The sequence below is a fragment of the Pseudomonas sp. LBUM1644 genome (assembly GCF_059716195.1).
Genome location: NZ_CP166812.1, coordinates 2,017,672 through 2,075,342, shown reverse-complemented (window position 1 = coordinate 2,075,342; position 57,671 = coordinate 2,017,672). Strand labels below are relative to the sequence as shown.

The following is a 57,671-nucleotide window of genomic DNA, read 5'->3' as shown; positions in this document are numbered from 1 at the left end:
CACCATTCTTTCGGCTGCGGATCGCCGGCCCTATGTGTGCCACCGATGTCACGTTCTGCTGGTGAAACTTGAAGTAGTCGCGGTCCGCCACCCCCGGACCGCGAGGCAGATCCTCAAATGAAGTCACGACCCACTGCCCGTGCTTGTCGAACAGAAATATCCCGTGCAACTGCTCCAGCGCCAGAACCCGCCGCGCAAAGGTCTTTTGTAATCGTGGCTGTTGGCCGACGCCGTAGCCATCGGCTTGAAGCCACTCGGCCAGGCCGGTCAGCACCAGATCGGCCTTCATGAACGTGTCTTCGGCCTGTTGTGCCATGGCCCGGGTCAGGTTCGACGAGGCGACTTGCGCCGTCTCCAGGTCCTGGCGGCGAGACTGTTCCAGTTGCAGGTAAAGCAAACCACAAAGACACAGGCACACCGCCGCAATAAACAGCACCGATGCCTTGAGCAGAGGTAGCCGTTTCAACGCGCCACCGGGGGCGTGATGAGGGTCGTGAAGAGGGATAGGCAAAAGTTCATCCTGAAAGGGTAAGGCATGGGCAACCGCCCAAAACCCTTATTTTTTGTGAGCTTAGTCTACGGGGTGATGAGGGGCAAATGCCTGGCCGGCGTTTTATCCGAACTCCGGTCGCGTTTTCTCCGGCAATTATCAAGAAAAATTAGAGCTTTAAGAAATCTAACAGAATATTATGCGACGTTTGGTTCGGCGTGTTGCAGGACAAAGAACGTCGCCCGGCAGTAGATGGAAATCTTAGGGGGGAGCCTATGATATTTGAACCGTACATTTTATTTACCAGAATACCGATAACTAAAACCGATAGCGGCCAGATATTTACTGATCCTCTGTGGGCAAAAGACTTAAAACTGCATTTAAAATATATAGAAAACTTTGGGATTTGTTGTCCCATTGAAAAAAACGAGAACACCGACAAGCTAGAGGACATTACTAGCCTGGAAATAAAGTGGTTTTTTGGATTGAAGGTGGATCATGGACTTAAATCCGTCTTAAAGAACCTGCTTCCAAATTTCTGCGTCGCAAGAAAAGCCGCCATGAAAGCAGGTATTGTTCATTCTGACGGATCAGGATGGGCCTTCCCCTTGTCTTTTTACTTGTTGGCGCTTAAGCCGTTCATGTCTTTCCACTGGGTGATTGTCATAGAGTCTTCTTTCTGGATGCTTGGCCAAGGCGAAAGAAAAACACCTAGAAAATTAATCGAGCATTATGTTCATAAAATCCTGTTGACCCGCTGCTTGAAGTTGGCCAATTCAAGAATATTCACCCAGACTTTTTACAGAAACTATTTCCTGGGAGATGAAAAAAGTCGAACATTCATAAATCCAGCAACCTGGGTAGATGAAAGTAACGCCGCAAGCCCGAAAACTGTCGAGCAGCGATTTAAAAACAGGGTCGACGATACGGTCAGGATATTATTTCCATCGCGCCTTATAAAGGATAAAGGCGTTTTAGTGTTGCTCGCCGCCATAAAAAAGTTGAAAACCACCGATATAAAAATAGACATCACCATCATGGGCACCGGCTATTTACAGCAAAAATGCGAGCGTTTTGCAAGCAATAGCCATGGAGGGGTTAATGTCAAATACGAACAACCTGTTGATTATGGGCACGATTTTTTTGAGACAGTGGCCCAATATGACTGGATATTAATCCCAACCTTGAAGCAGGAGCAGCCTAGAATTATTTTCGACGCGTTCAGCCAAGGCGTTCCTGTTATCGGCTCAGACACTTCCGGGATCAGGGACATCACCAATAAAGATAATGCTTTCACCTTTGAAATGGGCAGCGCATCTGGCTTGGCAGAGGTCATTAGTCATGTCGCATGCAATCCTGGCCTCGCACTCAAGATGGGATTGGCAGGCTTGGAGTATGCGTCAGGAAAAACCCACTTGCAGATGCATCTGGACAGAGAGACATTCCTTAAGGAAGGCCTGAAGTAGTGTAAGCACTCCACGATCTAAATAAATCAAACCTGAGCGACGCCGCTGGAGAACTTACGCACGGACGCCGAACGGTTGGCGGCCGTTCAGCTTTAAACAAAACTCTAACGCGACGGGGGAACCCTGATGTTCCCTGCCCTACATTGAGTTTTTACGCCTTTACCACACGCCGTAAACTCCAGGTCTTTATTCAGGCACACCCGAACTTCCGACAACGTCGGCCCATTGCACATTACCGCAATACCATCCTCGAGTATTCCGGGGTTGCTTTGGCGAAACATCTGCGCAATCTCCCGGGCTTCGAAGTAGTACGAATCGCTAAAAGGCTGCAATTGTCGCGGAATCCTGACCGCGCCAACGGCGGTGTCGGCCGCTTCCAGATAGCCCATGGCGCCGAGGCCGCTACAGGTACCGTGTTTGGCCCATTCGTGCTCGAGTAATTTTGGCGTCGGAAACAATGTCAGGCCCTTCGCTCGCTCCGTGGCGGACAACCTCTCCCTCGGCGAACACGACTGCGGCCAGCCCCCCTTGGCGTATTGCGGCCAGAGGCCGTGAAGTACAAAGCCATAGCCTTTGCCGGAGCATTGGACGTCGCCTTCATGAGTCAGGCAGTACGTGGGCGACCAGGACAGCGTCAACAGATAGTAATCAAACTCCCCAGCCACGGATTCCGGCCGGGCGTTTTTTGAATCCCGAGCGTCGCTCAAGCCAATGCTGCCGAACGCCAGCACGATGAGTACGACTACTGCATAAAATCTTTTCAACTTCCCACTCCTTGGGATGGATTATCGGATGAAACTCCTGAGTGGAACTGTGGCATGGCCCCCATCACTTTCCCACCGCGATAATGAATCGAAATAATTATGGAAGAGGCGTCCGGGAGGCATAGACATCCCCGCCTCTTCGTCGACTACGGCTGGTATTTTCCCGTCGCCAGGGAAGCCGTTTGCGCTCGCCGCACATCCAGGACGGGCCTTGGCGATGGCAGGTTCAACCCGCGCAGCACTTCGGAATCGTACCCGTAGACATCGGGTTTGAACGTCACGCGACCGTCGCTGCTAAGATCCACCGTCCAGTACGCCAGCAGCACCGGCACCTTGACCGGGAGCCTGATATTTTCTGTCTTGCCGTTGGCCAGCTGCTTCTGAATCCCGGCACTGTTCCAATGAATCGGGTCGTTAAACAACAGTTCAACCAACTGCAACGGATTCTCCACCCGTATGCAGCCGGAACTGGTCGCACGCACGGTCTTCGCAAACAACTCGCGATGCGGCGTGTCATGCAGGTAAATCGAATACTCGTTGGGAAACCGGATAACCACCTGACCTAACGAACTGTCAGTGCCGGCGTCCTGACGCAAGGTAATGCCACGCGGGTTAGTCCAGTCGATAGTCGCCGGATCAACCACAGCGCCTTCCCTGTCAATCGCGCGAATTCGGTTAGCGTCCAGGTAACCCGGATTCTTGAGGATCTTGGGCAGCACGTCCTCCTTGAGAATCGTCGGCGGCACGGTCCATGTCGGGTTAAACGTGATGTAGGTAATCTCGGCCTGGAACACCGGTGTATTACGAAACGGCTTGCCAACCTGTACCCGGGAACGCCAGATCGGTTTGCCATCGCGATACATCGCGACCTTGTACCCGGCAATATCGACAATAACGAACGTGCCCTGAAGTTTATAAAGCAGCCAGCGCGCCCTCTCCATGTTCACCCGCACCTGATCGATGCGCGCGTCGACGGGCACATTCAACGCCGTCAGCGTCGTGGCACCGGCCATGCCGTCCGCCCCGAGGTATTGCTCGGCTTGATATTTTTTCACGGCTGCAGTGACGGCGCCGTCGTACTGGGTCCCGCGAGCCAATCGCGGGTCAAGAAAACCACCTGCCACCAACCGTGCCCGCAACTGCGCGACCGCGGGCTCGTCCATGCCGGGCTTGAGTGAATGACCTTCAGCAATCTTCGGCCAGCCACCCGCGTCACGAACCTTGCGCAGTTGCGCCAGGCCTTGACGCAAACCGACATAGACTGCCTCCTGCGGCGGCGCCAGGGCAAAAGCCCCGGCGACATCATGGGCGTCGAGCGCGGCAAAAAAGTGATTGAAGTCGTCACGGGGGTCGACATCGGACGGGTCGAAATTCCAGTGGATATCCAGCCGTGAAGGATCAACCTTGCCCCGCCGCAGTTGCAGCAGCGCGGTAACAAAGGTATGAGTCGCGGCGATATCAAACGCTGCCTGTTGCTCGGGCGTTGGCGCCGAGGCCTGCATCGACGACCGCGACCTGGCCAGTTCATCGCCATGGAAATCCACAGGGTTCAGCCCGTCGGCTTGTGTCGCATCAAGGCTGCTCAACAACTGGGTGACATCGTTGTCATTCGTCCAGGCCGCGCGATAGCCACGATGACTGTAGAAATCCATGACCACCCGATTCACATCCACGCGCTTATAACGCCGTGATGTGAGCAGCGGTGGAAAGGCCGTACTGAGCGGCGCGAGGGTGGCCTGGATCACTTGAGCGACATTGTCGTTGGGTGCAGCCCACCTTAAGCTACTCGGCGAAATTACCGGCTCAATCGCCGAAGTTTCTGCATTCGCCACACCGCTGATCAGAAAGCCCATAAAAAAGACATGGCTTATGACGAATAACCTTGTTAACTGCCCCATGGTTAATCCTTAATCTCCCGCATTCAACGCCTGGCAAACGCACTGCTAGACTCGAAACTATCATGATGAGACATCTATATGGCGCCAGACCGCTTTGGCTTTCTACTCACGGCCCTGCTACTGACGATGACGTCAGTACCGGCAGCCTACGCCGATTCGCTGGCGGCCGCCCTTGTCAAAGCGGCCCCGGATGCCGACGCCAAGGTCATTGCCCTGGCCGTCCGCGCGACTCAATGCACGCTGGCCCAGGGTGCCGCCCCGGCCCAACGACTGGCGGTAATCGATTATTCCCTGCCTTCCACCGAACAGCGGTTGTGGGTGTTTGATCTGAAAAAACGCAAGTTGCTGTTCCACGAACTGGTGGCCCACGGTCGCAACAGCGGCGAGAACATGGCCGTCAACTTCTCCAATCAGAACGAAAGCTTCGCCACCAGCCTTGGCCTGTACCGCACCCAGTCTAGCTATGTCGGGCAGAACGGCTATTCGTTGCGCATGGAAGGCCTCGAGCCGGGTTTCAACGACAACGCGTTTGACCGGGCGATCGTCATTCATGGTGCACCCTATGTCAGCCCCGTCCTGGCGCGGGCGAATGGCCGGATTGGCAGAAGCCTCGGCTGCCCGGCCGTCAGGCCGGCGATTGCTCACCGCCTGATTGATTCGATGAAGGACGGGCAGTTGCTGTTTTCCTACTATCCGGATCAGCGCTGGTTGAAATCTTCCTCCTATATCAACTGCAGTGGCGCAACCATGGCGGCGGCATCCAAACCCGACACCCGCCGCTGAGCACCGAGCACTTATCAAAACTATAATCCCGGCCTCGGTCTTCGAAAAGGCTGCGACATGATGCGGGCTCAACAGAAACGGGCCTGCACCCTTTCAGTCAAGAAACTCCAGGTCAACACGCTACCTGTGTAGCAGCTGGCGAAGCCTGCGTTCGGCTGCGAAGCAGTCGTGAGATCAGACAACGCGGTTTGCCAGGAAAACCGCGTGTTCTGGGTTTACGATTGCTTCGCAGCCGAACGCAGGCTTCGCCAGCTGCTACAGATCGCAATACGGCTTAACTGCACGCGTTTATAATCCGCCCGATCGCCAGACTTCGAGACCGGTATGACCGCTATCCACATCAAGTTCCCCTCGCTGACCCTCAAAGCGGGCCCTCGTGCGTTCGCGCGCATCCGTGAAAGCGGGTTGAGCGCCATTGATGTGGGCACGCTTCCGGGGGCCGCCGGTGGGCCCAAGGCGCTGGGGATTCAAGGTCTGGACCTGGCGCTGTTCGGCGAGTGGCTGCCGGCGGCGCCTCGCGAGCGCTCGCTGATTGGCGCCTCGGTGGGCTCCTGGCGCTTCGCCAGTGCTTGCCTGCCGGATGCCGCTGAAGGCCTGCGCCGCCTCGGTCATTTGTACACCGAGCAGAACTTCGCCAAAGGCGTGACCATGGCGCAGATCACCCAGAGCTCCCGGCGCATGCTCGATGAGCTGCTCGACGGCCGCGACGCCTCGATCCTGGACAATGCCCATTATCGACTGAACATCATGGTGGTCAAAAGCCACGGCCTGCTGGCGCACGATCATCGCGGCCGACTGGGCCTCGGCTTGTCGTCGGTGATCGCTGACAACCTGCGGGGCCGGGCGCGACTGTCGCGGCATTTCGAACGGTTGATCATCCACGACCCGCGCCTGGCACCGCCAGTCAGCGTGTTGAACGACTTTCCGTCGCGCTTCATCTCGCTCAATGCCGGCAACCTGCGCCAGGCCTTGCTCGCGTCGGGCTCGATCCCAATGGTCATGGAAGGCGTGCGCGATCTGCCGGGCGCCGGCGCGGGGACGTTCCGCGATGGCGGCCTGCTGGATTATCACCTCGACCTGCCTTATAGCGGCAACGACATCGTGCTCTATCCGCACTTCACCGACCGGGTGATTCCCGGCTGGTTCGACAAGAGCCTGCCATGGCGCCGGGCCTGCCCGACACGCTTGCAGGATGTTTTATTGCTGGCGCCGTCGAAGGATTACCTGTCGCGCCTGCCCTTCGGCAAACTGCCTGACCGTAACGACTTCAAGCGTTTCATGGGCGATGCGCCGGGTCGGCAAAAGTACTGGCGCACGGCGATGGATGAAAGCCGTCGCCTGGGGGACGAGTTCCTCGAACTGGCCGCCAATGGTCGCCTGGGCGAGCGCTTGCTGACCCTTTAGTCAGTGTTTTGTCCAGAGCTCTGGTAAACTCGCCGCCTGCCCACATCGCCGCGGCGATCGCCACCTGACAGAGCTGAAAATCACTGTGGAAATCTTCAAAGAGTTTACCTTCGAATCCGCCCACCGCCTGCCCCACGTGCCGGATGGCCACAAGTGCGGCCGCCTGCACGGTCACTCGTTCAAAGTGGCGATCCACCTCAGCGGCGACCTCGATCCGCACACTGGCTGGATCCGCGACTTCTCGGAAATCAAGGCGATCTTCAAGCCGCTTTACGAGCGCCTGGATCACAACTACCTGAACGACATTCCCGGCCTGGAAAACCCGACCAGTGAAGTGTTGGCCGTATTCATCTGGAATGAATTGAAGCCCTTGCTGCCGGAACTCAGTGCGATCCGCATCCACGAAACCTGCACCAGCGGCTGCATCTACCGCGGGTAGGAGCGAGCTTGCTCGCGATGATCTCACGAGCGCCGCGTTTAACCAGTAAACACGCGTTATCGTTAACGACCATCGCGAGCAAGCTCGCTCCTACAACAAAGGGAACTGCGTTTCGTCCGTGATACAAAAAACAGCCTTCAGGGCTGTTTTTTTATGCCTATGCTTTTTGGCTCGAGCACGCCAAAAGGACACGTCCATGATTGACTGGCCACTGCCTCAGACCTATCGCTTCAACGGAAGCACCATTCGCTATGCCGTTCGTGGCGACGGCCCACCGCTGGTATTCGTGCATGGCACGCCCTTTTCTTCTTATGTCTGGCACCGGATTGCACCGCACTTCATCGCCACGCACCGCGTGCATTATTTCGACCTGCTGGGTTATGGCCAGTCCGAGAAAATCGAGGGCAATGTTTCGCTGGGTGTGCAGAACGAGCTGTTGGCTTGCTTGCTCGATCACTGGGGGCTGGCGCGGCCGGATGTCGTGGCCCACGACTTTGGTGGCGCCACCGCACTGCGTGCCCACCTGTTGAACGGCAAGGATTACCGCAGCCTGACGCTGATCGACCCGGTGGCGCTGACGCCATGGGGCTCTTCGTTTGTTCAGCATGTGCGCCAGCATGAGGCCGCGTTCAGCGGACTGCCCGATTATATTCAGCGAGCGATTGTGCCGGCTTACATTCGCGGGGCGATCAAGCGTGAAATCCCGGACGACGAGCTGGCACCGTACGTGCAACCGTGGTTGGGTGATCCGGGGCAAGCGGCGTTTTACCGACAGATTGCGCAGATGGATGAGCGTTATACCCGCGAGGCTGAAGGGTTGTACCCGACCGTTCGGTGCCCGGTGCAGATTCTGTGGGGAGAGGACGATGAATGGATTCCCATCGAACGCGGCCGGGCGTTGCATCGGATGATGCCCGGATCGCAGTTCCATCCGGTTCCCAATGCGGGGCATTTGATCCAGGAAGATGCGCCCGAAGCCATCATCGCGGCGCTGCTGCGGTTTCTACCGCAACACAAATCCCCTTGAAGTCACCACATTTGAACGGCAGTGGCTAATGCCGCTGGCAGGGATCGCCGCTGCCGCGCTAACGTAGGGGCATGACTACACCGACTCTCTAAAAGGATTCGCCTCATGCACATCATCAACGCCCGTCTGCGTAACCAAGAAGGCCTGCATGAGCTGCACCTGGAAAACGGCCTGATCAGCAACATCGCCCGCCAGACCGAAGCCCCGACCCTGGGGCCCGACGATCTGGACGCCGGAGGCAACCTGGTGGTGCCGCCCTTCGTCGAACCGCACATTCACCTCGACGCCACCCTCACCGCCGGCGAGCCGCGCTGGAACATGAGCGGCACGCTGTTCGAGGGCATCGAGTGCTGGGGCGAGCGCAAGGTGACGATTACCGAGGAAGACACCCGGACCCGCGCGAAGAAAACCATCCAGACCCTCGCCGCCCACGGCATCCAGCACGTGCGCACCCACGTCGACGTCACCGACCCTTCATTGACGGCGCTCAAGGCGATGCTCGACGTGCGCGAGGAAAGCCGGCATCTGGTCGATATGCAAATTGTCGCGTTCCCGCAGGAAGGCATCGAGTCGTATCGCAATGGTCGGGAGTTGATGGAAGAAGCGATTCGCATGGGCGCCGATGTGGTCGGCGGCATTCCGCATTTCGAGTACACCCGCGACCAGGGGGTCAGTTCGGTGAAGTTCCTGATGGACCTGGCCGAGCGCACCGGTTGCCTGGTGGACGTGCATTGCGATGAAACCGACGACCCGCACTCGCGCTTCCTTGAAGTGCTGGCCGAAGAGGCTCGCAGCCGCGACATGGGCTCGCGCGTCACGGCCAGCCACACCACCGCGATGGGCTCCTACGACAACGCTTACTGCGCCAAGCTGTTTCGGCTGCTCGGGCATTCGGGGATCAATTTTGTCTCCTGCCCCACCGAAAGCATTCACCTGCAGGGGCGCTACGACAACTTCCCGAAACGCCGGGGCGTGACCCGGGTCAATGAGTTGCTCGAAGCGGGCATCAATGTCTGTTTCGGCCAGGATTCGATTGTCGACCCGTGGTATCCGCTGGGTAACGGCAACATCCTGCGGGTGCTCGAAGCGGGGCTGCACATCTGCCACATGCTCGGTTACCGCAACCTGCAAAGCGCGCTGGACCTGGTCACTGACAACAGCGCCAGGACCCTGGCGTTGGGTGAGCGTTATGGACTGGAGCGCGGACGGCCGGCGAATTTGCTGATTCTGTCGGCAGACAGCGATTACGAGGTGATCCGCAGTCAGGGGTTGCCGCTGTATTCGGTTCGCGGCGGGAAGGTGTTGATGAAGCGGCAGATGCCGGTGGTGGAGTGGGCGGACCTGCCCTGAATTCTCGGTGGTTGTAACGGCCTCTTCGCGAGCAAGCCCGCTCCCACAGGAGATTTGTGAACAACACAGATCAACTGTGGGAGCGGGCTTGCTCGCGAAGGCAATCGAATAATCAACTCATCAATCGAGCCGTACCAAACAGGCTGACCCGACTCAATTCGCCGTCGATTGCCTCCAACAAAATCGGCGCCGTACCACCCGGCATCACCACCTTGACCTCGCCCGCCGCGACCCAACCCACGCGCCAGGCCGCACACGCCACCGCCGTCGCGCTGGTGCCCGAAGAAGCCGTTGGCCCTTCGCCGCGCTCGAACACCCGCGCGACCACTCGCCCCTCGGACGCCAGCATCGCCCATTGCAGGTTCACACCCGCCGGACAGGGTTGCCCCGCTCCCGTCGGCATGGCGTAGGCGATACGCGTAAGCCCTTCGGACAGTGGCGTTTCCCGCATCTGCTCATTACTCGGCAAGGCGTCTGCGTTTTCCACAAGGGTCACGCAATGCGGATTGCCGACCCGCGCGAACTGGCTTCGCGACCAGGCGGCATTGAGTGACGACAATGGCTGCACATGGCTGAGTTCGCGGCCGTTGAATAGCACGCTCTCAACCCCGTGAGCACTGACTGCCTCCGGCCCGAACGAAGGTTTGCCCAGGTCCAGCCAGAACCCGTGCACGTCTTCCACCTGCGCCGCTTTCACCGTAGCTTCCCCCGGTGAAGGCACATCGGTCTTGTCGTGATGGACCCTGAGCAGACACGCTTCATCCCTCGGCCAAAGCCCTTGGTCGCTGAGCGCCTGGGAAAAAATCGTCAGCCCGTTGCCGCTGCGTTCGGCCAGCGTACCGTCGGTGTTGACGATCAACAGATCAAAGGGCGGTGATGAATGAAACGGCCCGACCAGCAGCCCATCACAGCGATGAGCCTTGCCGCCGGGCGGTTGCGTGCCCGGTGCCCAACCGCAGAACGCCTCGATGGCCGCCAACGCCCAGGCCTCGCGGGAGTGCACCGCTTGACTGGCCTGTTCAGGTAAGTCGATCCCCTCGCGGCGCACCGCCTCAGGCGCCATCACCGCGTAGATATTGCCTCGAGCATCGTAGAACGGCGTCATGGCGCCTCCCGTATAAACCGTCGATGCGCTCAACATATCGCGAAACAACGACGGGCTGTGCAACGATGTCGTCCTGCCTGACCACGAAACCGTCGGGACACTGATCGAACCTCACCGGTGAGTCACTGTCCCTTGGGGACGCGCCGTTTTTTGCCAAGGATTGATATGACCAACCTCAACACCCAAGCCACATTCGTTCCCGGGCGTCTGGAGCAAATGTCCACGCGCATCGCCTTTTTCATCGCAGGTCTCGGCATCGCCGCCTGGGCGCCGCTGGTGCCGTATGCCAAGGCACGGGCCGGGCTGGATGAGGGGACCCTCGGCTTGTTGCTGTTGTGCCTGGGCGTCGGGTCGATCCTGGCCATGCCGATGGCCGGGATTCTGTCCTCGCGCTTCGGTTGTCGGCGCGTGACGACTGGCGGGACATTGTTGATCTGTGCAGCCCTGCCATTGCTGGCGACGGTGTCGTCAGTGCCCGCGTTGATCGCCACCCTGTTCATGTTCGGTGCCGGGCTCGGCACGGTGGATTCGACGGTGAACCTGCAAGCAGTGATCGTCGAACGCGCCAGCGGCAAGAACATGATGTCGGGTTTCCATGGGCTGTTCAGCCTCGGTGGGATCGTCGGCGCCGCGGGTGTCAGCGCCCTCCTCGGCTTCGGTTTTTCCCCACTGGGGGCGATGTTGGTGGTCATCGCGTGCCTGGTGGCGGCGCTACTCAAAGCTGCACCGCACCTGTTGCCCTACGGCAGTGAAAGCTCGGGTCCGGCGTTTGCCGTACCCCACGGGATTGTGCTGTTCATCGGCGGTATGTGTTTCATCGTGTTCCTGGCTGAAGGCGCAGCGCTCGATTGGAGCGCAGTGTTCCTGACGCAGGAGCGCGGAATCGACACGGCGTATGCGGGGCTGGGTTATGCGGCGTTTGCACTGACCATGACCGTCGGGCGGTTGACCGGTGACAAGATCGTTCGGCGCCTCGGTTCTACGCGGGTCATTGTGTTCGGTGGACTAACCGCCGCCGCGGGTCTGGCGCTGGCGACATTCGCGCCGACCTGGGAGGCGGCATTGCTTGGCTATGCCTTTCTGGGCGCGGGCTGTTCGAACATTGTGCCGGTGCTGTACACCGCGGTGGGTAAACAGACGGTCATGCCCGAGCACATTGCCGTGCCGGCGATTACGACGTTGGGGTATGCGGGGATTCTTGCCGGGCCCGCGGTGATCGGGTTTATCGCCCACGGCAGCAGTTTGAGTTTTGCCTTTGGGCTGATGGCGGTGTTGCTGGTCGCGGTCGGCATCGGCGGGAAGGTGTTGAAGGTTTAAAAGCAAAAAGATCGCAGCCTGCGGCAGCTCCTACATTCGGATGGCGTACATCCTGTAGGAGCTGCCGCAGGCTGCGATCTTTTGATCTTCAGCTTTTAAAACCCAACACTGGCCTGCACAAAGAACGTGCGCGGTGCGCCGACGTACATCCTGTAGGAGCTGCCGCAGGCTGCGATCTTTTGATCTTCAGCCCTTAAAACCCAACACTGGCCTGCACAAAGAACGTGCGCGGTGCGCCGACGTACATCCCCGAGTTGTTGTCGCTGGAACGGGTGAAGTACTGCTTGTCGAAGAGGTTCTTGATCCCCGCCCCGACTTTCAGGTTCGACACCTGCGGACCGAAGTCGTACCCGCCACGCACGTTCCAGGTCACGTAACCCGGGATGTCGCCGTACTGCCCGTCCGCGGTGCCTTCGGTGATGTAGTTGTTGGTGAAGCTACCGTCCGCATTCACCGCGACGCCCGGCGAACGCTGTTTGGATTGGGCGAAGGCATCCACGTTGTACGTCCAGCGATCGATGTCGTAACGCAGACCGGCGGTCGCCACCTGGCGCGAGTAGAACGGCAGGTCACGGCCCTTGAAGTCAGGGATCTCGCCTTCATACACCGCACGTGTGTAGGTGAACCCGGCATTGGCGGTCAGGCCGTCAAGCCGTGGGTCCAGCGCCGACATGTCGTAGTGCACCGAAGCCTCGATGCCGCGGTGTGTGGTCGCGCCGAGGTTAGTCCAGCCCGCATCGTTGCTGATGTACTGCAACTCTTTATCGAAGTCGATGTAGAACAGCGTCACTTCGCCGCCCCACACATCATCGTTGTAGCGTGTGCCAACCTCGTAGGTCTTGGCTTTTTCCGGTTCAAGGCCGTTGGCGGTGTCGTCCCCGGTCCCCCCTTGGCCAAGCTGGAAGTACTGCAGGCTGCCGAACGAGGTTTCGTAGTTGGCGAACAGTTTCCAGGCATCGGAAATGTGATACATCACGCTGAGGGCCGGCAGTGGCTCGTTGCTTTCGATGCTGCGATGTTTCTCCGGTACCGGTTTGCCGGCCGTGTCGAGCACCGGGCGGTCATGCCAGTCAGTACTGATGTGCTCGAACCGGATGCCCGGGGTCACGGTCCAGTTGCCGACGTCGATCTTGTTGTCGATGTAGACCGAGTTGGCCTCGGTCCCACCGGTGCGGTCCTGGTACACATGGCCGTCCGAGGTCTTGGTCGCGACGGGCTCATTGTTGACCAGCGCCAGACGGCTCGCCTCTTCGTGCATGGCTTCTTTGAGGTAGCGATAACCGACACTGACTTCCTGGGTGGTCGGGCCGACGTCAAACACATGGGACACCCGCGGTTCGATCCCCAACGTGTAGTAGCTGCGCGGGAAGGAGCCGAGGGTTTTCTGGTCACGGGCGGCGATGTTGCTGCCACGGAAACTGTCGGTGTAGTACGTCAGCACTTCAGCCTGGGTGCGGTCATCGATCTGCCGCGCCCATTTGAACGACACGTCCTTGCGCCGCCCGCTGAAGTTGTCGTTGTTACGGTCGGACTGGAACGGATCGGCGTCGTACTGCGCCTGGGTCAGGCCGCCGGGCATGTCGGCGTTGGCGTCGTAGTAGTGAAAGTTGAGACTGAAATCGTCGACATCGGTGGGTGCCCAGTGGGTCTTGAGGATCACATCGTCAATGTCGTTGCTGTTGTTGCGTTCACGATAACCGTTGCCGTTCACGCCGGAATACAACAGCGCCACGCCGATGCCGTTGTCCGCCGTGCCACCCATAAACGCGGTGTCGATGTGTTTCCATCCGCCGTGCCGGGAGGTTTCCAGGGTGGTGCCAATTTCGGCGGAGGCTTTTTCCGGGATTGCACGGGTCACGAAGTTGATCACGCCACCCACGTTCTGTGGCCCGTAACGCACGGAGCCGGCGCCGCGAACCACGTCGATGCTGTCGAGGTTGCCGGAAGAAATCGGCGCCATGGACAATTGCGGCTGGCCATACGGGGCGAACGCCGCCGGTACGCCGTCGATCAGCACCGTGGAGCGTGGCGACAGGCGCGAGGTCAAGCCGCGAACGCCGACGTTCAGGGAAATGTCACTGCCGCCGGTACCGTTGGCGTCCTGCACTTGCACACCCGGCACACGCTTGAGCACGTCGCCGACGTTCATCGCACCTTGCTCGATCATGGCTTCGCGGCGGATCACCGTGCGCGCACCGGGGTGATTCTGCACCACGGCGGCATCGGCATCACCGAGCCAGTCGCCGACCACCTTGATGTCGGTCACGCCCAGTTCCAACGGGCCGTTTGCAGCGGAAGTCGGTGCGGGCATCAGGGTGACCGAGCCTTCATCGATCTGATACTCGAGGCCGCTGCCCTGCAACAATTGACGCAAGGCCTGTTCCGGCGAGAAGTTACCGTCCACGGCCGGCGCCTGTTTGCCAGCGACCAGTTCAGGACTGAAAAAAACCTGCAGCGACGTTTGCTGGCCGAGCTCACTCAAGGCCTGACCCAACGGCTGCGCCGGGATATGAATCGCGTCGGCAGCGAATGCCTGAGGCAGGGCCGAGCTGATGGCCAGGGCCAGCGCGAGCCGCAGCCAAGGGGAATTGTTGTTTTTAGCGGTGGTTTTCTTCACGTCGAACATTGTCCTGTGGATCGCAAGAGTGTGCGCCTGTTAATGCAAACCAGTTGCAGTTGGACAAGAAGACGAAGAACTCAAAAAAAACCTGAATTTATTTTGAAATTATTTCCTGACTGCCATCATCGAGGGTCCGCACGGCCACCGGCAGAATGCTCGGCAAGGCTTTGAGCAGCGCGTCGGTGTTGTCGGACTTGAACACGCTGGTCAGGCGCAGGTTGCCCACTTTGTCATTGCCGACCGTGAGTGGTTTTTCCCGGTAGCGCGAGACTTCTGCGGCCACTTCGCCAAGGCTGGCGTTGTTGAACACCAGTTTGCCGGCGCGCCACGCGGTCAGCTCGGCGGGGTTGACCGCGTAGGCCGCCGCCACGTTGCCCTGGGCATCGACGCGCGTGCCAAGGCCAGCGGTGAGGCTGATGAAGTCGTTGTCGGCCGCGTCCCGGCCCTGGACCTTGACGGTACCCTGCTCCACCACCACCCGGGTGTCGCCGATGTCGCGGCGCACATCGAAACGGGTGCCGGTGACCGTGACCTTGCCACTGCCCGTCTCGACAACGAACGGCCGACTGGTGTCGTGTTCGACGCTGAACATGGCTTCGCCTTCCGTCAGCACAATGCCGCGACGGTTCTTTTCGAACCGCACCTGCACCCGGCTGCGGCTGTTCAGGTCAATTACCGATCCGTCCGGCAATGCCACGTGGCGCCGCTCGCCCAGCGCCGTCGAGTACTCGGCGGTGTAGGGCGCCGGATGATTCAAACCGCTGAACAGTCCCAGCCCGAGCGCGACGGCCAGCACGCTGGCGGCCACCGCATAACGCACCAGCGGGCGACGCTTGCTGCGCGCCGGGGGCGTTTCACACAGGGCTTGCAGACGCTTGGGCGGCAGCAGATCAGCCGCCGTCCACAAGCCCTGGAGCAGTTCAAATTCATGGCGATGCTGGGGGTGTTCGTTGAGCCAGGTTTCAAAGCGCCGATATTCTTCGACATCCACCGCCGGTTCCTGCAAACGCACAAACCATCGCGCCGCATCGTCGCGTACCGTTGTTTGCCCGCACGCACAATCACGAGTATCCATCATGGAAGTTCCTGTTTGGCCGGGGATAGGCTGCCGAAGGCTGCGATCTTTTGATCTTCGGCGATTTCAACACCGCCAAAAGATCGCTGGATTTTGTAGGAGCTGGCGTAGCCTGCGATCTTTTGGCGGCCTGTAAAGCGCCAAAGACCAAGATCAAAAGATCGCAGCCTGCGGCAGCTCCTACAGGTGTTTTCATGGCAACCGCGGCTCATGACTGCATTCCATCGAGGCGGTCGCGTAGATGCCGCAGCGTGCGGATCATATACTTCTCCACCATGTTCCTGGACAGTCCCAGGCGTTCGGCGATTTCGGCCTGGGTCAGGCCTTCGATCTTCTGCCAGACAAACACCTTGCGGCAGTTGAGCGGCAACTCGGTGAGCGCCCGTTCGATGGAATCAGCCAACTGGATCGCCTGCATGAAATGCTCCGGGTCGCCGGTCGACGACACACTGTGATCGACCGCCTCCGACTCCATGGCGCCCCGCCGATCCTCACGCCGATAACCATCGACCGCGATGTTGCGCGCGGTCTGGTGCAAGTACGCCCGAGGCTGTTGCACCGCCGCCGAATCGGACTCAAGCACCCGCACGAAGGTGTCGTGGGCCAGATCCTCGGCCTGATGACGATTTCTCAGGCGACGGGTCCAGGTGCCAACCAACTCTTCGTAATGCTCGAAAAAGCTGTGTCTGCGGGGCAACTTGAGGGTCATTGCGGTGTGCTGTGGGGAGGAGGCGTGAATAGTAATGCTTCCTATTAACCAGAAGCAATGATTCCATACCGCCGCCCCCGAGGATACTTGTCGATCCCCACGCACCGGGAAAAGTTGATTTAGGCACAGAGCCAAAGGATTCTGGCAGGAATCCCAAAGAAGCCATTCAAGGTTTCAACTGTTAATGAATTAATGTTTACGCAACCACTCGATAAACAGCGCAAACAACTCCGACTGTGAATTGATGTTCAGCTTCAGATATAGATTCTTGCGGTGCATGCGCACCGTTTCCGGCGAGATACTCATCTGGCTGGCTGTGGACTTCACGGAGTGGCCCCGGAGCACCATGTGCGCCGCTTCCCGCTCGCGTTCGGTCAACAAGTCGCAGCCGAAGTTTTCGAACGCGGACTGTACCCTTTGCCTGAGATCATCACGCCCACCCTGAATAACGGTGCTGTGCTGTAGACCCTGGCGTCCAAACTCGCTGATGAATTCGCGCACCAACGGCTCGACGGCCCGCAGCAAATTCAATTGTTCAGCCCGCAGGCTTTCACCGCCAAAGCCTTGAAACAGGCTCACCGAGACCTGAGTGTCATGGCCGGTATCGACAATGTAAAAACTGTCTTCCGAGCTGCCGGCCTTCAAGTAATAAGTCTTGTAGTACTCGCTGTCGAAGAAGTTGTCCGGCGCGATTTCCTCCAGGTGATAGAACCCTTCAGCCAACCCCTGCTCCACCGCCAGGCAAAACGGATCGAGCAGGTAACCTCCGGAAAAATAGCGGTCGATGATCGCCTCCCGGAACTTGTCCGGTATGCCGCGCTGATACAGCAACTGCGGTGCACGGTCCTTGTGCTCCAGGCTGATCATCACCGATTCAATACCGACCAAATGCCCGAATGCCGACGCCAGGTATTGAAGCGCGTCAGGCGCGTCGATATGGGCAAATGCCTTGCGCATTTCCCCATGCCATTTATGCAACGCCCCGAAGGGCATCGCGATCAGCGTATCGTCGTTTGGTTTGCTCATGCCCCGCAGTCTAGCGGGTGAGCCTGAACCGGGTAAGAACCTGCCTGGCAATGTCATTGCCCGAAATACTGGCCGCTCGCCTCAAGCTCGGCTGCCACTTCAAGAATGCACACCCGCAGGATCTCGACGATTTCATCGACCTGGGCGCAAGACAGAATCAGCGGCGGCGACATGACATTGAGGTGCATGATCGGCCGCACCAATAATCCCCGGGCCTGCGCCCGGGAATGAATCCGCTCGCCAATGTTGATCTCGTCGGCAAACAACGCCTTGGTGCGCTTGTCGGCAACGAACTCCACGCAAGCCATGAACTTCTGGCAGCGCACATCACCCACCAGCGGCAAATCGCTGAGTGTCGCCAGACGCTCTTCCAGATAAGCACCGACCACCTCGACATGTTCCAGCAGGTTCTCGCGCTCGATGATTTCGATGTTTTTCAGCGCCGCGGTGCAGCACACCGGATGGCCGCTGTAGGTGAAGCCATGGCTAAAGCAGCGACCCTTGCCCGGCTCGGCGATGACTTTCCAGATACGGTCGGAAAAGATGCAGGCGCCCAGCGGCAAATAAGCAGAAGTCAGACCTTTGGCGGTGGTGATGATATCCGGCTGCACGTCGAACACATCGTAGGACGCGAAGAACTTGCCCAAGCGGCCGAACGACGTCACCACTTCGTCTGCGACAAACAGAATGTCGTAGCGCTGGCAGACTTCCCACATGCGCTTCAGATAGCCCTTGGGTGGAATGATCACCCCGCCGGAGCCCATGATGGGCTCGGCAAAAAAGCCGGCGACCTTGTCCGCGCCGATGGACAGGATCTTCTCTTCGAACTCGTTAATCAGGAATTCGAGGAACTGCGCCTCGTCCATGCCGTCCGGTGCGCGGTAGGGATTAGGGTTGGAAACGTGGTGAATCCTGTCGTTGGCGTAATCGAATTCCGGTACACGGTCGGCAGCCTTGTTGCCGATTGACATCGTCAGGGTAGTGGAGCCGTGATAGGCGTTATAGCGAGCGATGACATGCTTCTTTTCCGGCTTGCCGCGGCAGTTCTGATAGTACTGAATCAGCCGGTAGGCGGTGTCGACGGCGGTGGAACCACCGGTGGTCAGGAACACATGGTCAAGATCGCCGGGAGCCAGGCTGGCGAGTTTTTCGCAGAGTTCGATAGCGACGTTGTTGGACATGTCGCAGAACGGATTCGAATAGGCCAGTTTGCGCACCTGATCAGCAATCGCCTGGGCCATTTCTTCACGACCCAAACCGATATTGGTGCACCACATGCCGCCCACGGCGTCGAGAAAACGATTGCCCTGCGTGTCGTAGATGTAAGCGCCATCGCCAGAAACGATATTGAGGGAACCGTGTTCGGCATGTTCGTCGAACATGTGATAACCGTGCATGTAGTGGGCTTTATCGGCCTTGACCAGACGGGACTCATCAGCGGCCGACAGTACGTTCTTAGTTGGAGTAGCCATACAAAAAACCTCAAACCAAATAGTTAAACGATCAAATTCCGCTTTTTACCGTGCTCCAGACGCGCGTCATGGCGCGCATGTCTTTCGCCTCCTGGGTTTTTTGCGGAAACAGCCGTTGTCGAATTTCTTCATCCGGATAAATCGCCGGGTTGTTCCGTACATTGGCATTCAGCAACGGCGTGGCCGCCGCATTACTGTTGGCGTAATTGATGTAATCACTCACGTCGGCCATCACCTGTGGCTGCATCAGGTACTCAAGAAATGTGTGCGCATTGGCGACGTGAGTCGCGTCCGCCGGGATGTACATGTTGTCAAACCAGATCAGCGAACCTTCCTTGGGAATGAAATAGGCAAGATTGATCTTCAGCTTGGCTTCCTCGGCCCGAGCCATGGCCGTCGCGTAGTCGCCGGACCAGGTCATGGCCATACACACGTCGCCATTGGGCAGGCTGGTCAGGTAATTGACCGAGTCGAACTTGCGGATGTAAGGCCTGACGGACAGCAGTAAATCCTGGGCGGCTTTCAAGTCCGCCGGCGCGGCACTTCTCGGGTCGAGCCCAAGGTACTTCAGGGCCATGGGAATGACTTCGGTGGGGGCATCGAGCAACGTGACGCCGCAGTCGGCGAAACGCGAAACGATTTTTGGATCGAAGATCATCGCCAGCGAACCGATCGGCGCGTCCGGCATGCGTTCCTTGATCTTGTCGACGTTATAAGTGACGCCGTTACTGCCCCAGGTATAAGGAGCGGAATACTTCGTGCCGGCATCGTAACCCTGCAAGTCCTGCAAGACTTTCGGGTCGAGATTGCTCCAGCCGGGCAGCAACTTTTTATCCAGCGGTTGAAAGACCTTGGCCTGAATCAGCGGTGGTGCGAGGGAGGCATTCAATACCACCAGGTCATAACCGGAGTGGCCGGTGAGCAATTTCGCCTGGACCGTTTCATAAGAGTCAAAGGTGTCATAAACCACTTTGATGCCGCTGGCCTTCTCAAAGTCCGAAATGGTTTTTTCACCAATGTAATCCGCCCAGTTGTACAACCGCAGCGTATTGGCTTCATTCACTTCGGCGCCATGGACGCTCACTGACAAAGGGACAAGGAACACACTGAAAATCAACTTGAATGCCTTGCGCATAGCAAATTCACCTTATCAAGCAGGTTCCGTTCTGGATGACCGGATGAAACCACTATCGATCGATTCGGCAAACGGCACCATACCCCGAATGGGTGTGTGACCGCGCAACATGGCAAAAAGAAGCAGGCGCGTTGACCCGTTTTGTCATAGCTCCCGCGGCGGCCAGGCGCTTAGAGTGGCCGACGCACAGATTATGCAGGGCACGCCATGAATGAGTTGATCACACAAGAACGACACGAAGGCGTACTGACGCTCACTATTGATCGCCCCGACAAGCTCAACGCGCTGAACAACGCCATGTACACGCAGTTGGCCGACCTGTTGTTGGCCGCTGACGAAGACAACGCTGTCCAGGTGATGATCGTCACCGGTGGCCCGACGTGCTTTACCAGCGGCAACGATCTGGCGGATTTCCTCCAGCAGCCACCGACCGAACTGGACGCCCCTGCGTTTCGCTTGATGCGTGTCGTCATCCACCTGCAAAAGCCATTGATCGCTGCCGTTTGCGGGGCTGCCATCGGGATTGGCACCACCCTGCTGCTGCATTGCGATCAGGTACTGGTCACGAAAAACGCCAAGTTGCGCGTGCCGTTCGTGAACCTGGGACTGTGCCCGGAGTTCGGCGCGAGCCTGCTGATGCCCCGCGTACTCGGCCATGCCCGGGCGGCGCGCCTGCTGTTGTGGGGTGACAGTCTGGACGGTGCCACCGCCGTCGCGTGGGGTTTGGCCAACGAGGTGTTCGACGACGGGCAACAGTGTCTGGATGCCGCGCAAAAAATGGCCCGGCGCCTGCTGGCGTTGCCTCAGGACTCCCTGCGCCAAACCCGACAATTACTCAAACAAACGTATATGCCGGAACTGCAAGCCACCATTCGCCAAGAGAATTTGCTGTTCATCAAGCGCCTTAAAAGCCCTGAAGCGCAGTCGGCGTTGAACGCCATACTTAATCGCAGTACCGAAAAGAACTCACCTACAGGAAAGCCGTCATGAGCACCCCAGAAGTTTTTGTTGTCAGCGCCGCACGCACCGCCATCGGCACCTTTGGTGGTTCGCTCAAGGACGTTCCCCTGGCCGATCTGGCGACCACGGCCGTCAAGGCTGCCTTGCAACGGTCCAACGTCGACCCGGCGCAGATCGGCCATCTGGTGATGGGCAGCGTGATCCCGACCGACACCCGTGACGCGTATATCTCCCGCGTTGCCGCGATGAACGCCGGCATCCCGAAAGAGACACCGGCCTACAACGTCAACCGTCTCTGCGGTTCGGGCCTGCAAGCCATTATCAGCGCCGCGCAGACCTTGTTGCTGGGCGATGCCGAGATTGCGATCGGCGCCGGTGCCGAGTCCATGAGCCGCGGGCCGTACCTGCTGCCTTCCGCTCGTTGGGGGGCGCGCATGGGTAACGTGCAGGCTGTCGATTACATGCTGGGCATCCTGCATGACCCGTTCCATGGCATCCACATGGGCATCACGGCCGAGAACGTTGCCGAGCGCAACGGTATCACCCGTGAAATGCAGGATGCCCTGGCGCTCGAAGATCAAAAACGTGCAGCGTTTGCGATTGCCAATGGTTACTTCAGCGAGCAAATCGTCGGCGTCGAAGTTCGTGATCGCAAGGAAACGAAGCTGTTCAGTGTCGATGAGCATCCGCGTGCCACTTCTTTGGAGCAGCTGGCTCAGATGAAGCCGGCGTTCAAGAAGGACGGTTCGGTCACGGCCGGTAATGCTTCGGGTCTGAACGATGGCGCCGCAGCGTTGGTGATGGCTACTGGCAACGCGGTTCAGGTTAATAACCTGCGGCCGCTCGCCCGTCTGGTGAGTTATGCGCATGCCGGTGTCGAGCCGGAGTTGATGGGGCTGGGTCCGGTTCCTGCTACGCGTCTGGCATTGAAACGTGCCGGGTTGACGGTGGCGGATATGGATGTGATCGAAGCTAATATCGCGTTTGCTGCTCAGGCTTGTGCGGTGAGTCAGGAACTGGATCTGGATCCGGCCAAGGTTAACCCGAATGGTTCGGGGATTTCCCTGGGGCATCCGGTGGGTGCGACGGGGGCGATTATTGCTACCAAGGCTATCCATGAATTGCACCGCATCAACGGCCGTTATGCGTTGGTGACCATGTGCATTGGTGGTGGTCAGGGGATTGCGGCGATTTTTGAGCGGGCTTGAAGATTTGCTGCTCTGTGTGCATATCCGTTGCTGCGGTGATGGCTGCTGACGGTTTCGCTTTTACAGCGAGTCACTTGGAAAAACGGAACGCCGCACGGCCCTAAGTAACCAAGGGCTCTTGCCCCTTTCGTTCGGTGCCTCGCCAAGGCTCGGCATGCCCTCGCTCCGGTCCTGCTCCGTGGGCCCGCCGCCATCGGCCATCCATGGCCGGGGGCGGCTAACCCGGCATCCATGCCGGGTTGCCCACTGCGCAGAACCTGCACTCGGCCTCTCGAGGGGGCGGTGCGTCAAGATCAAAAGCAGGCGAGCTAACGCTCGGCCTTGAGTGGTGAAGAGCAAAAGCGGTACACCATCTGCTGTTTGTGGGAGCGAGCCTGCTCGCGAAGGCGGCCTGACAGCCGACCCATTTCTTACGGATGCACATATCCCCCTGTAGGAGCTGCCGCAGGCTGCGATCTTTTGATCTAGCCGTTGCTTTGCTTCCGATCTGTTACCCCTCCCCCAGAGCACCAACGCAAACACTCTTGTTTCTGTGCCCCCGAGTTCCCACATCGAACCTCCATCCCTACGCTAAAACCTGCCTTTGCAATCGCCGCCCCACGACATCCAGCAAATCACAGCCATCGCGCAGTGAAGTCACCAGCACTCGCGCCAATTCACTGTGGACACCCTCGCCAAACGCAATACTTTCCAGCAACTGCGTTGCCGTCCGAATGCGGTAGGCCGCGGTTTCATGCAACACGTCCAGCGGCGCTTCAGTGTCGATCAGCAATGACGGGACGATGCTGTCGATGCCGGTGACAGGCATGTATCGATCCATGACGAAAAACCTCCATTGGGTAAAGGAACACAGCTGTTCAGCGTTTGCAGTTGGATGGCAGTTCAGACGAACCCCGAGGCGGCTCCAGATTGTCCAGCGCTCGATTGACCAGCAACTCGCCCAGCGCGGACAGTTGCTGAATGGCCAAGATGATGTGGCGACGCGGGCCTTCCAGTTCACGAGCGAGATCGGTGGCCATGACGCTGAGGGACGCGAGGGTTTCACTGGCGTGGCAGAGCATGGCTTCCGTGTCGATATCCGGAACGACTGCGAAGAAGTGGGTGGAGGGTTCGTGCCGAGCGTGAGTGCGCAGGGGCACGCTGACGAGTTGTTCGGTGGCTTTGGAGGGATTGGGTGAATCGATGGTGTCGCTAGCCGGAAGGCCGGACTGTACGGTTGCGATTGGGCTGGACTTTTTCATGCCGGAGCTCCTTGCAAGTTTTCGAAAGCGCCTGTCTCTTGCCTTCAACCAGAATGAGTTGACGGTTATACATGGCGGACCGGTTGATTTATTACCAGAAAATTCCATTTTATTAATCAAATAAATGAACATCTGTGTAATTAAATGATTCTTAGATTTCGTACTTCATAGTTACTGTAAGACGATTCTTCATGCAGGGTAGGCAGCGTCTTACATACAGCAACGACACCAACTCATGACATGAAAAATAATTTCATAGTTGTTCGATTGTTTTTGAAAATTATCATTTTTGTCCGCGGTCCGAATGTGTAGGATGCTGCGTTCAGCGAGAGCAACCTGCATACGCGCAATCTATTGCAACAACAGGCGAATGGTAAATATTGAATGCACAAGAAAGACAGAACAGAAAAATTGAAAAACAACATTAAGTACCTGATAAAGAGTCGTGGAGAGACCCGGCTTTCCTTGTGTAATTCCAGCGGCCTAACCCGGACAACCATCTATAACATTCTTGAAGGAAAGGTTGTCCACGTACAGCAGTCTACCATTCGGAAAATATCAGATTTTTTTGGGGTGTCTTATAAGGAAATAGAGACGGTTGATTTTGAAGAAAAAGAAATAATAGAAAGTAGTTCCTCCCCGGACGGAAATATGAATCCGGCAGCGGTTCCGATTATTAGAGAGAGTTTACTGATTCAGAATCTAGACAAAAGAATCGGTGAATTGGCCATTACGTATCCGTTGACATACTACTTCGGTACGGCTTGCAATTTGATTGGCGTACTTCTTGAGAATGAAATCAGTGGCATAAATGAAGCGGGGGATATTTTAATTATAAAAAAAGGTTTTTCGAGCGCCGCCGGAGAGAAATTGGTATACGAGAAATCAACGAGAAAACTTGCAATCGCAAGTGGTAATTTTGATTCTAATAATTTTTGCATTATTGGAGATATAATCGAGGAACGATTCCATGGTAAGTGATAATAAAATCGAAAACAGCAAATACAAATTACTGGGATTTGAAAAAAATAAAAACAGAGCCATTATCATGGTTATTTCTACTGGAAAAATTATAAAGGTAACACTGCACGATGTGTTAAGAAGTGAAATCATCGACAACCTGAGCAAGGTGGAAATTAAAGACGTATACCGCAAGTATTATTCTGGCGGGACTGCATTGACCACCTACGAAATGAATGACCGCAATGAACGATCATGGATGATTTATGTCGCGTTAAATATACTTTTGCTTTCGCTGTTCATCTTTTCAAACATCGCCGCAACCAAACTTGTTTACCTGCCATCGTTTGATTTAGTTATTCCTCCCGCAGTATTTCTCTACCCTCTGACATTTTTAGTTGTCGACTTATTGAATGAAACTTACGGACTTAAATTGGCAAGGAGAGCGCTTATATTTTCCTTTTTAAGTAACGCATCAATTGTTTTACTGATGAACGCCGCCAATTATCTCCCTGGATTACCCGGCTGGAAACTTGATGTACCGTATGCAGAAGTCGTCAGTCACGTGTCGTCGGTTCTACTAGCGTCATCAGTCTCCTTTCTTTTTTCTGAATACGTAAACTCTTACTTGCTCTGCAAGATCAAAAAGCTAACAAACTCCAGATTTCTTTTCTTGCGTATTTTCCTTAGCACTTTCTTCGCCGTAATCATAGACAGCATACTTTTTTGTTACATAGCATTTTACGGGGCAATGCAAAACAGCGACATACTCAACATGGTTTACGCGCAAATCGCTATAAAAATGTGTTTCGCTGTATTCAATGTTTTACCAGCCTACGGAGCACGATCATTATTCAAACGATATATCGCAGAAGTTAAAACAGCTTGAATCAAGGGAGAGCGCAACTAAACAACGCACCCTCCCAGTAGCACGTGTTATTTTACAATCGCATTTTTAGTTTTAGATCATTCATGATTTCCACTTTTCTTTCAAGAAACTCTCTCAATCCTTTTGCCCGGAGACTACATGCATCACAGTCGCCGCAACCACTCCCCAATAAGCCGTTATAGCAAGTTAATGTTTTATAGCGAATCAAATCAAACTGACCATGATGATCAGCCAACGCCCAAGTCTCAGCTTTGTTCAGCCGCATAAGCGGCGTCTCAATACGTATTTTATAGTCCATACCCAAGTGAATAGCGCGATTCAAAACCTTAACAAACTCCTCACCACAATCAGGGTAACCAGAACTCTCTGTTTCACAAACTCCTGTAATGACAGCCTCAGCCCCCACCTGATAGGCATAAATAGAAGCCAACGTTAAAAACAGAATATTCCTGCCAGGTACGAAGGTATCAGGCACGCCGATGCCCATACTCTTTGCAATCGTAATGTTGTCACGCGTCAAGCTGCTAACGGCCAGCTCGTTCAGCAATGAAGCGTCTAATACTTTGTGCACCTTCACGCCCAGCTGTTTGGCAAGCTGTTGCGCTGCTTCAATTTCCGCACGATGGCGTTGGCCATAATCAAACGTAATGCAGTGAATTTCGTCGTACTGCGGCAAGGCATGGATCAAGCAGGTGGTTGAGTCTTGTCCGCCGCTGAACACGATAACGGCCTTTCTGGTCATGGTTCGTTCTTCCTTGGGTGTGGCCCGGCAGTGTGCCGGGGGCTGTTGACCCTACCGGGAAGCTCAGATTCTGGGTGTGGGAAGTTTCCGAAATGACCGTCACCGATTTCCGATTGACTCTGTCCCTGTAGGAGCTGCCGAAGGCTGCGATCTTTTGATCTTCAGCTTTTCCAGTACGCAGAAGATCAAGATCAAAAGATCGCAGCCTTCGGCAGCTCCTACAGGGGAACTCCTGCGCACACAACATTCGGGGATGACGGTAATCAACTGTGGGAGCGAGCTTGCTCCGGGCGGTGCTCGATCCCGATCAGCAACAATGCCAGCGCGGCGCATGCCATCAAGGCCTCCCCCAACGACTGCCCCCAGGCTGCCAGCATCAGCCCACTGCCTATCAACGAGTAATAGAACAAGCCAAACAATGCGCCCGCCGTGCCCAGTCGATCGCCATAGTTCACCAGGGCCGAGCCGAGGATGTTCGGGATCGCCATGCCAAATGCCAGCACGACCAGCAGCATCGCCAGTACAAACAGAGCGCTTTCTTCCATCAACCAGACGAAGCTTGCACCCATCATCATCAGCGCCCCTGCCACTTGAATCAGTTGCGAACCGCTGAGTCCACGATGCAGCAGCCGTTTGTTGAGCCAGGCGCCGAGGCCGGAACCCAAGGCCAGGATCACACCGCTGTAGCCAAACCATTGCGCACTCAAACCCATCCGCTGAAGCATGAAGGGGCCGAGGCTGTAATAGCTGAACAGGGCAATATTGAACAGCGCCACCAACAGCGCCGAGTGCCAGATTCGAAGGTCACGCAGCATTCGCCACAACGTCTCTAACAGAGCGGGCGTGGTTAAATTCGGTGGTCGGGTTTCGGGCAAAACCCGCTGGCACCACAGCAATAGCCCCAACGACAAGAGCAGCAGGCACCCCACCACGCCTCGATACCCAAAGACTTGCACCAGGCTCGCCCCCGTGAACAAGCCAATCGCCGGACTAGCCGCCAGTGCGATGCCCATCACCGAAAATACCTGTGCCAGTTCCGCGCCCTCGAAACGATCGCGCAGCACTGTTTGCGTCACAACCGAGCCCACCGCCGCCCCAAACGCGGCCAGCGTCTGGGCCATCAACAGGGCATTGAAGGTGCTGGCACTCAGCGCCAGCATCGACGCCCCGGCGTACAACGCCAATCCAGCGATCATCGAAGGTCGACGCCCCAACCGGTCGCACATCCGCCCCCACACCACCACACCGAACGCGAAGGCGAGGAAATACACCGACAGGGTTTGCGCCGCCTCCTGCGGACCGACGGCAAAGACCCGGCCGATGTCCGCCAACGCCGGACTGTAAAGGGTTTGGGCAATCTGCGGAAACATCAGCAAAGCGACCGCCAACACCAACAGGTTTCTGGAATTCATCACAACTTCACTCTTCAGGAAAAACTGAAGTGCAGCTTAAGAAGCTCGTGACTGGCGTATTATCCAGATCCTGCCAATTAATCGTTTAAATCGGACATACCATGGCTTGGCTCGATGCCCACGCTCGATTCGATCCCGACAGCTACCCGGCACCCGTGATTGGTATTGCCGCGACCCTTGGCAATCACGACTCGGGTGCCCATCGGCATCAACGCGGACAGTTGTTGTTCACCCGACAAGGCTGCACGCGCATCACCCTCGCGCAGCAGCTGTGCCTGCTACCGCCCTCCCGCGCCGCGTGGATTCCGCCGGGCGTCGCCCATCGCGCCGTGATGCAGCAAAGTGTCGATTACCGCTCGATTTATCTGGTGCCTGCGTTATGCGCAGACCTGCCGCGACAGGTCTGCGTGATTGACGTCAGCCCGTTGCTGCGGGCGGTGCTGGAACCGATAGCCGTCGCCGATTTCGACACCGATTGGCAGCAGGGCAAATTCGTCCATCTATTAGGTCTGTGCCTCAACGAAATTCGCGACGCCGAGCAGCAACCAATGCTCCTGCCATTGCCGTGGGACAAACGCCTGGCACCGCTGTTGGCAACGCCTGGGCAACTGCCGCCCGAACTTCAAGTACTGGAAAAGCAGATTGGTGCCAGCGGTCGAACCATCGGACGAATCTTCCAGCGCGAAACCGGCATGAGCTTTCAGCAATGGCGCCAACAATGGCGGCTGATGCGCGCCATGGAATTGCTCGCCACCGGACGCAGCATCAGCTACTGCGCCTTCGAAGCAGGCTTTGCCAGTGACAGCGCATTCATCGCGTTCTTCAAGGACATGACCGGCATCACGCCCGGCGCCTGGCTCAAATAACCACCTGACGATCGGCAGAAAAAATCAATTGCCACCAAATATTACATGCGTCATATTACATACGTAATAAACAGCCGTTCCTACAGGTATTTTTCCATGACCAGCATGCCCAGCCTTGAATCCGACCTTGCTGCACCGGTGAGCGCCCACAAGCCTCCCCTGCTCAAACGGTTGATCCTGTTGACTGCGGTTGTCGCTGCCTTGGTGTGCGCCGGGTTGTACGCCACTCATTGGTGGTCCGCCGGCCGCTTCATCGAGGAAACCGACGACGCCTACATAGGTGGCGACGTGACGGTGATCGGGCCGAAGGTTGCGGGTTATATCGAAGAAGTGCTGGTCACTGATAACCAGAAAGTGAAGGCTGGCGATGTGCTGATTCGTATCGACTCCCGCGATTACCGCGCCAACCTGGCCAAGGCTGAAGGTGCCGTCGCTGCTGAAGAAGCGCTGCTCGCCAACCTTGATGCCACTGAACAACTGCAACACGCCGTGATCGGCCAGGCCCGTGCAGGCATCGATGCCACTGGCGCCGAAACCGCCCGTTCCCGGGATGACGACGCACGCTACAAAAAACTGGTCGGCAGCAACGCTGTCTCGGTAGAAAGCGCCCAACGCGCCAACGCCACCTTCAAGACCGCCCAGGCCCTAAGTGCCCGGGCCCAGGCTGAACTGCTAGCCGCGCAACGTCAGTTGAACGTGATCGAAACCCAGAAACAACAGGCGCGCGCCGCGCTGATGCAGGCCAAGGCCGAGCGGGACCTGGCGCAATTGAACGTCGGTTACACCGAACTCAAAGCCCCCGTGGACGGCGTGATCGGCAATCGTCGGGCGCGGGTCGGCGCCTATGCGCAGGCCGGATCGCAGTTACTGTCGGTGGTGCCGTCCAGTGGACTGTGGGTCGATGCCAATTTCAAGGAAGATCAATTGGCGCGCATGACGCCCGGCCAACGGGTGATCATTCATGCCGACGTGCTCTCGGGGCGGGAATTCCATGGCCATCTGGACAGCCTCGCGCCGGCCAGTGGTGCGCAGTTCAGCGTTCTGCCGCCGGAAAACGCCACTGGCAACTTCACCAAAATCGTCCAGCGGGTGCCGGTGCGGATCTTGCTCGACCCGGCCGATGGCGTACTCGGCCATCTGCGTCCAGGCCTCTCGGTAACGGCTGAAGTGGACACCCGCAAAGCGCCTGAAACCACCGCCGTGGCTGTTGCACCATGAGCCGCGCCCTCGCCGTTCCCGCGCAACCGTTCAACCCCGCGAACATGGCGACGGCGACCAAAGTCTTTGCCTTCGCCAGCATGTGCATCGGCATGTTCATTGCGCTGCTGGACATCCAGATCGTCTCCGCCTCGTTGCGCGACATCGGCGGTGGGCTCTCCGCCGGAACCGATGAAACAGCGTGGGTACAAACCAGCTACCTGATCGCTGAAATCATCGTGATTCCGCTGTCCGGTTGGCTGTCGCGGGTGTTCTCGACGCGCTGGTTGTTCTGCGCTTCGGCGGTGGGCTTCACCTTGGCCAGCCTGCTCTGCGGCGCGGCCTGGAATATCCAGAGCATGATCGCCTTTCGCGCACTGCAAGGTTTTCTCGGCGGCTCGATGATCCCACTGGTATTCACCACGGCGTTCTTTTTCTTCACTGGCAAGCAACGGGTGATCGCGGCGGCAACCATCGGCGCGGTGGCTTCGCTGGCGCCTACGCTGGGGCCGGTCATCGGTGGCTGGATCACCGACGTTTCATCCTGGCACTGGCTGTTCTATATCAACCTCGTGCCGGGGATTTTCGTCGCGGTGGCGGTGCCAATGTTGGTGAAAATCGACCAGCCGGAATTGTCACTGCTCAAAGGCGCCGACTACTTGAGCATGCTGTTCATGGCGCTGTTTCTCGGCTGCCTGGAATACACCCTCGAAGAAGGCCCGCGCTGGAACTGGTTCAGTGACCACACGATTCTGACCACGGCATGGATCAGCGGCCTCTCCGGCCTCGCCTTCATCGGCCGGACCTTACACGTGGCCAACCCGATCGTCGATTTGCGCGCCTTGAAAGACCGCAACTTCGCCCTCGGCTGTTTCTTTTCGTTCGTCACCGGGATCGGCCTGTTCGCCACGATTTACCTGACGCCGCTGTTTCTCGGTCGGGTCCGTGGTTATGGCGCGCTGGACATTGGCCTGGCGGTTTTCTCGACCGGGGTGTTCCAGATCATGGCCATTCCGCTGTACGCCTTTCTCGCCAACCGCATTGACCTGCGCTGGATCATGATGACCGGCCTCGGGTTGTTCGCCTTGTCGATGTGGGATTTCAGCCCGATCACCCATGACTGGGGGGCTAAAGAACTGATGTTGCCGCAAGCGCTACGGGGCATCGCCCAGCAATTGGCGGTGCCGCCAGCGGTGACGCTGACCCTCGGCGGGCTAGCGCCAGCTCGGCTTAAACATGCGTCGGGGTTGTTCAACTTGATGCGAAATCTGGGGGGTGCTATCGGCATTGCTGCCTGCGCGACCATCCTCAATGACCGGACCAACCTGCACTTCACGCGGTTGGCGGAAAACCTCAACAGCACCAACGAAGCGCTGAATCAGTGGCTGTCGCAAGTTGGCAATAACTTCGCCGCACTCGGCCAGAGCGGTGACGTCGGCGTCACCGCCAGCCTGCATCAGCTCTGGCTGCTGACGTACCGCGAAGCGCAGACACAAACCTACGGCGACGCGTTTCTGATGATCATGGTGTGCTTCATCATCGCCACGGCGATGGTGCCCTTGATGCGCAAGGTGCAACCACCGGCCGCGCCGTCAGCAGACGCTCATTGATCAGGCTTGAGGCATTTTGCGGAAACCAATCGCCAGGCGGTTCCAGGCGTTGATCGTGGTAATGGCCACGGTCAGATCGACCATTTCCTTGGGGCTGAACTGAGCAGTGGCCAGTTCGTAGTCTTCGTCCTCGGCATGCGTCTGGCTGATCAGAGTGACGGATTCGGTCCACGCCAGCGCGGCGCGTTCACGGTCGGTAAAGAATGGGGTTTCGCGCCAGGCCGACAGCGTGGCCAGACGACGTTCATCTTCACCGCCCTTACGGGCATCGGCGCTGTGCATATCGAGGCAGAAGGCGCAGCCGTTGATTTGCGACGTGCGCAGCTTGACCAGCTCGATCAGGTTTTTCTCCAGAGGCAGCTTCGAAACAGCGGTTTCCAGGGCGATCATCGCTTTAAGGGCGTCTGGCGAAGCGGTGTAGAAATCGATACGAGGTTTCATGGTGTGTTCCAGGGCAAGTGGGTGTGTAGATACGTTAGTCCCACTGCTGGATTGCACAAATAGCCAATATTTCAGAAGTCGAGGAGGCCATTGGGAAACTATCGGACAGCAAATGCGATTTGAGATTTGCCAGCGCTCGGTCTGCGCCACTAGAATGCGATCAATTCTTAATTGCAGTCACGCCAGGATGGCGAAACGAGCATTTGCCCGATATGTCGTCAGCCGAGCCTTTGAATCAACACATCCATAACCTTTACAGCGAACACCATGGGTGGCTGCAGGGGTGGTTGTACCGAAAACTGGGTAACCGCTGCGATGCGGCCGACCTGGCGCAAGATACATTCCTGCGTTTGCTGACGCGCCAGATCGTCAAACCCTTGGGCAGCGAACCCCGGGCGCTGCTGACGCACATCGCCAAAGGGCTGATGATCGACCGCTGGCGTCGCCAGGACATCGAGCGTGCCTACCTGGAAACCATCGCTGACTTGCCGGCGGCCGACGTGCCTTCGCCGGAAACCCGCCTGCTGATTCTCGAAACCCTGACGCGTATCGAGGCGCTACTGCGCGAATTGCCCGCCGTCACCCGCGACACCTTCCTGCTGTCACAGATCGAAGGGTTGACCTACGGTCAGATTGCCACGCGCCTGAGCGTGTCGCTGATCACCGTCAAACGGCACATGCGCGCGGCGTTCATTGCCTGCCTGAGTGTCGCGTGATGAACGCCTCGATGATCAACCCGCAGATTCTCGGCGAGGCCGCCGACTGGCTGGTGCAGCTGCATTCCGGCACCGCCACCCCGTCCGACCACCATGCCATTGCCCAGTGGCGCAACCGCAGTGCCGAGCACGCCCAGGCTTGGCAGCGTGCCGAGACGCTGCTTGGAGAGTTTCGAAGTGTGCCGGCCAACGTCGCCATTCAGACCCTGCAACGGGCGGCGCGCAAGGAAGGCCTCAGCCGCCGGCAGACCCTCACGCGACTGGGCCTGGTCCTGATGGCCGGCCCCGTGGGCATCGCCTCGCAACATGTGCCTTGGCAGCAATGGTCCGCCGATCAACGTACCGCCGTGGGCGAACAGAAAAACCTGCAACTGCCCGACGGCAGTCAGGTGGTGCTCAACACTGAAAGTGCCCTGGACATTGCCTTCAACCTGGCTGAGCGTCGACTCGTACTGCGCGAAGGCGAAGTGTTGATCAGCACGGCCAAGGACCCGGCTGCCCGGCCCTTTATCGTCGAAACCCCGCAAGGGATCGCCCGTGCACTGGGCACCTGGTTTTGTGTGCGGATCAATGGTTCGCGATGCCAGGTGTCGGTACTCGAAGGGCTCGTGGAGGTCACGCCGCAATTGCTTCAGCAGCCCACGACAATCAAGGCCGGTGAACGCCAGAGTTTCAAGCTCAACCGGTTTGACCCGGTGGAACGCTTCGACACCAGCACCCTCGCCTGGGACAAGGGCATGTTGCTGGCCAACAATATGCGCCTGGATGAACTGCTCGGGGAGTTGAGCCGTTACCGGCCCGGCGTGTTGCGCTGGCACGCCGATGTCGCCGCGTTACGGGTGTCGGGGGCGTTTTCCCTGCGTGATACCGACGCCAGCCTGCGATTGCTCAGTGATACGCTGCCGCTGAAAATCAGCAGTTTGACTCGCTATTGGTTGTCGGTTGAACCCAGGGTCTGACTGGATTGACTGCCACACCGCTTTCGCGAGCAAGCCCGTTCCCACAGTCGACCCTATTCCTGCTAAAGAAACTCGGTCAACTGTGGGAGCGGGCTTGCTCGCGAACCGCGCAGCGGCCATTCACCCGAAATCCCTAAGCCCTACTGCGCAACCACTGCATAAAACCCTTCTTCGCCACCACCTTCGGCGCTTCCTGGGTCAAGGTCTGCGCCTTGTGCAAGCGGAAATCCAGCAACGCCTTCATCGCCTCACCGATGTCATGCCGCGCATCCAGGCACGGCTTGAGGTAATCCTTCTCGATTCGATACAAGGCACACGCGGTCTTGGCACTGAAGTCGGCCGGCACCGCGGTATCCGACAAAATGCCGCCCTCGCCGATCACCTCGCCGGGCCCCATGCGCCCGGACTCGAACTTGATCCCACCACGGCTCAGCGCTACCGACACCACGCCGGATTCGATGATGAACAAGTGATCGCTCACCTCCCCTGCCGGAAGAATCATTTCCCCGGCGCGGAAGGTTTGCAGGGTCATGTGCTGGCTGAAGGTTTCTTTCTCTTCCTGACGCAGCGTCGAGAAAATCGCCGAGCTTTCCAGCAACGCTCGTGGTCGTGACAGGTTGGCCGACGCATTCGGTTCGACACTGGACAACAGGCTCACACCGGAGGCCTGCAAATGCCGGAACGCCAGGTCAAACAGCAGATTGCGCACCATGCGTTTCTGGTCCATCGAGACCACGAAGCCACTGATTTCGTACTCCACGCCAGCGGGGCTGGAGCCTTTCAGCGCGACGCATGGCGCCGGTTTGCTCAACAGATAACGGCAGCCCTCCATCGCCCGCTCCAGGGCATCGATCACCGTTTGCGGGCGGGCGTGCGGGCTCAATTGCAGGCTGATCGAAACACCGAAGATGTCGCTCGGCCGGCTGAAGTTGATGATTTTGGCCTTGGCCGCCAGCGAATTGGGAATCACCGCCATGCTGCCTTGGGCGGTTTGCATACGCGTGGCCCGCCAGTCGATATCGGTGACCCGTCCTTCGGTGCCATCGATGGAGATCCAGTCATCCAGTTGATAGGGCTTGGTCGTGTTGAGGACAATCCCGGAAAATACATCGCTGAGGGTACTTTGCAACGCCAGGCCGACGATGATCGCCAAGGCGCCGGAGGTGGCCAACACGCCCTTGACCGGCAGGTCGAGCACGTAGGCCAGGGCGGCGATGATGGCGATCAGGAAAATCACCGCACCCAGCAAATCCTGGAGCAAGCGCCCGGTGTGCCCGACCCGTTGCATCATCACGGCGCCGATCAACACCGTCAGCGTTCGCGCACCGAACAGCCACCAGCCGATTTGCAAACCGGTGGCCGCCAGGTGCAGTGGCACGTTGTCGGCCCAGGGTGCCACTTCCAATGGATTCAAGCCTTCGTTGAACAGCAGCATGCTGAACAACGAAAAAACCAGCAGCCGCACGACCAGCTTCCAGTTGCTGCCATTGGCAGTGATCAAGCGCCATAACCCGAGATCGATCAGGATCAGGAGCAGCGCACAGACCAGTGGGTGATTGGTAACCAGTGACAGCATCAAGCAACTCCAGCAAGGGCCATGACGCAAACATCGCACGAATTGTAGGAGCTGGCGAAGCCTGCGATCTTTTTGTGATCCAGAAGATCAAAAGATCGCAGCCTTCGGCAGCTCCTACAAGGGGCATGTTCGCCAGGGGTTATTGGCTGTTGGTCAGGGTGTTGTAGCTGGTAGACGGTACGGTTTAACCGTGCATCTGGCCGAACCGACCGGACTGGAAGTCAGCAAAGGCCTGATGGATCTCTTGCTCGCTGTTCATCACGAACGGGCCATGGCCGACGATCGGTTCGTCGATGGGCTCGCCGCCGAGCAACAGCACCACCGCATCGCTATTGGCCTCCAGACTGATCTGATTGCCATTGCGTTCGAACAACGCCAACTGCCCTTCGCGCATCAGTTCCAGGCCATTGACCTGAACCGTACCGCGCAGCACAACCATTGCGGTGTTACGGCCTTCATGCAGATCCAGGCTCAGCAACTTGCCACCATTGAGGCGCAAGTCCCAGACGTCAATCGGGGTAAACGTGCGCGCCGGGCCGGTGTGGCCGTCGAACCCACCGGCGATCAAGCGCAGGCTGCCGGCGTTGTCCTTGAGCGGGATACTCGGGATGTCGCCGTCGAGAATCGTCTGGTAACCGGCATCGGCCATTTTGTCCTTGGCCGGCAGGTTGACCCACAGTTGCACCATTTCCAGGGTGCCGCCGCGCTTGGCGAAATCTTCGGAGTGGAACTCCTCATGGAGTATCCCGGAGGCGGCGGTCATCCATTGCACGTCGCCAGGCCCGATCTTGCCGCCGCTGCCGGTGGAGTCGCGGTGCTCCAGTTCGCCCTTATAAACGATCGTCACGGTTTCGAAACCGCGGTGCGGATGCTGACCCACGCCACGACGCTCGGTGGTCGGGGTGAATTCAGCGGGACCGGCGTGATCGAGCAGCAAAAACGGGCTGATGTGTTTGCCCAGGTTGTCGTAGGAAAACAGGGTGCGAACCGGAAAACCGTCGCCGACCCAATGGGCCCGTGGGCTGGTGTAGATACCGATGATGTTTTTCATGGGGCCTCCGAAATGGGGTTTGACGCGATGGACACAGCTTAAAACCGAACCCTTTGCTGCACTAGACTGCAAAAATCAGTCACAGCGTCCTATTTGGAGAACGGGTCGGTCCAATGTTGCCCCGCCACATGCTCAAGTACCCGTTGCCCGCGCAAACCCATTTTGTAGCAGCTGGCGAAGCCTGCGTTCGGCTGCGAAGCAGGCGGTTGTAGGCGACGGGGTCAACGACTTGCATGATTCTTGAGGCTCGGGGGTAAGGCTTTGGACCGAGTCGCGACCTTCGCGAGCAGGCTCGCTCCCACAGGGGATTTGTGTACACCCCAGATCCCATGTGGGAGCGAGTCTGCTCGCGAAGGCGCCAGACCCAGCAACATCAATCTCACTTCCCTCCCTGATTCATGACTTGCGGTAAACATTGCTTTGCCCCACCAGCGGTTTTTCTCAAGGATGCAGGCGCGGATACTGGCGCTCATTCCTACTGCAAGTCCTGGAGTCATCAATGTCTATTCCTGCATTCGGTCTCGGTACGTTTCGCCTGCAAGGCCAGGTGGTCATCGATTCGGTGAGCACGGGCCTGGAGCTAGGCTACCGCGCGATCGATACCGCGCAAATCTACGAGAATGAAGCCGAAGTCGGCGAGGCCATTGCGGCCAGCAATATCGCCCGTGAAGAATTGTTCATCACCAGCAAGATCTGGGTCGCCAATTTCGCCAAGGATCGCCTGATCGACAGCCTCAAGGAGAGCCTGCGCAAACTGCAGTCTGACTACCTGGACCTGACCCTGATCCACTGGCCGTCGCCGGAAAACCAGGTGCCGGTGGCAGAATTCATGGGCGCCCTGCTCGAAGCCAAGCAACTGGGCCTGACCCGGCAGATCGGCGTGTCCAACTTCACCGTCGACCTGATGAAACAAGCGATCGACGCCGTCGGTGCCGAGAACATCGCCACGAACCAGATCGAACTACACCCCTACCTGCAAAACCGCAAAGTCGTCGAGTGTGCGCAGAGCCAGGGCATCCAGATCACCTCCTACATGACACTGGCCTACGGTGAAGTGCTGAAAGATCCGGTGATCCAGCAAATCGCCAACCGGATACAGGCGACACCGGCGCAAGTCACACTGGCCTGGGCCATGCAACTGGGTTACGCCGTGATCCCCTCGTCCACCAAGCGGGCCAACCTCGCCAGCAACCTGAAAGCCTGCGCCATGACGCTGAGCGATGCCGATATGACACTGATCGCAGGGCTCGATCGCGGCCACCGGCTGACCAGCCCTAAAGGCATCGCACCGCACTGGGACTGAGTTTCAGCCCCGCCCAAGGCTTTGGTCGAGGCGCGACATGGCGTGCTGCAAGTGATCGACGGCTTCGTCGATCAGCGCCGGGGAGCCCTCGCGGCAGGCCTGTTCCAGTTGCTCGCAACAGCCGATAAGACTGATCGCCCGGACCATCCGTGCACCGCCCATAATGCGGTGCGCCAGGTCTTGCAAGCCTTGGCGATTGCCACTGCCGTGTGCGGCGATCAGTTGCTGGCGATCCTCGCGGTTGGTCACGGCCAGGTCGTGCAACAACTCATTGATCAGCGTTCGGTCCGTCCCCACGTATTGCTCCAGACCGCTCAAGTCGATCTCTGGGGGTGAGGCTGCTTCAACCGCCATTGGCGCTTCACTGACAAACCTCGACGCCAGCCATCCGCTCAGATCCGCCAGCCGGATGGGTTTGAACAGGCAATCGTCCATGCCGGCCTCCAGGCAACGGATCTTCTCCTCGGGCTGAGCATTGGCGGTAAACCCCAGGATCAACGTGGGCGACGCCCCATGAAAGCGCTCGGCATCGCGGATTGCACCCGCCAGTTCATAACCACTGACCCGCGGCATGTTGCAGTCGGTGATGACCAGGTCGCACATCTGTTCGCGCCACTGCGCCAGACCGAGCTCGCCATCCTCGGCCTCCAGTACACGATGCCCCAGATAGCTGAGCTGCCGGGACAGCAACAACCGATTGGCCGGATAATCGTCGACCACCAGAATCGTCAGCGGCCGAGTGGGCCGTTGCCCTCCACTTTCCACTTGCGCATTGGATGGCAGCGGTTGCAACGCCAACAGATCAAGCTTGATGTCGACCTGCGTGCCCCGTCCCAGGACGCTGTCGAGCTGCAACTGGCCGCCCATCATTTCGCAGAGCGAGCGGCTGATGACCAGCCCCAGACCGGAACCGTGTCGGCCGGACTGCCGGTTATTGTCGGCCTGCACGAACGGGCTGAACAGCCGTTGCCGGTCCACCACACTGATGCCGATGCCGCTGTCGGCAATGCGCACACTGACCAGCAGATGCCCGGACAAACCGGGGGTAACCCGCAGCGTCAGGCTCACCTCACCTTCACCGGTGAACTTGATGGCGTTGCTCAACAGGTTGGACAACACCTGCTTGAAGCGCGTGGGGTCGATCAACACGTCGCGGTCGCTGAGGTCGTCCAGTTCGATCCGCCACTGCAGGTGCTTCTGCCGGGCCAGACCTTCGAAAATCCGGCCCACCGACTCGACCAGCGTCCGCAGATTCGCGCGCTCGGGGGCCAGGGTCAGGTGCCCGGACTCGATGCGCGCGATGTCCAGAATGTCGCCGATCAACGCCAGCAACTGTTGCCCGGCATGGGAAGCCACCTCGATCGCGGAACGGTCGGTGACGCCCTCTTCCGCGCGCTTCAACGCCAGTTCGAGCATGCCGAGCAGCGCGTTCATCGGCGTGCGGATCTCATGGCTCATGGTCGCCAGAAACGTCGTCTTGGCACGGTTGGCATCGTCGGCGGCGTCCTTGGCGTCCTGCAATTGCCCGAGCCACTGCTGGCGCTGGCGAATCTGCCGACGCTGCCAGGCAATCCAGCTCAAGGCGAGCAACAGCAAGACCGCCGCAGCGGCGAATCCCTGGAGAATGCCCTGGCGATGACGCAACCAGTAGCTGTCATCCACCACCACATCATTGCTCCAGCGGGCCACCAGTTCATCCATCTCCTGGGGTGAGATGCTCAGCAAGGCCTTGTTCAGTATCGAGTGCAATTCCAGCGCACCACGGTGGGTGGCCAACGTGATTCGCGCCGGCTCATCGCCCACGGTACTGGTGATTCGCAGGCGGTCGCGGTAATACCGGGCAATCTGATAGTGCGTCATGAACAATGAGCTGAGCGCGGCATCGGCCTGTCCTTTCATCACCCATTCAAGGCCCTGACCAAGACTTTGCACGTCCACCATCTGCACGTGCGGCGCCTGCGCTTGAATGAATTCGCGCATGGGATGGCTCTGATAAATCGCCAGGCGTTTGCCGGCCAGATCGTTCAGCGTCTTCGGGCTGCCGGGGGTGGTGGCGCTTACCAGCACAAACGGATTGCTCAGGTAGGCACGGGTGAAGCGCATCTGCGCTTCGTTTTCCAGACTGGGAATGATCGCGGGCAACACATCGATCTCGCCGGCCTTGAGTCGTTCGATTTGCTGGTCCAGGGAACTGCCCCGTTGCACCTCGAAATGCAACCCGCTGCGCTGGCTGATCAGGTTCAGCAGCTGCGCAGTCAACCCGCTGAATCGGCCTTGGGCATCATAGAAACTCAGTGGCGCAAAGTTCTCGACGGCGCCGACGATCACCTTCGGATGACGATCCAGCCAGCGCTGTTCACTGGCGCTGAGGCTCACCCGCTGCTGGCCCGCCATCGTCGCCCTGCCGGCACTCCAGCGCTGCTCGATGGCCAGGCGCTGGTCCATGGGGATCGCCGCCAGGGCCTTGTCGACGATGCGCTTGAGACGTGAATTGTCCGAGGCCAGGGCAAAGCCGAACGGGTTGGCGTCCAGGCCGGACGGCCCCACCAGGTGCACGTTATTGAGGTAGTTGTTGTTGATCAGGTAAACGGCGCTGATGAGATCCCCCAGGTACACGTCATCCTGCTCGAACGCCACCGCGCCGAGCGCTTCCAGCGTCGAGGAGTAGCGCTGCAGGCTGGCTTCGGGATAGTAGGCTTCGACGGTCCGCGCCGGCAGATAGTCATCGGCCATGGCGATGCGTTTTCCCGCCAGATCGACGGGCATCTGTTCGTCCTGTCGGGTGACCAGCATCGGCTGATCTTCCGCGTAAGCACTGGACAGGCTCAGTCCGGGATCGGCCGCCTCAAAATTGTTGGACGTGCCGAGCAGGTCGACTTCATCGCGCTTGAGCGCCGCCATGACCGCATCACGCGTGCGGTAACGAAGCACCTCGATCCTGACGTTCAGGAGCTCCGCCACCAGCGTGGCATAATCGGCGGTGATGCCTTCCAGTTCATCCTGGTTACGCGTGATCTCGAACGGTGGGTAATCCGGCCCCGATACCCCGAGACGCAAGACGCGCTTGCCCCGCAGCCATTGCCAGTCCGATTCATCGAGTTGGACCTCGTAACCCGAAGCCGAAGAACGCCCGAGCAAATGCAGCTGTAACTGCAGGGGGGCGTCAGCGGCCGCAACCGAAGTGCCTAGAACCGAGAACAGCCATAGAGCCCAGAAACAATCGCGCATGGTCAGGCTCACTCAGATCAGATGATTGCGCCTGGCGAAATCCCGCAGGTGCACGGATGAAACCACGTTAAGTTTTTCTATCAATCGGGTCTTATAGGTGCTGACGGTCTTGTGGCTCAGGTGCATGACCTCGGCGATCGCCTTGTTACTAAGGCCTTTGGCAAGGTATTGAAAGATCGTCAGTTCACGGTCGGAGAGCTTGTCGATCATCTGCTTTTCGCTGCGCTGCAAGGTGTTCAGTGACACCGACGTCGACGGTAGCTGGATGAAATAGGTATAACCGGCCATGACCGCGTGCACGGCTTTATGCAAATGCTCCAGGTCGTTGGTCTTGGACACGAACGCCGCAGCGCCGGCGCGCATGCACCGGTCCTGATAAAACATCGCTTCCTGCGAGGTGAAGACCAGTACGCGGCACACCTCGCCACCGCTCTTGATTCGAGCCAGCACATCGAGGCCGTCGAGCGAGGGCATGACCAGATCCAGCACCACCAGATCAGGTTTTTGTTCGCGGATCATGGGCAGAACCTCGTTGCCGCTCGAGGTCTCGATAATCCGTTTAAAACCCTCCACTTTAAGCAAGATTTTGACAGCAGCGCGAACCACCGGATGATCGTCCGCTATCAACACTGACTTCATGGCTACTCCCTGTGCAAAGGCACGACAATCGGGCAAGAAATGCCCGTGGGCCAGGCCCGGGTTACACACAGCAGCTGCGCTGAGACTCTTGCATGGAATTCCAGCTGCTGCTACCTGATAGAAATGACAGTGCCGACGAGCGGTAGCCGTGGATCAAGCATCGCCATTCGCTGCTGGATGGCTGCCAGGTCGGGCAACTGCGCCTGGCTTATTTGAACCGTCTGTTGAACGGCGGCTGGAATGGGTGGCAATTGCGCCTGCCGGCCGTTGTAGATCAACGTGTGACGAACCTGTCGGTTATCGAGAAAGTAATCGAGCATATCCAGCACCCCGTTCCCCAGCGCTGCATTGATGACGACCAGATCGAATGGATCGCTGCTGTATTCGACCAGGGTCAATAGCTCTTCCAGGTTGTGCACCGGCGCTATCCGGTAATAACCGAGTTGATTGAACAGGCGCTCGATCTTCATGCGGTAAAAATGCTGCTCGTCGGCGATCAGGATACGTAAGGCTTTGTTCGACAACGGGGGCCCCCAGCTGGGTGTCGGTTTCGTGAGGGCGCAAGGCTACGGAAGACCTCTCGGGCTTTATGTAGGACTTTTCCTAAAATCCGCGACACATTCACCACACACCCGTAGGAGCTGCCGCAGGCTGCGATCTTTTGATTTTGTTTTTTAAAGACAAGACCAAAGATCGCAGCCTGCGGCAGCTCCTACAGTGGGTATGCAGAATGTTTACTGCCAGCCAAACCGACGGATGTAGAAACCTTTCACCGCCTGGGTCAGGGCCATGTACGCCAGCAGGATGACCGGCAGGAACACAAAATACAGCGACGGCAGCGCCTGCAGTTTGAAGTAATGCGCCAGCGGCCCCATCGGCAGGAAAACCCCCACGGCCATGATGATCCCGGTCATCACCATCAGCGGCATGGCTGCGCGGCTTTGCAGGAACGGGATCTTCGGCGTGCGGATCATGTGCACGATCAACGTTTGGGTCAGCAACCCGACCACGAACCAGCCGGACTGAAACAGGGTCTGGTGGTCCGGGGTGTTGGCATCGAAGACGTACCACATCAAGGCAAACGTGGTGATGTCGAAGATCGAGCTGATCGGCCCGAAGAACAGCATGAAGCGCCCGACATCCGCCGGTTGCCAGCGCTGCGGTTTGCTCAGCATTTCTTCATCGACGTTATCGAACGGGATGGCAATCTGCGAAATATCATAAAGCAGGTTTTGCACCAGCAGGTGCATCGGCAGCATCGGCAGGAACGGGATAAACGCGCTGGCCACCAGTACTGAGAACACGTTGCCGAAGTTCGAACTGGCGGTCATCTTGATGTACTTGAGCATGTTGGCGAAGGTCCGCCGGCCTTCCAGCACGCCCTCCTCCAACACCATCAGGCTTTTTTCCAGGAGGATGATGTCCGCCGCTTCCTTGGCGATGTCGACGGCGCTGTCCACCGAAATGCCGATGTCAGCGGTGCGTAGCGCGGGCGCGTCGTTGATGCCGTCGCCCATGAAACCGACCACATGGCCGTTGCCTTTGAGCAGCCGGACGATCCGTTCCTTGTGCGAAGGGGTCAGTTTGGCGAAGACGTTGGTGGTTTCCACCGCCACCGCCAGTTCGGCGTCCGTCATGCGCTCGACGTCGTTGCCCATCAGCAGGCCTTGCTGCTCCAGGCCGACTTCACGGCAGATCTTGGCGGTCACCAATTCGTTGTCGCCGGTCAGCACTTTCACCGCCACGCCGTGAGCGGCCAGGGCTTTGAGGGCCGGCGCGGTGCTTTCCTTGGGCGGGTCGAGGAACGCCACGTAACCGATCAGCGTCAGCGCTTGTTCATCGGCCAGGCTGTACGTATCGCAGCCCTCGATCATCGGCCGTGCAGCGACCGCCACCACACGCAAGCCTTCAGCGTTGAACGCGGCAGTAACCTGGCGAATCCGCGCCAGCAATTCATCGCTCAGCGCTTCATCGAGCTCGCCGTGACGCACGCGCGTGCACACCGCCAACACTTCTTCCACCGCGCCCTTGCAGATCAACAGGTGCGGTTGGTCACGCTCGGCCACCACCACCGACATGCGCCGACGGGTGAAATCGAACGGAATCTCGTCGACTTTGCGAAACGCCGTGCCGACTTTCAGTTCACGGTGAATTTCGACGTGTTCAAGCACCGCCACGTCCAGCAGGTTTTTCAGGCCCGTTTGGTAGTAGCTGTTGAGGTAGGCCATTTCCAGCACGTCGTCGGAATCGTTGCCCCAGACATCGACGTTGCGCGCGAGGAAGATTTTGTCCTGGGTCAGGGTCCCGGTCTTGTCGGTGCACAGCACGTCCATGGCGCCGAAGTTCTGGATCGCGTCGAGGCGCTTGACGATGACTTTTTTGCGCGACAGAAACACCGCGCCCTTGGCCAGGGTCGAGGTGACGATCATCGGCAACATTTCCGGGGTCAGGCCCACGGCAATCGACAGCGCGAACAGCAGCGCCTCGGTCCAGTCGCCCTTGGTAAAACCGTTGATAAACAACACCAGCGGCGCCATGACGAACATGAAGCGGATCAGCAGCCAGCTGACTTTGTTGACCCCGGTCTGGAACGAAGTGGGTGCACGGTCGGTGGCGCCAACCCGCTGCGCCAATGCGCCGAAATAGGTGTTGTTGCCGGTGGTGAGAATCACCGCCATCGCGGTGCCGGACACCACGTTGGTGCCCATGAACAGAATGTTGTCGAGGTCCAGCGGGTTGCGGGTGTCGCTGTCCTGCTGACGGGGGAATTTTTCCACCGGCATCGATTCACCGGTCATGGCGGCCTGGCTGACGAACAGGTCCTTGGCGCTGAGCACCCGGCAATCGGCGGGGATCATATCGCCGGCCGAGAGCACAATCAGATCGCCCGGAACCAGTTGCTTGATCGGCAGCTCGACACGATTTTCATCGCGGCGCAACACCGTGGCCGTGTTACTCACCATGGCCTTGAGGGCGTCGGCGGCCTGGTTGGATTTGGTTTCCTGCCAGAACCGCAGCAAGGTCGAGAGCACCACCATCGAGAAAATCACGATGGCAGCTTTCATGTCCTCGGTCAGCCACGAGATGAAGGCGAGCAACGTCAGCAGCAGGTTGAACGGGTTTTTATAGCAATGCCACAGGTGAAACCACCAGGGCAGCGGCTGTTCGTGCTCGACTTCGTTGAGGCCGAATTGCGCGCGCAATGCGTCGGCTTCGAGCTCGCTCAAGCCATCAGTGTGGCTGCTCAGGTGCTCCAGCAATTGGCCGGTGTCGCTGTTGGCGGCGCCCACCAACGTTTGTGCAAGCGTGGGCGGTACTTCACGGCTGACCGTGGTGTCGGTGAAATTCTCCAGCAGCGCCAGGCGACGAAAGTGCCGGGCGATGTGGCGGGTGCGCAGGAATCCGGCGAAGAATTCCTTGAGCAGGTTCAGGTTCATGGCAGCTCCCCCAGGGTCAGCCGGGAAACCGTCAAGCAGGCGAGTCGATGCGCCGCGACGACGACATAAAGTCGAACATCACGCACGGTTCAGCGTCGATGAGAGGACGTCGGGATTCGGGCCAGAACTGACCGCGATCGGGATGCCGCTGCTCGCTATTCGGCGAGACAACGGCAAAAAGGGCTGCGCGTTATCTTGCCGGGAAGGTGCCGGTTATCGAAACCGGCCGACTACTGTCACTCGAACAAGTACCCACTGTGGGTCTCCGCTATTGATGAAAACGCGCGGAGCTTACGCCCCGATTTGTGCAGAGTAAACGAAGGAACGGCGGGTGATGGGGGAATCGCGGGGTTCTTCAGGGAGGGTTCAGGATTGGCCGCAAAATCAAAAGATCGCAGCCTGCGGCAGCTCCTACACCGATTTCTGTAGGAGCTGCCGAAGGCTGCGATCTTTTCCGCAGCGACTCGCTATCAGCTGGCTGTGGCCAACAACACATCCATCACCGACCGGCCATGCCCACGGGACTTGCCATGGTCATACAACGACCCGGCAATCTCGTCCGCCCGAATCGGCAGGATCGACAGCAACGTATCGCTCAAACCATGGCTGGCCTGGCAGAAGCCCTGCATATAGATGCCAGCCTTGCAGCGCTCGTCAGTGATCACTTTGTAATTGCGATCCACCTCGAAATCCCCCAGGTATTGCTCCAGCGGCGCCAGCAGTTTGCGGTGCATTTGGCGCTCGTAACCGGTGGCCAGTACGACCGCGTCGTAATGCCGAACCTTGACTTCACCGGTGGCGTTGTTGCGCACCGCCAGTTCAATACCGCGCTCGGTGGCGCTGGCTTTTTCAATAGTGGTCAGGGTGCGGAACGCATGGCGCGCAATGCCGGAGACCTTCTGGCGGTAGAAGATGCCGTAGATGCGTTCGATCAAGTCGATGTCCACCACCGAATAGTTGGTGTTGTGGTACTCGTTGACCAGACGCTCGCGCTCGCTGCTCGCCTGCTGAAACACCAGGTCGGTGAACTCCGGCGAGAACACTTCGTTGACGAAGGGGCTGTCGTCCGCCGGCTTCAAGGCCGAGCCACGCAGGATCATGTCCACCTGCACCGACGGGAAGCTGTCGTTCAAATCGATGAAGGCTTCCGCCGCGCTCTGCCCGCCGCCAATGATCGCAATGCTCATCGGTTGGTTGTTCACGCACGGCTGCTTGGCCATCTGCGCCAGGTATCGCGAGTGGTGGAACACGCGAGCGTCACTCTTCAGCGCCTTGAACGCCTCCGGGATACGCGGCGTGCCGCCAGCACTGACCACCACCGACCGCGTGGTGCGCACGTGCTGCTGACCGTGGGTATCGCGCGAGATCACCCGCAGTGCTTCGACCTGCTGGTTGTGCAGCACCGGCTCGATGGCCAGCACTTCTTCGCCGTAGCGGCTCTGCTTTTCGAATTGCCCGGCGACCCAGCGCAGGTAATCGTTGTACTCCATGCGGCACGGATAAAAAGTGCCGAGGTTGATGAAGTCCACCAGGCGGCCGTGGTACTTGAGGTAATTGACGAACGAGTAAGGGCTGGTCGGATTGCGCAGGGTCACCAGGTCCTTGAGGAAGGAGATTTGCAATTCGCTCTGGGTCACCAGGGTGTTGCCGTGCCAGCGGTAGTCGGCCTGCTTGTCGAGAAACAGTACATCCAGCTCGCCTTGGCTCGGCCCGCGCTCTTGCAGAGCGATGGCCAACGCCAGGTTCGAAGGGCCGAAACCGACGCCGATCAGGTCGTGAACGATGGGCGATGCAATTGCCTGTGTCATTTCCAGTGTCCTCTGGATGAACCCCACCGCTGCGGGGAATAAGCCTAAGTGACCTGACCGGCCTTGGGCAGGACAGCAGATCGTCTGATGAAGGGAACGAGGACAGTGAAATAAAATTTAACAACAGAAGATCAATGGGCGTCCCATTGCAGCATCCGCACCCGGCAATGCTTCATCGCATTGACGATGTGCTTTTCCACCAGCGCTTTGGAAATACCCAGGTGTTCGGCGATCTCCAGGTGCGACAGGCCATCGATCTTGCGCAGCAGAAAACTCTCGCGGCACAACCGTGGCAACTCCGCCAATGCACGCTGGAGCATGTCCAGGCGTTGGCCGTGATCGAGGCTGTGATGGGGCGATGGGGTGAAGTAGCGCTCTTCGTTATCCAGCACTTCCAGCGATTCGGCCTGACGCAGGGCATTGCGCCGATGGTCGTCGATCACCAGATTGAGCGCGGTGCGATAAAGGAAGGCCCGGGGCTGCTCGATCGGTGTGTCGCTGGAGCGCTCCAGCACCCGCAGGTAAGCGTCATGCACCACATCTTCGGCCACCTGACGGTTGCCTAGCTTGGCGTTGAGGAAACACACCAGCTCACGATAGTAGTTTTCCAACATGACTCCCGGCCGCACGGGGCGGTTTCCATCCTTGAGCCACCTGGACAACCGCCGAAATGGGCAGTGGCACGATAGTGGCAATTCGAGGTGCGTAATTTATAGTAATTCTCATATAGATTTAAAGTATTGCTTTGTCTTGCCCGACAAATAGTCACCTGTAGGAGCTGCCGCAGGCTGCGATCTATTGATCTTGATCTTAAAAAAATCAAAAGATCGCAGCCTCGTTTTACTCGGCAGCTCCTACAGGTGTTGTGAGTGACGCAGGGGTTATGGGTGTTGCAGGTGTTACGCCGTATGTCCGGGGCTAAATTCAACGCTGCTTTCCTCGTTTACAGGACAGCTCCCCGTCCCTGTTCATCCGCTTTGAACGACGGGCCGATTTCCATTGGCCGGAACCCTGCATGAAACGTCCCCGACAGACCCGACGCGCCCTGCTTGTAGCGCTTTGCCTGATCCCCGTTATCGCCGTCGCAGCCTGGCAAATCATCGCGCCCGGCCGGGACCAATTCGCCACCGTCCAGGTCACCCGTGGCGACATCGAAAGCAGCGTCACGGCGTTGGGCACCTTGCAACCACGACGCTATGTCGACGTTGGAGCCCAGGCGTCCGGGCAAATCCATCAGCTCCACGTGGAAGTCGGTGACGTGGTCAAGGAAGGCCAGCTGCTGGTGGAAATCGACCCTTCTACCCAGCAGGCCAAACTCGACGCCGGACGTTTCTCCATCGAAAACCTCAAGGCGCAACTTCAGGAGCAACGGGCCCTGCACGAACTGGCCCGGCAGAAATTCCAGCGCCAGCAGAACCTCAAGGCCGGCGGCGCCACACGCGAAGAAGACGTGCAAACCGCCCTGGCTGAACGGCGCGCCACCCAGGCGCGTATCGACATGTTCCAGGCGCAGATCCGCCAGGCCCAGGCCAGCCTGCGCAGCGATCAGGCTGAACTCGGTTACACGCGCATTTACGCACCGATGTCCGGCACCGTCGTAGCGCTCGATGCCCGTGAAGGCCAGACCCTCAATGCCCAGCAACAAACGCCGCTGATTCTGCGCATCGCCAAGTTGTCACCGATGACCGTTTGGGCCGAGGTGTCGGAAGCCGATATCGGTCACGTCAAGCCTGGCATGACCGCCTGGTTCACCACGCTCAGCGGTGGCAACCGTCGCTGGAACAGCACCGTGCGGCAGATCCTGCCCGTCCCGCCCAAGCCGCTGGACCAGACCAGCCAGGGCGGTGGCAGCCCGGCCAGCGCGAGCAAAAGCGGGAGTGCACGCGTGGTGCTGTACACCGTGCTGCTTGATGTCGACAACGCCGATAACGCGCTGATGGCGGAAATGACCACCCAAGTATTTTTCGTGTCCGAGCAGGCGAAAGACGTCCTCACGTTGCCCATCGCAGCCTTGCAGGCCGGCACGCAAGCCGACCGCCAGACCGCGCACGTGGTGGCCGAAAACGGCAGCCTCCAGCAACGCGACGTTCGCACTGGCATCAGCGATCGCCTGCGGGTGCAGATCCTCGACGGCTTGCAGGAAGGCGATCACCTGCTGATCGGCCCCGCCGACGGGAGTGGCGGCTGAATGCTGACGCCCCTGATCGACCTGCAGGACATCCGCAAAGCCTACGGTGGCGGCGACTCACCCCAGGTTCACGTGTTGCGCGGCATCGACCTGTCGATCCATGCCGGGGAGTTCGTGGCGATTGTCGGTGCATCCGGTTCCGGCAAATCGACGCTGATGAATATCCTCGGCTGCCTCGACCGCCCGACGTCGGGCGAATACCGCTTCGCCGGGGAAAACGTCGCCACGCTCGACAGCGACGAGCTGGCCTGGTTGCGCCGCGAAGCCTTCGGTTTTGTGTTCCAGGGTTACCACCTGATACCGTCCGGTTCGGCCCAGGAAAACGTCGAGATGCCGGCGATCTACGCAGGCACCCCGGCCGCCGAACGCCACGCCCGCGCCGCCGCCCTGCTCGACCGCCTGGGTCTGGCCTCGCGTACCGGCAACCGCCCGCACCAGCTCTCCGGCGGCCAGCAACAACGGGTGTCCATCGCCCGCGCCTTGATGAATGGCGGCCACATCATCCTCGCCGACGAACCCACCGGCGCGCTAGACAGCCACAGCGGCGCCGAGGTCATGACGCTGCTCGATGAGCTGGCAAGCCAGGGCCACGTGGTCATCCTCATCACCCACGACCGCGAAGTCGCGGCGCGAGCCAAGCGCATCATCGAAATTCGCGACGGGCTGATCATCAGCGACAGCGCCCGGGACAACCCCGGCGCACAGGCCTCGGCCAATCCCGGTGCCTTGCAAGCCGTCGACCTGCGCAAGCGCCTGAGCGAAGGCGCCGAAGCCACCGGCGCCTGGAAAGGCGAACTGGTGGATGCCGTGCAAGCCGCCTGGCGAGTGATGTGGATTAACAAGTTTCGCACCGCCCTGACCCTGCTCGGCATCATCATCGGCGTGGCGTCGGTGGTGGTGATGCTGGCGGTCGGTGAAGGCAGCAAGCGCCAGGTCATGGCGCAGATGGGCGCGTTCGGTTCCAACATCATTTACCTCAGCGGCTCGGCGCCTAACCCGCGAACACCGTTGGGCATCATCACCCTGGACGAAGTCAAGGCCGTGGCGAGCCTGCCGCAAGTGATGCGGATCATGCCGGTCAACGGCCAGGAAGCCGGCGTGCGCTTCGGTAACCTCGACCACTTGAGCTACGTCGGCGGCAACGACACCAACTTCCCGGCGATCTTCAACTGGCCCGTGGTCGAAGGCAGCTACTTCACCGAGGCCGATGAGCAAAGTGCGGCGGCGGTGGCGGTGATCGGCCACAAGGTGCGGACCAAGTTGCTCAAGGACGTCGCCAACCCGATCGGCCAGTACATCCTGATCGAAAACGTGCCGTTCCAGGTGGTCGGCGTGCTCGCGGAAAAAGGCGCCAGCTCCGGCGACTCCGACAGCGACGACCGCATTGCCATTCCGTATTCGGCGGCGAGCGTGCGGCTGTTCGGCACCCACAATCCCGAATACATCGCCATTGCCGCCGCCGACGCTCGCAAGGTCAAGGACACCGAAAAAGCCATCGAACAGTTGATGCTGCGCCTGCACAACGGCAAAAAGGATTTCGAACTGACCAACAACGCCGCGATGATCCAGGCCGAAGCGCGCACGCAAAACACCCTGTCGCTGATGCTCGGTTCGATTGCCGCGATTTCGCTGCTGGTGGGCGGGATCGGCGTGATGAACATCATGCTCATGACCGTACGCGAGCGGACGCGGGAAATCGGCATTCGCATGGCCACCGGCGCCCGCCAGCGCGACATCCTGCGCCAGTTCCTCACCGAAGCGGTGATGCTCTCGGTGGTCGGCGGGCTCGCCGGGATCGCCCTGGCCTTAATGGTCGGCGGCGTGCTGATTCTGAGTGAAGTCGCCGTCGCATTTTCCTTGATAGCGGTGCTCGGCGCTTTCGGCTGCGCCCTGGTCACCGGTGTTGTCTTCGGCTTCATGCCGGCCCGCAAAGCTGCCCGACTCGACCCGGTCACGGCCCTTACCAGTGAATGATCTTTCCATGAAGCCGCAACTGAGTTTGCTGACCCTCTGCCTGTTGCTCGGCGCCTGTGGCAGCCCCGCCCCGCGTCCGGACAGCGGCCTGCAACTGCCCTCCTCCTGGCAATCGCCGCACACCGAAAACGCCACGCGCAGCCAACTGCAATGGTGGACGACGTTCGGCAGCCCGCAGCTCGATCAACTGATCGAACAGGCGCGGGTGGGCAGTTACGACCTGGCTGCCGCCATCGCCCGGGTGCGTCAGGCCCGGGCGCAAACAATCGTCGCTGGCGGTTCGCAGCTGCCAGAGGTGACAGCCGCGGCGAATGCCAACCGCCAGAAACTGCTGCGCGGCAACGGCTACAGCCAACTGGATGCGGACGACAGCAACAAGGCCGTAGATTACTTTGACGCCAGCCTCAGCGCCAGTTACGAGATCGATTTCTGGGGTGGCCAACGGGCGTCCCGCGACAGTGCACAATTCGGTTTGCAGGCCAGTGAATTCGATCAGGCGACGGTCGAGCTGACACTGCTCAGCGCCGTCGCCGACAGCTATGCACAAACCCTGTCGTTGCATGAGCAGAGTCGCATTGCCGGGCTGAACCTGGCCAACGCGCAGCATGTCTTGAAACGGGTACAGACCCGTTTCGACTCAGGCTCCGCGACGGCCCTGGAGCTGGCGCAGCAGAAAAGTCTGGTTGCCGCGCAACAACGGCAATTACCGCGGGTACTGCAACAAGCTCAAGAGGCGAAGATCAGCCTCGCCACCCTGCTCGGTCGACCGGTCCAAACGTTGACATTGGGGCAGGAACGTTTTGATCAATTGTCATGGCCTGCCATCGCCGCCGGCGTGCCCAGCGAACTGATCCGCCGTCGCCCGGACATTGCCCGCGCCGAAGCGCAACTGGCGGCGGCACAAGCCGACGTCACCGTCGCCCGCGCCGCCATGTTGCCAACGGTGACTCTGAGCGCCGACATCGGTTCCGGTGCCGACCGCGCCGCCGATCTGCTGCGCAGCCCGTTTTACAACCTGACTGCCGGGCTGCTGGCACCGGTGTTCAACAACGGTCGCCTGGGGGCCGAGCGCGACAAAGCCACGGCTCGACAGGAGGAATTACTGGAGGCGTATCGCGGCGCGATCATCAACGGCTTCGCCGATGTGGAAAAAGCCCTCAACCGTATTCGCGGGCTGGATGAACAACGGCAGTGGCAAAGCGAAGAGCTGGCCCAGGCGCAGACCGCGTTCAATATTGCGCAAAGCCGTTATCAGGCCGGGGCCGAGGATTTGCTGACAGTGCTGGAGACGCAGCGCACGTTGTATGCAGCGCAGGATCTGAATGTGCAGCTCAGGTTGTCGCGGTTGCAAGCGAGTATTGCGTTGTACAAGGCGCTCGGCGGCGGGTGGCAGGTTTTGTGATATGCGGCGTGTGTTTGGCCGCCTTCGCGAGCAGGCTCGCTCCCACAATGGAACTGTGTTCGCAGGGCTAATGTGGGAGCGAGCCTGCTCGCGAAGGGGCGGTATATTCAACATCAATGTCACTGTCAGATCGCTTTCGCGAGCAAGCCCGCGAAGAACGATAACGCGATATCCCGGCTTGACCCGAAACCGGTTTGGCGCAGTCTAAAGCTCAACCCTAAAAGTTTCTTTGTGAGCACCAGAGTTATAAGAGATATCTTCCAGCAGCCATATCGCATAATGAAAAGCGGTTTCTCTTCCAATGAACATCGCAACGTCGCGATACGGGACCATGAACTTAACGTCTACATCTGGAGTCGTCAGAATTAGTCGACCAATTGTACGGCGTAGTTCCCCGCTTACGAGTGTCAGGGCCAGAGCCGTGCCGCGATGTAACCCTTTAACGGGGGGAAGACTGAAACGCGCGCCCCCTTGGGACTCAATGTCTTTGAGCTTTATGACACCGTTAACGACATCAAGCGGCTGTATTTCAGGAAGATTTTCAAGGTCCAACTCTGCTTTCGCGATGGTGAACCGCGAAGGTAAGGACGGCCTGGCTTCTCCTTCTATCAGAGCGGTATAGGTCACGGTCACTTGCTCACCTTGATGAATCAGCGCTTGTGCTTCAGTGAAGCCAATTGCCTGGTCTTTATGACCCTCGACAATATGATCCACCGTCGTCGTTCCCCTGTCACTGCTCCAGCTCACCTGAATTTTTTGCCCCTCATACATTTCGCCAAAACTTCGGACTATAGCTATAAGCCCCCTGGGGTTCATCTGGAAAAGTACCGGATAAAATACATAAGGAATGTTATGAGCCCCTTCGAATCCTGCAAAGGCCATTTGCGGAGCCGGGAGCATGTTGATTCCCGCTACTGTGACCGCTTGTTCAATAAACCCTGATTTGCCTGTCGTTGAAGTCATGGGACGTTTCCTTTTTTATACGTTGTCGCCGTGTCGCCCGATAGCGGCTCGGTCGAGGTTTATAAAACTCCAACAAAGGGCGTACGGCTACTGTCACAAATGACAGAAAAATCGGGTTACCCGACAAACGGTTCATCAGCACCCTGGTCCGCGACGTACAAGGATCTCCTGTAGGAGCTGCCGCAGGCTGCGATCTTTTGATCTACACCTTGGCCTTCAGGTGCCGCGCATACCAAGGCCGCTGCGGCACTTTGCGCAACAGATCCGCCAACTTCTTCTGGTCCTCGCCAAAGGTAATCCGCAACGCCAGCTTCATGGTTTCCGGGTCCATCTCCACTGACTTGCCACTCTGCAACCCCAGCGTCGTGCTGCAACCGTGGGTGCTCGGCCCGAGCCAGGGGTCATCGATCTCGACCCAACGCCCCGGGGCAAACCACGCCACGCCGTTGACCTCCAGCCGACTGACCTGCCCCGGATGAAAGCGCTCATGCGCGCGGAACCAGTCTTCGAGACGATCATCGATCCAGCCATGGAAGTGCCAGAAGACCGGGTTCACGTGAGAGGAAAACGGATCGCCCAGAAAGTCGTTTTCCGGCGCAAACCAGCGGGCGGCGAAGTCCGCCGGATCCCTGGCGAAAGGCACCGGATGACCGTTTGACGGATCACGCGGCACGGAAGCCCAGCGCATGTGCAGCCAGTCGTGCAACCCCAGCTCCACTTCCGAACCGAACTGCCCCAGGGTCAGCTTCGACAGGTAACGCAGATCACGGTACTGCGATTCCCAGACCTGGAAATTGCTGTGATAGGTCTCGGCGGTCTTGATGTCGCTGACCCATTGCGAGTATTCGGCATCGTCATCGGCCAGCCAGGTCGGCGGCAGCGCGGTGCCGTCGTGGTTATCGAAATAATGGGCGAAGCCGACGCGATCCCGAGCCAGATCCGGCTGTGGCAACGGGAAGTGCTGCCACGACGGCAAGTCCTGCATCGAGCGCGCCTTGCCGAGCATGTGCCGGTGCATGAAGAAAAAGTCCACACCCGAGCCATTGCGATCCTTGCGCGCGCCACGGGCATCGCGCTCCTTGTCGCGGGGGCCGGGCTGCCAGCCAATGCCACGCAGGGCACCACGCTTGTCTTCGGACAGCGTGTGCCATTTGTCTCGAGAGGCATGCCAGAGCTGGTGGAACAACCGATGCTCGGCGGACACCAGCCAGGCCAGCAGCGTCGGGGCGAGACCCGTGCGCTCGCGGGCTTCAGGGAACACGCGCTTGACGGCAATGAAACGATTGTCCTGCGCGGTCAGCATCAGCGGACGATCCAGATTCAACACCCGACCACTGAGCGTGCCGCTGCCGGCGTTACCGAAGCCAGCCCAGACTTCGTCCAGGGTCATGCTGAATTCGTAATCGGGCCGGTCGTCAGCACCGAGCAGGCGCCAACTCAACTGCGCCGGTTTGGCACCGGCCAGGTCACCGAGCACCCGGTAACGTGGCGCCTCGCCCGAACGCAAACGCTCGGCGGTGTCGAGGAACCCGCTCACGCCACGGCCCTTGTGGCCGATGTCGAGAAACACTTCAAGCCCGTCCAGCGGCAGGCCTTCGACACCGGCATCACGTCCGTCGAAACGAATCTGCCACACGCCACGCAACGTGTTCGCCAACTGCTGGCCGGCGACATCCGCCACCTCGAACGACGCTTCACCGGGAGTGATCGTCGGGTCCGGTTTCGTCCATTCGCGATGCCCATAAAAAGCCGCAGGCACGGCGGCGCCGGTCAGCGCCAGGCCTGCCATGAACCATCGTCGAGAAATCGTCATTGCCCTACCTGTGTCAGCCATGAAGCAGGCTTTATCCAAGCTAGAACGTTTGTTGCCTTCCGAAATTTATGGTGAACCGAAAAGATCGCAGCCTTCGGCAGCCCCTACAGGGGTACGCATTTCATGTAGGAGCTGCCGAAGGCTGCGATCTTTTGGGGGCGACCTAAATTCCAGGGTCGATCACTCGTTCTTCCCAGATAGCAAAGACCCCAGCGCCCGCACCGGGGCGGCGAACCTGACTGAGACGGCAATGACAAAACCACCTTCGAAAAAGGCGCTTTACCTGGGCCTGCCGCTGGCGCTGGCGATCAGCGCCGGTACAGGCTTTGCAGTTTGGGAGCATGGGTTCAAAGACAATCGCGGCTACCCGGCCAAGGTCATGCAACAGGCCGATGCGCTGCAGGAACGAATCCTTTCCTTCGACAGCCACGTCACCGTCCCGCTCGATTTCGGCACCGCCGGCAATGAAGCCGACAAGGACGGCATCGGGCAATTCGACCTGGTCAAGACCGGGCGCGGGCGCTTGTCCGGTGCTGCGCTGACGATTTTCGGCTGGCCGGAAATCTGGAACGGCGCCAACGCCCCGCACCGCCCCACCGCAGGTTTCGTCGACGAGGCACGGTTTGAGCAGGAAACTCGCTACAAAATCATCAGCGCCCTGGTTCGCGACTATCCCAATCAGGTCGCCATCGCCTACACCCCCGACGATTTCCGCCGCCTGCACGGCGAAGGCAAGTTCGCGGTGTTCATGAGCATGCTCAACGCCTATCCGCTGGGCAACGACCTGAACGCCCTCGACACGTGGGCGGCCCGGGGCATGCGCATGTTCGGCTTCAGTTACGTGGGTAACAACGCCTGGGCCGACTCGTCCCGGCCGCTGCCCTTCTTCAACGATTCGCGCGACGCGCTCGGTGGTTTGTCGGACATCGGCAAGCAAGCCGTGCACCGCCTGAATGACCTCGGCGTGATCATCGACGTCTCGCAGATGTCGACCAAGGCCCTGGAGCAAGTCGCGCAACTGAGCCGCACACCGATGGTGGCGTCCCACTCGGCACCCCGTGCGCTGGTGGACATCCCGCGCAACCTCAGCGATCAGGAAATGCAGCTGATCCAAAACAGCGGCGGCGTGGTGCAGATTGTCGGCTTCCCGACCTACATTCGCCCGCTGAGCCAGGCCACCCAGGACAAACTCAATGCGCTGCGCGCGCGCTTCGCCCTGCAACCGCTGCAAGGACTGGAAATGGCACTGATGCCGGGTGATCCGATCATCACTGTCTGGTCCGAACAACGTCTCGGCGAGTACGCCAGCCAGCTCTACGCGATTGTCGACGAAGAACCGAAAGCCACCCTCAAGGACTACGGCGACGCCATCGACTATGCGGTGAAGAAAATCGGCATCGACCACGTCGGCATCAGCTCCGACTTCAACGATGGCGGCGGACTGGACGGATGGAAGGACGTCAGCGAGGCGCGCAACGTGACCGCCGAGCTGATCAGCCGCGGCTACAGCGAAGCGGACATCGCCAAGCTCTGGGGCGGCAATTTCCTGCGGGTCTGGGACCAGGTGCAGAAGTCTTCCAGACCTGTCGCCAACAACTGATTCTCTATTTTGCAAAGCGAACCGAGCTCATGACCAACCGTCGTTCATTCCTCAAGCAGGCCGGGATTCTCGCGGCCGGCCTGCCGTTGGGTGCTGCTGTGAATCTGCCGACGCTGGCCGCCACCCCGGCGCCGCTGCCGAAAGACAAATGGGCGCAGTTGCGCTTGTTGTTCAATCAGGACCCGGACTACCTGCACTTCGCCAATTTCCTGGTGACCTCACACCCCAGACCCGTGCGTGAGGCCATCGAAATGCACCGCGCCAACCTCGACCGCAACCCCGGCCGGGCCATGGACTGGGACCTGGAAGAAACCGAAAAACGCGAGCAGGCCGTGCGTGTCTGGGCCGGTCGCTACCTCAAGGCCGAGCCTGAGCAGATCGCCCTCACCGGCAGCACCACCGAAGGCCTGTCGCTGATCTATGGCGGTATCCATGTGCGCCCGGACCAGGAAATCCTCACCAGCGAGCATGAACACTACGCGACCCACTACGCGCTGGATTACCGACAGCAAAAGGATGGGGTGAAGATCCGCAAGCTCAAGCTGTTCGAGAACAGCCGCGACATGTCCGTCGATGAGGTGCTCGGTTCGATTGCCAAGGGCATCCGCCCGAACACCCGCGTCCTCGGCATGACCTGGGTGCAGTCCGGCAGTGGCGTGAAGTTGCCGATTGGCGAAATCGGCAAACTGGTGGAAGAACAGAACCGCCATCGCGAGGAAAAGGACCGCATCCTGTATGTGGTCGACGGTGTGCACGGTTTCGGCGTCGAAGACCTCGACTTTCCCGACATGCACTGTGATTTTTTCATCGCCGGCACCCACAAATGGATGTTCGGCCCGCGCGGCACCGGGATCATTTGCGCCCGCTCCGCCGAGCTCAAGGATGTCACGCCGACGATTCCGACCTTCTCCGAGGCCACCCGTTTCTCGACCATCATGACGCCCGGTGGTTATCACAGTTTCGAACATCGCTGGGCGCTGGACGAGGCCTTCAAGCTGCACCTGGAACTGGGCAAGGCCGAGGTGCAATCGCGCATTCACGCGCTCAATACCTATGCGAAAAACCGGCTGCTGGAGCATCCGCAGATCGAACTGGTCACGCCAAAGAGCCCGGACCTGTCGGCCGGCTTCACGTTCTTCCGGATCAAGGGCCGCGACTGCGAAAAAGTCGCCGTGCAGCTGATGGCAAACCGCGTGGTCTGCGACTCGGTGGAGCGCGACGTCGGCCCGGTCATCCGCATCGCCCCCGGCCTGCTCAACACTGAAAACGATATCGACCGCTTCATGGCCGTCCTAAACAAAACCACCTGACGCAACCCCTGATGCCCCCCCTGTAGGAGCTGCCGAAGGCTGCGATCTTTTGATCTTGCTGTTAAAGATCAAGATCAAAAGATCGCAGCCTGCGGCAG

General features: G+C 58.9%; 48 protein-coding genes (1 of these 48 running past the window's edge). 22 read left to right on the top strand and 26 right to left on the bottom strand.

The window, feature by feature from the left end; genetic code table 11:
• On the bottom strand, positions 1-511 hold the 5' end (the start) of the coding sequence (locus tag ACA052_RS09305; RefSeq protein WP_497649398.1) for a sensor domain-containing diguanylate cyclase. It extends 1,061 nt beyond the left edge of the window; 511 of the gene's 1,572 nt are visible here — the first part of the coding sequence; its start codon is at positions 509-511; the stop codon falls past the left edge of the window.
• Positions 512-708: 197 nt separating this feature from the next.
• Between ACA052_RS09305 and ACA052_RS09300 the strand changes: the two genes are divergently transcribed.
• Positions 709-1,956: a glycosyltransferase family 4 protein gene (locus ACA052_RS09300; protein ID WP_497649397.1), complete on the top strand. Its 1,248-nt coding sequence runs from the start codon at positions 709-711 to the stop codon at positions 1,954-1,956.
• Between the two features lie 104 nt (positions 1,957-2,060).
• On the opposite strand, the gene ACA052_RS09295 is transcribed toward ACA052_RS09300, so the two are convergent.
• Both ACA052_RS09295 and ACA052_RS09290 read right to left on the bottom strand, forming a co-directional pair.
• Complete coding sequence (locus ACA052_RS09295; RefSeq protein ID WP_497649396.1) at positions 2,061-2,720, bottom strand: ribonuclease T2 family protein; 660 nt, start codon at positions 2,718-2,720, stop codon at positions 2,061-2,063.
• Between the two features lie 146 nt (positions 2,721-2,866).
• On the bottom strand, positions 2,867-4,618 hold the full coding sequence (locus tag ACA052_RS09290; protein WP_497649395.1) for a L,D-transpeptidase family protein: 1,752 nt from the start codon (positions 4,616-4,618) through the stop codon (positions 2,867-2,869).
• Positions 4,619-4,696: 78 nt separating this feature from the next.
• Here ACA052_RS09290 and ACA052_RS09285 point away from each other — a divergent pair, with 78 nt between their 5' ends.
• The 5 genes from ACA052_RS09285 to codA all read left to right on the top strand — a co-directional run bounded on the left by ACA052_RS09285 (position 4,697) and on the right by codA (position 9,621).
• Positions 4,697-5,401: a murein L,D-transpeptidase catalytic domain family protein gene (locus tag ACA052_RS09285; protein ID WP_497649394.1), complete on the top strand. Its 705-nt coding sequence runs from the start codon at positions 4,697-4,699 to the stop codon at positions 5,399-5,401.
• 324 nt (positions 5,402-5,725) lie between these two features.
• Positions 5,726-6,805 (top strand): patatin-like phospholipase family protein, encoded by a 1,080-nt coding sequence (locus ACA052_RS09280; protein ID WP_497649393.1) that lies wholly within the window; start codon positions 5,726-5,728, stop codon positions 6,803-6,805.
• A gap of 85 nt (positions 6,806-6,890) precedes the next feature.
• Positions 6,891-7,244 (top strand): 6-carboxytetrahydropterin synthase QueD, encoded by a 354-nt coding sequence (gene queD, locus ACA052_RS09275; protein ID WP_497649392.1) that lies wholly within the window; start codon positions 6,891-6,893, stop codon positions 7,242-7,244.
• A 196-nt stretch (positions 7,245-7,440) separates the two neighbouring features.
• Positions 7,441-8,271 carry an alpha/beta fold hydrolase gene (locus ACA052_RS09270; RefSeq protein WP_497649391.1) on the top strand — a complete coding sequence of 277 codons (831 nt, stop codon included), beginning with the start codon at positions 7,441-7,443 and terminating at the stop codon, positions 8,269-8,271.
• 105 nt (positions 8,272-8,376) lie between these two features.
• Positions 8,377-9,621: a cytosine deaminase gene (codA, locus tag ACA052_RS09265; RefSeq protein WP_497649390.1), complete on the top strand. Its 1,245-nt coding sequence runs from the start codon at positions 8,377-8,379 to the stop codon at positions 9,619-9,621.
• Between the two features lie 112 nt (positions 9,622-9,733).
• On the opposite strand, the gene ACA052_RS09260 is transcribed toward codA, so the two are convergent.
• On the bottom strand, positions 9,734-10,726 hold the full coding sequence (locus tag ACA052_RS09260; RefSeq protein ID WP_497649389.1) for a diaminopimelate epimerase: 993 nt from the start codon (positions 10,724-10,726) through the stop codon (positions 9,734-9,736).
• 165 nt (positions 10,727-10,891) lie between these two features.
• On the opposite strand from ACA052_RS09260, the gene ACA052_RS09255 reads away from it, so the two are divergent.
• Positions 10,892-12,043, top strand: coding sequence for an MFS transporter (locus ACA052_RS09255; RefSeq protein WP_497649388.1), 1,152 nt, complete (start codon positions 10,892-10,894; stop codon positions 12,041-12,043).
• 193 nt (positions 12,044-12,236) lie between these two features.
• Here the strand turns inward: ACA052_RS09255 and ACA052_RS09250 are convergent, their stop codons facing one another.
• From ACA052_RS09250 to ACA052_RS09220, 7 genes are all read right to left on the bottom strand, one after another.
• Positions 12,237-14,660 carry a TonB-dependent siderophore receptor gene (locus tag ACA052_RS09250; protein WP_497649387.1) on the bottom strand — a complete coding sequence of 808 codons (2,424 nt, stop codon included), beginning with the start codon at positions 14,658-14,660 and terminating at the stop codon, positions 12,237-12,239.
• Positions 14,661-14,757: 97 nt separating this feature from the next.
• Positions 14,758-15,741, bottom strand: a complete 984-nt coding sequence (locus tag ACA052_RS09245) for a FecR family protein (protein WP_497649386.1) — start codon at positions 15,739-15,741, stop codon at positions 14,758-14,760.
• The gene (locus tag ACA052_RS09240; protein ID WP_497649385.1) at positions 15,738-15,950 is read right to left on the bottom strand and encodes a hypothetical protein; all 213 of its coding nucleotides are present in this window, start codon (positions 15,948-15,950) and stop codon (positions 15,738-15,740) included. Before ACA052_RS09240 ends, ACA052_RS09245 begins: the two co-directional genes overlap by 4 nt.
• Positions 15,947-16,447 carry a sigma-70 family RNA polymerase sigma factor gene (locus tag ACA052_RS09235; RefSeq protein ID WP_497649384.1) on the bottom strand — a complete coding sequence of 167 codons (501 nt, stop codon included), beginning with the start codon at positions 16,445-16,447 and terminating at the stop codon, positions 15,947-15,949. The genes ACA052_RS09240 and ACA052_RS09235 overlap by 4 nt, the downstream gene beginning before the upstream one ends.
• 189 nt (positions 16,448-16,636) lie before the next feature.
• Positions 16,637-17,530, bottom strand: a complete 894-nt coding sequence (locus ACA052_RS09230; protein WP_497649383.1) for a helix-turn-helix transcriptional regulator — start codon at positions 17,528-17,530, stop codon at positions 16,637-16,639.
• The gene (locus ACA052_RS09225; RefSeq protein WP_497649382.1) at positions 17,527-18,945 is read right to left on the bottom strand and encodes an aminotransferase; all 1,419 of its coding nucleotides are present in this window, start codon (positions 18,943-18,945) and stop codon (positions 17,527-17,529) included. Before ACA052_RS09225 ends, ACA052_RS09230 begins: the two co-directional genes overlap by 4 nt.
• A gap of 31 nt (positions 18,946-18,976) precedes the next feature.
• On the bottom strand, positions 18,977-20,080 hold the full coding sequence (locus ACA052_RS09220) for a polyamine ABC transporter substrate-binding protein (protein WP_497649381.1): 1,104 nt from the start codon (positions 20,078-20,080) through the stop codon (positions 18,977-18,979).
• 207 nt (positions 20,081-20,287) lie between these two features.
• On the opposite strand from ACA052_RS09220, the gene ACA052_RS09215 reads away from it, so the two are divergent.
• Positions 20,288-21,070: an enoyl-CoA hydratase gene (locus tag ACA052_RS09215; RefSeq protein ID WP_497649380.1), complete on the top strand. Its 783-nt coding sequence runs from the start codon at positions 20,288-20,290 to the stop codon at positions 21,068-21,070.
• Entirely contained in the window at positions 21,067-22,248 is a 1,182-nt protein-coding gene (locus ACA052_RS09210; protein WP_497649379.1) for an acetyl-CoA C-acyltransferase family protein, read from the top strand. Before ACA052_RS09215 ends, ACA052_RS09210 begins: the two co-directional genes overlap by 4 nt.
• Before the next feature lie 565 nt (positions 22,249-22,813).
• On the opposite strand, the gene ACA052_RS09205 is transcribed toward ACA052_RS09210, so the two are convergent.
• On the bottom strand, positions 22,814-23,068 hold the full coding sequence (locus ACA052_RS09205; RefSeq protein WP_497649378.1) for a hypothetical protein: 255 nt from the start codon (positions 23,066-23,068) through the stop codon (positions 22,814-22,816).
• Between the two features lie 37 nt (positions 23,069-23,105).
• A complete protein-coding gene (locus tag ACA052_RS09200) occupies positions 23,106-23,489 on the bottom strand; it encodes a DUF6124 family protein (protein WP_497649377.1) in 384 nt (127 codons plus the stop codon).
• Between the two features lie 384 nt (positions 23,490-23,873).
• Here ACA052_RS09200 and ACA052_RS09195 point away from each other — a divergent pair, with 384 nt between their 5' ends.
• Together ACA052_RS09195 and ACA052_RS09190 are read left to right on the top strand one after the other, a co-directional pair.
• Positions 23,874-24,470 (top strand): helix-turn-helix domain-containing protein, encoded by a 597-nt coding sequence (locus ACA052_RS09195; protein ID WP_497649376.1) that lies wholly within the window; start codon positions 23,874-23,876, stop codon positions 24,468-24,470.
• Entirely contained in the window at positions 24,460-25,338 is an 879-nt protein-coding gene (locus ACA052_RS09190) for a queuosine precursor transporter (protein ID WP_497649375.1), read from the top strand. The genes ACA052_RS09195 and ACA052_RS09190 overlap by 11 nt, the downstream gene beginning before the upstream one ends.
• Before the next feature lie 52 nt (positions 25,339-25,390).
• Here the strand turns inward: ACA052_RS09190 and queC are convergent, their stop codons facing one another.
• Positions 25,391-26,080 carry a 7-cyano-7-deazaguanine synthase QueC gene (gene queC, locus ACA052_RS09185; protein ID WP_497649374.1) on the bottom strand — a complete coding sequence of 230 codons (690 nt, stop codon included), beginning with the start codon at positions 26,078-26,080 and terminating at the stop codon, positions 25,391-25,393.
• Positions 26,081-26,343: 263 nt separating this feature from the next.
• Positions 26,344-27,492: a multidrug effflux MFS transporter gene (locus tag ACA052_RS09180; RefSeq protein ID WP_497649373.1), complete on the bottom strand. Its 1,149-nt coding sequence runs from the start codon at positions 27,490-27,492 to the stop codon at positions 26,344-26,346.
• A gap of 101 nt (positions 27,493-27,593) precedes the next feature.
• On the opposite strand from ACA052_RS09180, the gene ACA052_RS09175 reads away from it, so the two are divergent.
• From ACA052_RS09175 to ACA052_RS09165, 3 genes are all read left to right on the top strand, one after another.
• Positions 27,594-28,358: an AraC family transcriptional regulator gene (locus tag ACA052_RS09175; RefSeq protein ID WP_497649372.1), complete on the top strand. Its 765-nt coding sequence runs from the start codon at positions 27,594-27,596 to the stop codon at positions 28,356-28,358.
• 96 nt (positions 28,359-28,454) lie between these two features.
• The gene (locus ACA052_RS09170) at positions 28,455-29,576 is read left to right on the top strand and encodes an HlyD family secretion protein (RefSeq protein WP_497649371.1); all 1,122 of its coding nucleotides are present in this window, start codon (positions 28,455-28,457) and stop codon (positions 29,574-29,576) included.
• Entirely contained in the window at positions 29,573-31,165 is a 1,593-nt protein-coding gene (locus tag ACA052_RS09165) for a DHA2 family efflux MFS transporter permease subunit (protein WP_497649370.1), read from the top strand. The genes ACA052_RS09170 and ACA052_RS09165 overlap by 4 nt, the downstream gene beginning before the upstream one ends.
• Here ACA052_RS09165 and ACA052_RS09160 read toward each other — a convergent pair whose 3' ends face one another.
• Positions 31,166-31,606, bottom strand: coding sequence for a carboxymuconolactone decarboxylase family protein (locus ACA052_RS09160; RefSeq protein ID WP_497649369.1), 441 nt, complete (start codon positions 31,604-31,606; stop codon positions 31,166-31,168).
• 212 nt (positions 31,607-31,818) lie between these two features.
• Between ACA052_RS09160 and ACA052_RS09155 the strand changes: the two genes are divergently transcribed.
• Positions 31,819-32,322: a sigma-70 family RNA polymerase sigma factor gene (locus ACA052_RS09155; protein ID WP_497649368.1), complete on the top strand. Its 504-nt coding sequence runs from the start codon at positions 31,819-31,821 to the stop codon at positions 32,320-32,322.
• Positions 32,322-33,281, top strand: coding sequence for a FecR domain-containing protein (locus ACA052_RS09150; RefSeq protein ID WP_497649367.1), 960 nt, complete (start codon positions 32,322-32,324; stop codon positions 33,279-33,281). The genes ACA052_RS09155 and ACA052_RS09150 overlap by 1 nt, the downstream gene beginning before the upstream one ends.
• A gap of 133 nt (positions 33,282-33,414) precedes the next feature.
• Here ACA052_RS09150 and ACA052_RS09145 read toward each other — a convergent pair whose 3' ends face one another.
• Together ACA052_RS09145 and ACA052_RS09140 are read right to left on the bottom strand one after the other, a co-directional pair.
• Positions 33,415-34,857 carry a mechanosensitive ion channel domain-containing protein gene (locus tag ACA052_RS09145; RefSeq protein WP_497649366.1) on the bottom strand — a complete coding sequence of 481 codons (1,443 nt, stop codon included), beginning with the start codon at positions 34,855-34,857 and terminating at the stop codon, positions 33,415-33,417.
• Between the two features lie 184 nt (positions 34,858-35,041).
• Entirely contained in the window at positions 35,042-35,908 is an 867-nt protein-coding gene (locus tag ACA052_RS09140) for a pirin family protein (RefSeq protein ID WP_497649365.1), read from the bottom strand.
• 499 nt (positions 35,909-36,407) lie between these two features.
• On the opposite strand from ACA052_RS09140, the gene dkgB reads away from it, so the two are divergent.
• A complete protein-coding gene (dkgB, locus tag ACA052_RS09135; protein WP_497649364.1) occupies positions 36,408-37,211 on the top strand; it encodes a 2,5-didehydrogluconate reductase DkgB in 804 nt (267 codons plus the stop codon).
• A gap of 3 nt (positions 37,212-37,214) precedes the next feature.
• On the opposite strand, the gene ACA052_RS09130 is transcribed toward dkgB, so the two are convergent.
• The 6 genes from ACA052_RS09130 to ACA052_RS09105 all read right to left on the bottom strand — a co-directional run bounded on the left by ACA052_RS09130 (position 37,215) and on the right by ACA052_RS09105 (position 46,985).
• Positions 37,215-40,439, bottom strand: coding sequence for a transporter substrate-binding domain-containing protein (locus ACA052_RS09130; protein ID WP_497649363.1), 3,225 nt, complete (start codon positions 40,437-40,439; stop codon positions 37,215-37,217).
• Positions 40,440-40,451: 12 nt separating this feature from the next.
• Positions 40,452-41,078, bottom strand: a complete 627-nt coding sequence (locus tag ACA052_RS09125) for a response regulator (RefSeq protein ID WP_497649362.1) — start codon at positions 41,076-41,078, stop codon at positions 40,452-40,454.
• Between the two features lie 110 nt (positions 41,079-41,188).
• Positions 41,189-41,602: a response regulator gene (locus tag ACA052_RS09120; protein WP_497649361.1), complete on the bottom strand. Its 414-nt coding sequence runs from the start codon at positions 41,600-41,602 to the stop codon at positions 41,189-41,191.
• A 210-nt stretch (positions 41,603-41,812) separates the two neighbouring features.
• On the bottom strand, positions 41,813-44,515 hold the full coding sequence (gene mgtA / locus ACA052_RS09115; protein WP_497649360.1) for a magnesium-translocating P-type ATPase: 2,703 nt from the start codon (positions 44,513-44,515) through the stop codon (positions 41,813-41,815).
• A 470-nt stretch (positions 44,516-44,985) separates the two neighbouring features.
• Positions 44,986-46,323 carry a lysine N(6)-hydroxylase/L-ornithine N(5)-oxygenase family protein gene (locus tag ACA052_RS09110; protein ID WP_497649359.1) on the bottom strand — a complete coding sequence of 446 codons (1,338 nt, stop codon included), beginning with the start codon at positions 46,321-46,323 and terminating at the stop codon, positions 44,986-44,988.
• Positions 46,324-46,454: 131 nt separating this feature from the next.
• The gene (locus ACA052_RS09105; protein ID WP_497649358.1) at positions 46,455-46,985 is read right to left on the bottom strand and encodes a sigma-70 family RNA polymerase sigma factor; all 531 of its coding nucleotides are present in this window, start codon (positions 46,983-46,985) and stop codon (positions 46,455-46,457) included.
• 353 nt (positions 46,986-47,338) lie between these two features.
• On the opposite strand from ACA052_RS09105, the gene ACA052_RS09100 reads away from it, so the two are divergent.
• Genes ACA052_RS09100 through ACA052_RS09090 form a run of 3 tightly spaced genes read left to right on the top strand, consistent with a single transcriptional unit; the run spans position 47,339 to position 51,887 of the window.
• On the top strand, positions 47,339-48,511 hold the full coding sequence (locus ACA052_RS09100) for an efflux RND transporter periplasmic adaptor subunit (RefSeq protein ID WP_497649357.1): 1,173 nt from the start codon (positions 47,339-47,341) through the stop codon (positions 48,509-48,511).
• Positions 48,512-50,485 carry a MacB family efflux pump subunit gene (locus tag ACA052_RS09095; protein WP_497649356.1) on the top strand — a complete coding sequence of 658 codons (1,974 nt, stop codon included), beginning with the start codon at positions 48,512-48,514 and terminating at the stop codon, positions 50,483-50,485.
• Positions 50,486-50,492: 7 nt separating this feature from the next.
• Positions 50,493-51,887, top strand: coding sequence for an efflux transporter outer membrane subunit (locus tag ACA052_RS09090; protein WP_497649355.1), 1,395 nt, complete (start codon positions 50,493-50,495; stop codon positions 51,885-51,887).
• Positions 51,888-52,091: 204 nt separating this feature from the next.
• On the opposite strand, the gene ACA052_RS09085 is transcribed toward ACA052_RS09090, so the two are convergent.
• Together ACA052_RS09085 and pvdP are read right to left on the bottom strand one after the other, a co-directional pair.
• Entirely contained in the window at positions 52,092-52,850 is a 759-nt protein-coding gene (locus ACA052_RS09085) for a hypothetical protein (protein WP_497649354.1), read from the bottom strand.
• Between the two features lie 202 nt (positions 52,851-53,052).
• Complete coding sequence (pvdP, locus tag ACA052_RS09080; RefSeq protein WP_497649353.1) at positions 53,053-54,663, bottom strand: pyoverdine maturation tyrosinase PvdP; 1,611 nt, start codon at positions 54,661-54,663, stop codon at positions 53,053-53,055.
• 250 nt (positions 54,664-54,913) lie between these two features.
• On the opposite strand from pvdP, the gene pvdM reads away from it, so the two are divergent.
• Both pvdM and pvdN read left to right on the top strand, forming a co-directional pair.
• Positions 54,914-56,263: a pyoverdine-tailoring dipeptidase-like protein PvdM gene (pvdM, locus tag ACA052_RS09075; protein ID WP_497649352.1), complete on the top strand. Its 1,350-nt coding sequence runs from the start codon at positions 54,914-54,916 to the stop codon at positions 56,261-56,263.
• 29 nt (positions 56,264-56,292) lie between these two features.
• Positions 56,293-57,573, top strand: a complete 1,281-nt coding sequence (pvdN, locus tag ACA052_RS09070) for a pyoverdine-tailoring periplasmic protein PvdN (protein WP_497649351.1) — start codon at positions 56,293-56,295, stop codon at positions 57,571-57,573.
• The last annotated feature ends 98 nt before the right edge of the window (positions 57,574-57,671 follow it).

Excerpts from the sequence above, each read along its gene's own strand:
- ACA052_RS09150 (WP_497649367.1), top strand. The coding sequence starts at position 32,322 with ATGAACGCCTCGATGATCAACCCGCAGATTCTCGGCGAGGCCGCCGAC.
- pvdP (WP_497649353.1), bottom strand. The coding sequence starts at position 54,663 with ATGACGATTTCTCGACGATGGTTCATGGCAGGCCTGGCGCTGACCGGC.
- ACA052_RS09195 (WP_497649376.1), top strand. The coding sequence starts at position 23,874 with ATGCACAAGAAAGACAGAACAGAAAAATTGAAAAACAACATTAAGTAC.
- ACA052_RS09215 (WP_497649380.1), top strand. The coding sequence starts at position 20,288 with ATGAATGAGTTGATCACACAAGAACGACACGAAGGCGTACTGACGCTC.
- ACA052_RS09155 (WP_497649368.1), top strand. The coding sequence starts at position 31,819 with ATGTCGTCAGCCGAGCCTTTGAATCAACACATCCATAACCTTTACAGC.
- ACA052_RS09180 (WP_497649373.1), bottom strand. The coding sequence starts at position 27,492 with ATGAATTCCAGAAACCTGTTGGTGTTGGCGGTCGCTTTGCTGATGTTT.
- ACA052_RS09285 (WP_497649394.1), top strand. The coding sequence starts at position 4,697 with ATGGCGCCAGACCGCTTTGGCTTTCTACTCACGGCCCTGCTACTGACG.
- ACA052_RS09210 (WP_497649379.1), top strand. The coding sequence starts at position 21,067 with ATGAGCACCCCAGAAGTTTTTGTTGTCAGCGCCGCACGCACCGCCATC.
- ACA052_RS09225 (WP_497649382.1), bottom strand. The coding sequence starts at position 18,945 with ATGGCTACTCCAACTAAGAACGTACTGTCGGCCGCTGATGAGTCCCGT.
- ACA052_RS09160 (WP_497649369.1), bottom strand. The coding sequence starts at position 31,606 with ATGAAACCTCGTATCGATTTCTACACCGCTTCGCCAGACGCCCTTAAA.
- queC (WP_497649374.1), bottom strand. The coding sequence starts at position 26,080 with ATGACCAGAAAGGCCGTTATCGTGTTCAGCGGCGGACAAGACTCAACC.
- pvdM (WP_497649352.1), top strand. The coding sequence starts at position 54,914 with ATGACAAAACCACCTTCGAAAAAGGCGCTTTACCTGGGCCTGCCGCTG.
- ACA052_RS09240 (WP_497649385.1), bottom strand. The coding sequence starts at position 15,950 with ATGAGCCGCGGTTGCCATGAAAACACCTGTAGGAGCTGCCGCAGGCTG.
- ACA052_RS09140 (WP_497649365.1), bottom strand. The coding sequence starts at position 35,908 with ATGAAAAACATCATCGGTATCTACACCAGCCCACGGGCCCATTGGGTC.
- ACA052_RS09200 (WP_497649377.1), bottom strand. The coding sequence starts at position 23,489 with ATGAAAAAGTCCAGCCCAATCGCAACCGTACAGTCCGGCCTTCCGGCT.
- codA (WP_497649390.1), top strand. The coding sequence starts at position 8,377 with ATGCACATCATCAACGCCCGTCTGCGTAACCAAGAAGGCCTGCATGAG.
- ACA052_RS09255 (WP_497649388.1), top strand. The coding sequence starts at position 10,892 with ATGACCAACCTCAACACCCAAGCCACATTCGTTCCCGGGCGTCTGGAG.
- ACA052_RS09125 (WP_497649362.1), bottom strand. The coding sequence starts at position 41,078 with ATGAAGTCAGTGTTGATAGCGGACGATCATCCGGTGGTTCGCGCTGCT.
- ACA052_RS09090 (WP_497649355.1), top strand. The coding sequence starts at position 50,493 with ATGAAGCCGCAACTGAGTTTGCTGACCCTCTGCCTGTTGCTCGGCGCC.
- mgtA (WP_497649360.1), bottom strand. The coding sequence starts at position 44,515 with ATGAACCTGAACCTGCTCAAGGAATTCTTCGCCGGATTCCTGCGCACC.
- pvdN (WP_497649351.1), top strand. The coding sequence starts at position 56,293 with ATGACCAACCGTCGTTCATTCCTCAAGCAGGCCGGGATTCTCGCGGCC.
- ACA052_RS09100 (WP_497649357.1), top strand. The coding sequence starts at position 47,339 with ATGAAACGTCCCCGACAGACCCGACGCGCCCTGCTTGTAGCGCTTTGC.
- ACA052_RS09260 (WP_497649389.1), bottom strand. The coding sequence starts at position 10,726 with ATGACGCCGTTCTACGATGCTCGAGGCAATATCTACGCGGTGATGGCG.
- ACA052_RS09145 (WP_497649366.1), bottom strand. The coding sequence starts at position 34,857 with ATGCTGTCACTGGTTACCAATCACCCACTGGTCTGTGCGCTGCTCCTG.
- dkgB (WP_497649364.1), top strand. The coding sequence starts at position 36,408 with ATGTCTATTCCTGCATTCGGTCTCGGTACGTTTCGCCTGCAAGGCCAG.
- ACA052_RS09230 (WP_497649383.1), bottom strand. The coding sequence starts at position 17,530 with ATGACATTGCCAGGCAGGTTCTTACCCGGTTCAGGCTCACCCGCTAGA.
- ACA052_RS09130 (WP_497649363.1), bottom strand. The coding sequence starts at position 40,439 with ATGCGCGATTGTTTCTGGGCTCTATGGCTGTTCTCGGTTCTAGGCACT.
- ACA052_RS09095 (WP_497649356.1), top strand. The coding sequence starts at position 48,512 with ATGCTGACGCCCCTGATCGACCTGCAGGACATCCGCAAAGCCTACGGT.
- ACA052_RS09290 (WP_497649395.1), bottom strand. The coding sequence starts at position 4,618 with ATGGGGCAGTTAACAAGGTTATTCGTCATAAGCCATGTCTTTTTTATG.
- ACA052_RS09235 (WP_497649384.1), bottom strand. The coding sequence starts at position 16,447 with ATGACCCTCAAGTTGCCCCGCAGACACAGCTTTTTCGAGCATTACGAA.
- ACA052_RS09085 (WP_497649354.1), bottom strand. The coding sequence starts at position 52,850 with ATGACTTCAACGACAGGCAAATCAGGGTTTATTGAACAAGCGGTCACA.
- ACA052_RS09190 (WP_497649375.1), top strand. The coding sequence starts at position 24,460 with ATGGTAAGTGATAATAAAATCGAAAACAGCAAATACAAATTACTGGGA.
- ACA052_RS09245 (WP_497649386.1), bottom strand. The coding sequence starts at position 15,741 with ATGATGGATACTCGTGATTGTGCGTGCGGGCAAACAACGGTACGCGAC.
- ACA052_RS09170 (WP_497649371.1), top strand. The coding sequence starts at position 28,455 with ATGACCAGCATGCCCAGCCTTGAATCCGACCTTGCTGCACCGGTGAGC.
- ACA052_RS09280 (WP_497649393.1), top strand. The coding sequence starts at position 5,726 with ATGACCGCTATCCACATCAAGTTCCCCTCGCTGACCCTCAAAGCGGGC.
- ACA052_RS09220 (WP_497649381.1), bottom strand. The coding sequence starts at position 20,080 with ATGCGCAAGGCATTCAAGTTGATTTTCAGTGTGTTCCTTGTCCCTTTG.
- ACA052_RS09175 (WP_497649372.1), top strand. The coding sequence starts at position 27,594 with ATGGCTTGGCTCGATGCCCACGCTCGATTCGATCCCGACAGCTACCCG.
- ACA052_RS09165 (WP_497649370.1), top strand. The coding sequence starts at position 29,573 with ATGAGCCGCGCCCTCGCCGTTCCCGCGCAACCGTTCAACCCCGCGAAC.
- ACA052_RS09110 (WP_497649359.1), bottom strand. The coding sequence starts at position 46,323 with ATGACACAGGCAATTGCATCGCCCATCGTTCACGACCTGATCGGCGTC.
- ACA052_RS09270 (WP_497649391.1), top strand. The coding sequence starts at position 7,441 with ATGATTGACTGGCCACTGCCTCAGACCTATCGCTTCAACGGAAGCACC.
- ACA052_RS09205 (WP_497649378.1), bottom strand. The coding sequence starts at position 23,068 with ATGGATCGATACATGCCTGTCACCGGCATCGACAGCATCGTCCCGTCA.